This window comes from Bradyrhizobium commune (genome assembly GCF_015624505.1).
In the GTDB taxonomy this organism is placed as follows: Bacteria; Pseudomonadota; Alphaproteobacteria; order Rhizobiales; family Xanthobacteraceae; genus Bradyrhizobium; species Bradyrhizobium commune.
Window position 1 is genome coordinate 1,242,999 of the sequence record NZ_CP061379.1, and the last position, 54,663, is coordinate 1,297,661.

The 54,663-nt window shown below is 64.7% G+C and carries 57 protein-coding genes (2 of these 57 running past the window's edge); 42 read left to right on the forward strand and 15 right to left on the reverse strand.

What is annotated here, in order from left to right; translation table 11 throughout:
* The 5 genes in view from IC761_RS05940 to IC761_RS05960 are tightly spaced (at most 40 nt apart) and all read left to right on the forward strand, a layout consistent with a single transcriptional unit that may run on beyond the window.
* Nucleotides 1-1,241, forward strand: the 3' portion of a protein-coding gene (locus IC761_RS05940) for a hydantoinase/oxoprolinase family protein (RefSeq protein ID WP_195802355.1). Its footprint begins 844 nt before the window's first position; 1,241 of the gene's 2,085 nt are visible here — the last part of the coding sequence; the start codon falls outside the window, past its left edge; the stop codon is at nt 1,239-1,241.
* A gap of 2 nt (nt 1,242-1,243) precedes the next feature.
* On the forward strand, nt 1,244-2,902 hold the full coding sequence (locus IC761_RS05945) for a hydantoinase B/oxoprolinase family protein (protein WP_195802356.1): 1,659 nt from the start codon (nt 1,244-1,246) through the stop codon (nt 2,900-2,902).
* Between the two features lie 40 nt (nt 2,903-2,942).
* Nucleotides 2,943-3,941 (forward strand): TRAP transporter substrate-binding protein, encoded by a 999-nt coding sequence (locus IC761_RS05950; RefSeq protein ID WP_195802357.1) that lies wholly within the window; start codon nt 2,943-2,945, stop codon nt 3,939-3,941.
* 9 nt (nt 3,942-3,950) lie between these two features.
* Nucleotides 3,951-4,544, forward strand: coding sequence for a TRAP transporter small permease subunit (locus IC761_RS05955; protein ID WP_195802358.1), 594 nt, complete (start codon nt 3,951-3,953; stop codon nt 4,542-4,544).
* Between the two features lie 32 nt (nt 4,545-4,576).
* On the forward strand, nt 4,577-5,884 hold the full coding sequence (locus IC761_RS05960) for a TRAP transporter large permease (RefSeq protein WP_195802359.1): 1,308 nt from the start codon (nt 4,577-4,579) through the stop codon (nt 5,882-5,884).
* Nucleotides 5,885-5,935: 51 nt separating this feature from the next.
* On the opposite strand, the gene IC761_RS05965 is transcribed toward IC761_RS05960, so the two are convergent.
* Complete coding sequence (locus tag IC761_RS05965; protein WP_195802360.1) at nt 5,936-6,580, reverse strand: glutathione binding-like protein; 645 nt, start codon at nt 6,578-6,580, stop codon at nt 5,936-5,938.
* 102 nt (nt 6,581-6,682) lie between these two features.
* On the opposite strand from IC761_RS05965, the gene IC761_RS05970 reads away from it, so the two are divergent.
* Nucleotides 6,683-7,345, forward strand: a complete 663-nt coding sequence (locus IC761_RS05970) for a TetR/AcrR family transcriptional regulator (protein ID WP_195802361.1) — start codon at nt 6,683-6,685, stop codon at nt 7,343-7,345.
* A 58-nt stretch (nt 7,346-7,403) separates the two neighbouring features.
* Here the strand turns inward: IC761_RS05970 and IC761_RS05975 are convergent, their stop codons facing one another.
* Together IC761_RS05975 and IC761_RS05980 are read right to left on the reverse strand one after the other, a co-directional pair.
* Entirely contained in the window at nt 7,404-9,371 is a 1,968-nt protein-coding gene (locus IC761_RS05975) for a methyl-accepting chemotaxis protein (protein ID WP_195802362.1), read from the reverse strand.
* A gap of 111 nt (nt 9,372-9,482) precedes the next feature.
* The gene (locus tag IC761_RS05980) at nt 9,483-10,448 is read right to left on the reverse strand and encodes a 2-hydroxyacid dehydrogenase (protein ID WP_195802363.1); all 966 of its coding nucleotides are present in this window, start codon (nt 10,446-10,448) and stop codon (nt 9,483-9,485) included.
* Nucleotides 10,449-10,593: 145 nt separating this feature from the next.
* Here IC761_RS05980 and IC761_RS05985 point away from each other — a divergent pair, with 145 nt between their 5' ends.
* From IC761_RS05985 to IC761_RS06000, 4 genes are all read left to right on the forward strand, one after another.
* Nucleotides 10,594-10,962, forward strand: coding sequence for a YciI family protein (locus IC761_RS05985; RefSeq protein ID WP_195802364.1), 369 nt, complete (start codon nt 10,594-10,596; stop codon nt 10,960-10,962).
* Nucleotides 10,959-12,260, forward strand: a complete 1,302-nt coding sequence (locus tag IC761_RS05990; RefSeq protein ID WP_195802365.1) for an RNA polymerase sigma factor — start codon at nt 10,959-10,961, stop codon at nt 12,258-12,260. The genes IC761_RS05985 and IC761_RS05990 overlap by 4 nt, the downstream gene beginning before the upstream one ends.
* A 77-nt stretch (nt 12,261-12,337) precedes the next feature.
* On the forward strand, nt 12,338-12,874 hold the full coding sequence (locus IC761_RS05995) for an SRPBCC family protein (protein WP_195802366.1): 537 nt from the start codon (nt 12,338-12,340) through the stop codon (nt 12,872-12,874).
* 37 nt (nt 12,875-12,911) lie between these two features.
* A complete protein-coding gene (locus tag IC761_RS06000; protein ID WP_195802367.1) occupies nt 12,912-13,325 on the forward strand; it encodes a VOC family protein in 414 nt (137 codons plus the stop codon).
* 375 nt (nt 13,326-13,700) lie between these two features.
* Here IC761_RS06000 and IC761_RS06005 read toward each other — a convergent pair whose 3' ends face one another.
* The 4 genes from IC761_RS06005 to IC761_RS06020 all read right to left on the reverse strand — a co-directional run bounded on the left by IC761_RS06005 (nt 13,701) and on the right by IC761_RS06020 (nt 15,977).
* Complete coding sequence (locus IC761_RS06005) at nt 13,701-13,880, reverse strand: hypothetical protein (RefSeq protein ID WP_195802368.1); 180 nt, start codon at nt 13,878-13,880, stop codon at nt 13,701-13,703.
* Between the two features lie 117 nt (nt 13,881-13,997).
* Complete coding sequence (locus tag IC761_RS06010) at nt 13,998-14,558, reverse strand: hypothetical protein (RefSeq protein ID WP_246791441.1); 561 nt, start codon at nt 14,556-14,558, stop codon at nt 13,998-14,000.
* A 63-nt stretch (nt 14,559-14,621) separates the two neighbouring features.
* Entirely contained in the window at nt 14,622-15,059 is a 438-nt protein-coding gene (locus IC761_RS06015) for a hypothetical protein (RefSeq protein WP_195802369.1), read from the reverse strand.
* 129 nt (nt 15,060-15,188) lie between these two features.
* Nucleotides 15,189-15,977 carry an SDR family NAD(P)-dependent oxidoreductase gene (locus tag IC761_RS06020; protein ID WP_195802370.1) on the reverse strand — a complete coding sequence of 263 codons (789 nt, stop codon included), beginning with the start codon at nt 15,975-15,977 and terminating at the stop codon, nt 15,189-15,191.
* Between the two features lie 95 nt (nt 15,978-16,072).
* Between IC761_RS06020 and IC761_RS06025 the strand changes: the two genes are divergently transcribed.
* The 23 genes from IC761_RS06025 to IC761_RS06135 all read left to right on the forward strand — a co-directional run bounded on the left by IC761_RS06025 (nt 16,073) and on the right by IC761_RS06135 (nt 35,280).
* Entirely contained in the window at nt 16,073-16,450 is a 378-nt protein-coding gene (locus tag IC761_RS06025; protein WP_195802371.1) for a cupin domain-containing protein, read from the forward strand.
* A gap of 91 nt (nt 16,451-16,541) precedes the next feature.
* Nucleotides 16,542-16,907 carry a nuclear transport factor 2 family protein gene (locus IC761_RS06030; RefSeq protein ID WP_195802372.1) on the forward strand — a complete coding sequence of 122 codons (366 nt, stop codon included), beginning with the start codon at nt 16,542-16,544 and terminating at the stop codon, nt 16,905-16,907.
* A gap of 111 nt (nt 16,908-17,018) precedes the next feature.
* Complete coding sequence (locus IC761_RS06035) at nt 17,019-17,435, forward strand: YciI family protein (protein ID WP_195802373.1); 417 nt, start codon at nt 17,019-17,021, stop codon at nt 17,433-17,435.
* A gap of 37 nt (nt 17,436-17,472) precedes the next feature.
* Nucleotides 17,473-17,877 (forward strand): YciI family protein, encoded by a 405-nt coding sequence (locus tag IC761_RS06040; protein ID WP_195802374.1) that lies wholly within the window; start codon nt 17,473-17,475, stop codon nt 17,875-17,877.
* A gap of 32 nt (nt 17,878-17,909) precedes the next feature.
* The gene (locus tag IC761_RS06045) at nt 17,910-18,272 is read left to right on the forward strand and encodes a YciI family protein (RefSeq protein ID WP_195802375.1); all 363 of its coding nucleotides are present in this window, start codon (nt 17,910-17,912) and stop codon (nt 18,270-18,272) included.
* A gap of 95 nt (nt 18,273-18,367) precedes the next feature.
* On the forward strand, nt 18,368-19,108 hold the full coding sequence (locus IC761_RS06050) for a TetR/AcrR family transcriptional regulator (RefSeq protein ID WP_195802376.1): 741 nt from the start codon (nt 18,368-18,370) through the stop codon (nt 19,106-19,108).
* Nucleotides 19,109-19,229: 121 nt separating this feature from the next.
* On the forward strand, nt 19,230-19,721 hold the full coding sequence (locus IC761_RS06055; RefSeq protein ID WP_195802377.1) for a DUF2852 domain-containing protein: 492 nt from the start codon (nt 19,230-19,232) through the stop codon (nt 19,719-19,721).
* 181 nt (nt 19,722-19,902) lie between these two features.
* Nucleotides 19,903-20,073, forward strand: a complete 171-nt coding sequence (locus tag IC761_RS06060) for a hypothetical protein (protein WP_195802378.1) — start codon at nt 19,903-19,905, stop codon at nt 20,071-20,073.
* 66 nt (nt 20,074-20,139) lie between these two features.
* Nucleotides 20,140-20,391, forward strand: a complete 252-nt coding sequence (locus IC761_RS06065) for a hypothetical protein (protein ID WP_246791442.1) — start codon at nt 20,140-20,142, stop codon at nt 20,389-20,391.
* A complete protein-coding gene (locus tag IC761_RS06070; RefSeq protein ID WP_195802380.1) occupies nt 20,388-20,525 on the forward strand; it encodes a hypothetical protein in 138 nt (45 codons plus the stop codon). Before IC761_RS06065 ends, IC761_RS06070 begins: the two co-directional genes overlap by 4 nt.
* 51 nt (nt 20,526-20,576) lie before the next feature.
* Complete coding sequence (locus IC761_RS06075; protein ID WP_195802381.1) at nt 20,577-21,344, forward strand: serine acetyltransferase domain-containing protein; 768 nt, start codon at nt 20,577-20,579, stop codon at nt 21,342-21,344.
* Between the two features lie 24 nt (nt 21,345-21,368).
* Nucleotides 21,369-22,079 (forward strand): SDR family NAD(P)-dependent oxidoreductase, encoded by a 711-nt coding sequence (locus IC761_RS06080; protein ID WP_195802382.1) that lies wholly within the window; start codon nt 21,369-21,371, stop codon nt 22,077-22,079.
* 391 nt (nt 22,080-22,470) lie between these two features.
* Entirely contained in the window at nt 22,471-23,187 is a 717-nt protein-coding gene (tolQ, locus tag IC761_RS06085; RefSeq protein ID WP_028180156.1) for a protein TolQ, read from the forward strand.
* Between the two features lie 43 nt (nt 23,188-23,230).
* Nucleotides 23,231-23,683 carry a protein TolR gene (gene tolR / locus IC761_RS06090; protein ID WP_195802383.1) on the forward strand — a complete coding sequence of 151 codons (453 nt, stop codon included), beginning with the start codon at nt 23,231-23,233 and terminating at the stop codon, nt 23,681-23,683.
* 10 nt (nt 23,684-23,693) lie between these two features.
* Nucleotides 23,694-24,644: a cell envelope integrity protein TolA gene (gene tolA, locus IC761_RS06095; RefSeq protein WP_195804560.1), complete on the forward strand. Its 951-nt coding sequence runs from the start codon at nt 23,694-23,696 to the stop codon at nt 24,642-24,644.
* 105 nt (nt 24,645-24,749) lie between these two features.
* Complete coding sequence (gene tolB, locus IC761_RS06100) at nt 24,750-26,039, forward strand: Tol-Pal system beta propeller repeat protein TolB (RefSeq protein WP_438265132.1); 1,290 nt, start codon at nt 24,750-24,752, stop codon at nt 26,037-26,039.
* A 237-nt stretch (nt 26,040-26,276) separates the two neighbouring features.
* Nucleotides 26,277-28,607 (forward strand): putative bifunctional diguanylate cyclase/phosphodiesterase, encoded by a 2,331-nt coding sequence (locus IC761_RS06105; protein ID WP_195804561.1) that lies wholly within the window; start codon nt 26,277-26,279, stop codon nt 28,605-28,607.
* 180 nt (nt 28,608-28,787) lie between these two features.
* Nucleotides 28,788-29,513 carry an N-acyl amino acid synthase FeeM domain-containing protein gene (locus IC761_RS06110; protein WP_195802385.1) on the forward strand — a complete coding sequence of 242 codons (726 nt, stop codon included), beginning with the start codon at nt 28,788-28,790 and terminating at the stop codon, nt 29,511-29,513.
* 252 nt (nt 29,514-29,765) lie between these two features.
* Nucleotides 29,766-30,254: a peptidoglycan-associated lipoprotein Pal gene (gene pal, locus IC761_RS06115; RefSeq protein ID WP_195802386.1), complete on the forward strand. Its 489-nt coding sequence runs from the start codon at nt 29,766-29,768 to the stop codon at nt 30,252-30,254.
* 186 nt (nt 30,255-30,440) lie between these two features.
* Nucleotides 30,441-31,490, forward strand: a complete 1,050-nt coding sequence (gene ybgF, locus IC761_RS06120) for a tol-pal system protein YbgF (protein WP_195802387.1) — start codon at nt 30,441-30,443, stop codon at nt 31,488-31,490.
* A 70-nt stretch (nt 31,491-31,560) separates the two neighbouring features.
* Nucleotides 31,561-32,631 (forward strand): tRNA lysidine(34) synthetase TilS, encoded by a 1,071-nt coding sequence (tilS, locus tag IC761_RS06125; protein ID WP_195802388.1) that lies wholly within the window; start codon nt 31,561-31,563, stop codon nt 32,629-32,631.
* 294 nt (nt 32,632-32,925) lie between these two features.
* Complete coding sequence (gene ftsH, locus IC761_RS06130; protein WP_008136887.1) at nt 32,926-34,848, forward strand: ATP-dependent zinc metalloprotease FtsH; 1,923 nt, start codon at nt 32,926-32,928, stop codon at nt 34,846-34,848.
* A 12-nt stretch (nt 34,849-34,860) separates the two neighbouring features.
* Nucleotides 34,861-35,280, forward strand: a complete 420-nt coding sequence (locus IC761_RS06135; protein ID WP_195802389.1) for a DUF3052 family protein — start codon at nt 34,861-34,863, stop codon at nt 35,278-35,280.
* A 135-nt stretch (nt 35,281-35,415) separates the two neighbouring features.
* On the opposite strand, the gene IC761_RS06140 is transcribed toward IC761_RS06135, so the two are convergent.
* Nucleotides 35,416-36,282 carry an alpha/beta fold hydrolase gene (locus IC761_RS06140; RefSeq protein ID WP_210338518.1) on the reverse strand — a complete coding sequence of 289 codons (867 nt, stop codon included), beginning with the start codon at nt 36,280-36,282 and terminating at the stop codon, nt 35,416-35,418.
* Nucleotides 36,283-36,551: 269 nt separating this feature from the next.
* Here IC761_RS06140 and IC761_RS06145 point away from each other — a divergent pair, with 269 nt between their 5' ends.
* Both IC761_RS06145 and IC761_RS35740 read left to right on the forward strand, forming a co-directional pair.
* Nucleotides 36,552-37,757 (forward strand): ABC transporter substrate-binding protein, encoded by a 1,206-nt coding sequence (locus IC761_RS06145; RefSeq protein WP_195802390.1) that lies wholly within the window; start codon nt 36,552-36,554, stop codon nt 37,755-37,757.
* Nucleotides 37,754-38,098 (forward strand): hypothetical protein, encoded by a 345-nt coding sequence (locus tag IC761_RS35740; protein ID WP_210338519.1) that lies wholly within the window; start codon nt 37,754-37,756, stop codon nt 38,096-38,098. Before IC761_RS06145 ends, IC761_RS35740 begins: the two co-directional genes overlap by 4 nt.
* 50 nt (nt 38,099-38,148) lie before the next feature.
* Here IC761_RS35740 and IC761_RS06155 read toward each other — a convergent pair whose 3' ends face one another.
* Together IC761_RS06155 and IC761_RS06160 are read right to left on the reverse strand one after the other, a co-directional pair.
* On the reverse strand, nt 38,149-39,603 hold the full coding sequence (locus tag IC761_RS06155) for a hypothetical protein (RefSeq protein WP_195802392.1): 1,455 nt from the start codon (nt 39,601-39,603) through the stop codon (nt 38,149-38,151).
* Nucleotides 39,600-41,087, reverse strand: a complete 1,488-nt coding sequence (locus IC761_RS06160) for a hypothetical protein (RefSeq protein ID WP_195802393.1) — start codon at nt 41,085-41,087, stop codon at nt 39,600-39,602. Before IC761_RS06160 ends, IC761_RS06155 begins: the two co-directional genes overlap by 4 nt.
* A gap of 301 nt (nt 41,088-41,388) precedes the next feature.
* On the opposite strand from IC761_RS06160, the gene IC761_RS06165 reads away from it, so the two are divergent.
* The 3 genes from IC761_RS06165 (at nt 41,389) to IC761_RS06175 (ending at nt 43,755) form a co-directional block, all read left to right on the forward strand.
* Nucleotides 41,389-41,553: a Flp family type IVb pilin gene (locus IC761_RS06165; RefSeq protein ID WP_195802394.1), complete on the forward strand. Its 165-nt coding sequence runs from the start codon at nt 41,389-41,391 to the stop codon at nt 41,551-41,553.
* A gap of 153 nt (nt 41,554-41,706) precedes the next feature.
* Nucleotides 41,707-42,930 carry a glycosyltransferase family 87 protein gene (locus tag IC761_RS06170; protein WP_195802395.1) on the forward strand — a complete coding sequence of 408 codons (1,224 nt, stop codon included), beginning with the start codon at nt 41,707-41,709 and terminating at the stop codon, nt 42,928-42,930.
* 144 nt (nt 42,931-43,074) lie between these two features.
* Entirely contained in the window at nt 43,075-43,755 is a 681-nt protein-coding gene (locus tag IC761_RS06175; RefSeq protein WP_195802396.1) for a TetR/AcrR family transcriptional regulator, read from the forward strand.
* 143 nt (nt 43,756-43,898) lie between these two features.
* On the opposite strand, the gene pyk is transcribed toward IC761_RS06175, so the two are convergent.
* The gene (pyk, locus tag IC761_RS06180) at nt 43,899-45,335 is read right to left on the reverse strand and encodes a pyruvate kinase (protein ID WP_195802397.1); all 1,437 of its coding nucleotides are present in this window, start codon (nt 45,333-45,335) and stop codon (nt 43,899-43,901) included.
* On the reverse strand, nt 45,332-45,928 hold the full coding sequence (locus tag IC761_RS06185; RefSeq protein WP_195802398.1) for a DUF1036 domain-containing protein: 597 nt from the start codon (nt 45,926-45,928) through the stop codon (nt 45,332-45,334). Before IC761_RS06185 ends, pyk begins: the two co-directional genes overlap by 4 nt.
* Before the next feature lie 168 nt (nt 45,929-46,096).
* Between IC761_RS06185 and IC761_RS06190 the strand changes: the two genes are divergently transcribed.
* The 3 genes from IC761_RS06190 (at nt 46,097) to IC761_RS06200 (ending at nt 47,368) form a co-directional block, all read left to right on the forward strand.
* Nucleotides 46,097-46,393 carry a DUF1244 domain-containing protein gene (locus IC761_RS06190; protein ID WP_195802399.1) on the forward strand — a complete coding sequence of 99 codons (297 nt, stop codon included), beginning with the start codon at nt 46,097-46,099 and terminating at the stop codon, nt 46,391-46,393.
* A gap of 200 nt (nt 46,394-46,593) precedes the next feature.
* A complete protein-coding gene (locus IC761_RS06195) occupies nt 46,594-46,866 on the forward strand; it encodes a DUF2312 domain-containing protein (RefSeq protein WP_014492426.1) in 273 nt (90 codons plus the stop codon).
* 73 nt (nt 46,867-46,939) lie between these two features.
* Nucleotides 46,940-47,368, forward strand: coding sequence for a DUF1801 domain-containing protein (locus tag IC761_RS06200; RefSeq protein ID WP_195802400.1), 429 nt, complete (start codon nt 46,940-46,942; stop codon nt 47,366-47,368).
* 6 nt (nt 47,369-47,374) lie between these two features.
* Here the strand turns inward: IC761_RS06200 and IC761_RS06205 are convergent, their stop codons facing one another.
* The 3 genes from IC761_RS06205 to IC761_RS06215 form a co-directional block, all read right to left on the reverse strand.
* Entirely contained in the window at nt 47,375-48,976 is a 1,602-nt protein-coding gene (locus IC761_RS06205) for a peptidoglycan L,D-endopeptidase MepK (protein ID WP_246791443.1), read from the reverse strand.
* 285 nt (nt 48,977-49,261) lie between these two features.
* Nucleotides 49,262-51,475 carry a L,D-transpeptidase family protein gene (locus IC761_RS06210; RefSeq protein WP_195802402.1) on the reverse strand — a complete coding sequence of 738 codons (2,214 nt, stop codon included), beginning with the start codon at nt 51,473-51,475 and terminating at the stop codon, nt 49,262-49,264.
* 346 nt (nt 51,476-51,821) lie between these two features.
* Nucleotides 51,822-53,318 carry a sigma-54-dependent transcriptional regulator gene (locus IC761_RS06215; RefSeq protein WP_195802403.1) on the reverse strand — a complete coding sequence of 499 codons (1,497 nt, stop codon included), beginning with the start codon at nt 53,316-53,318 and terminating at the stop codon, nt 51,822-51,824.
* Nucleotides 53,319-53,457: 139 nt separating this feature from the next.
* On the opposite strand from IC761_RS06215, the gene IC761_RS06220 reads away from it, so the two are divergent.
* Nucleotides 53,458-54,663, forward strand: the 5' portion of a protein-coding gene (locus IC761_RS06220) for a M3 family oligoendopeptidase (RefSeq protein ID WP_195802404.1). It continues 687 nt past the right edge of the window; only the first 1,206 of its 1,893 coding nucleotides appear in the window; it begins with the start codon at nt 53,458-53,460; its stop codon lies beyond the right edge, outside the window.

Sequence of the window (54,663 nt, forward strand, 5' to 3'; positions counted from 1 at the left end):
AGAGCAAGGTGCTGTCGTTCGACATGGGCGGCACCACCGCAAAAATCTGCCTGATCGAAAAATACCAGCCGGAGACCTCGCGCGTGTTCGAGGTCGACCGCGCCGCCCGCTTCCTCAAAGGCTCCGGCCTGCCGGTGCGCATTCCCGTGATCGAGATGGTCGAGATCGGCGCCGGCGGCGGCTCGATCGCCCATGTTGACGCGATGAAGCGCGTCACCGTCGGCCCCGAGAGCGCCTCGTCGGAGCCGGGACCGGCTTGCTATGGCCGCGGCGGTCAGCGTCCGGCGGTGACCGATGCGGACGTTGCGCTTGGCATGATCGATCCTGATGCCTTTGCGGGTGGAACGATCAAGCTCGATCCGGAGCTGTCGAAGCAGGCGCTGCTGCGCGCCGTCGGCGAGCCGTTGGGTCTGTCGGCTGAAACCGCAGCCTATGCCGTGCACGAGGTCGTCTGCGAGAATATGGCGAGCGCGGCGCGCGTGCACGCGGTCGAGCGCGGTGAGATTGTGGGCCAGCACACGCTGATCGCCTTCGGTGGCGCTGCTCCCTTGCACGCGGCGCGGGTCGCCGAGAAGATCGGCGTTTCGCGGGTGATCGTGCCGTCGAATGCCGGCGTCGGCTCGGCGGTCGGATTCCTCGCGGCACCGATCGCCTATGAGCTGGTGCGCAGCCGTCACGTCCGGCTCGACGATTTCGATACCCAGGCAGTCTCCGACCTGTTGCTGGAGATGGCCACCGAAGCGCGTGCGCTGGTCGAGCCAGGGGCAGCCGGCGCGCCGATGCGCGAACGCCGTGCCGCGTTCATGCGCTATGTCGGCCAGGGCCACGAGATCACGGTCGAGCTACCGAACCGGCCGCTGACCTCCGCCGATCTCGCCGGACTGCGCCAAAAATTCGAGGCAGATTATTCCGCGCTGTTCGAGCGGTCGATTCCGGGTGCGGCGATCGAAGTCCTGAGCTGGTCGGTGCTCGCAACCACCGATGCCCGCAATCCGACCGTTGTCGCCGCCGTCACGCGCAAGCCTGCGGCCAAGGCCTCCGGCAGCCGAAAGTTCTTCGACGGCCGCGCTGGCGAGGTGATCGAGATCCCGCTCTATCGGCGCGAAGACATGGCGCCCGGCGCGACCATTGCGGGCCCCGCGGTGATCGCGGAGGACGAGACCTCTACTTTTGTGTCGACCAGTTTCGACGCGCATATCGACGGTGCCGGCAGCATCGTCATGGAACGGAAGGCGGCCTGATCATGAGCAAGGCAAAAGGCGCGAGCCTGATCGACCTCCAGATCATGTGGCACCGGCTGATCGCCGTTGTCGAGGAGCAGGCGCAAGTGCTGCTCCGCACCGCGTTCAGCCCGATCGTGCGCGAATGCGGCGACCTCTCGGCCGGCGTGTTCGACCTCAAGGGCCGCATGCTGGCGCAGGCGGTGACCGGCACGCCCGGTCACGTCAACTCGATGGCGGAATCGGTCAAGCACTTCATCGCCCATTTCCCGATCGAGACGATGAAGGAGGGCGACGCCTACATCACCAACGATCCCTGGATGGGCACCGGCCATCTCAACGATTTCGTCGTCACCACGCCCTGCTTCAAGGACGGCAAGCCGGTCGCGCTGTTCTCTTGCACCAGCCATCTCATGGACATCGGCGGCATCGGCTTCGGGCCCGACGCCACCGACGTGTTCATGGAGGGGCTCTACATCCCCATGCTGAAGCTGATCGACCAGGGCGTCGTCAACGAGACGCTGATGGCGATGATCCGCACCAACACGCGTCTGCCGATCGACACCGAGGGCGACACCTATTCGCTCGCCGGCTGCAACGATGTCGGCTGCGAGCGCCTGGTCGAGATGATGACCGAGTTCGGCATCGACACGCTCGACGAGCTCGGCGACCACATCTGCGACCGCTCGCGCGAGGCCGTTCTCGCCGAGATCGCCAAACTGCCGAAGGGCAGCTGGCGCAACACCATGGTGGTCGACGGCTACGACGCGCCGGTGACGCTGGCCGCGACGCTGACGATCTCGGATGCGGGCATCCACGTCGATTTCGACGGCACCACGGGCGCCTCGAAGTTCGGCATCAACGTGCCGTTGTCCTACACCACAGCCTATACCGTGTTCGGCCTCGGCTGTGTCGTCGCCTCGCAAATCCCGAACAATGCCGGCTCGCTCTCGCCGCTGACGGTGTCGGCGCCGGCTGGCGCCATCCTCAATGCTCCGAAGCCGGCGCCGGTAGCGTCGCGCCACATCATCGGCCAGATGCTGCCCGACGTCGTGTTCGGCTGCCTGCGCCAGATCATTCCCGAGCGCGTGCCGGCGGAAGGCACCTCGTGCCTGTGGAATCTCAACGTGCGCGGACAAACGCGCTCGGGCGCCGGCGGCAATTACGGGTTCTCGATGGCGGTGACATCGAATGGCGGCACCGGCGCGCGCTTCGGCAAGGATGGATTGTCCGCGACAGCCTATCCCAGCGGCGTGCGCGGCACGCCGGTCGAGATTGCGGAGACGCAAACCCCGCTGATCTTCTGGCGCAAGGAGCTGCGTCCGGATTCCGGCGGCGCAGGGCGCACCCGCGGCGGCCTCGGCCAGATCATCGAGGTCGGCAGCGGCGTCGATGCGCCGTTCGATATTCTCGCCGCGTTCGATCGCATCGATCATCCGCCGCGCGGACGCGACGGCGGCCAGAACGGCGAGGCCGGCTATGTCGGGCTGAAGTCGGGCAAGAAGCTGCGTGGCAAGGGCTTTCAGCAGGTGCCGCCGGACGATCGCCTCGTGGTGCTGACGCCCGGCGGCGCCGGCATCGGCGCTCCCCGTGAGCGCGATCGTGCGGCCGTCAAGGACGACATCGAGAGTGGCCTCGTGTCTTCAGAGAATGCGGTTGCGGTTTATGGGTTCGCGCAGTGATGAGCCGGGAAGCTTGCGCATTGGCAAACGGAGAGACGGAATGATCACGCGACGGAACTTCACCGCGGGTGCAGCGACGCTGCTTGCCGCAAGCCAAATCCCGACCCGCGCGCGCGCCGCGACGGTAAGCTGGGACATGTCGACGGTCTGGCCCGACGGCAATTTCCACACCCAGAACGCCTTTGCCTTCGCCGAGGAGGTCAAGAAGCAGACCGAGGGCGCGGTCGCGATCACAGTGAAAGCCGGCGGTCAGCTCGGCTTCAAGGGGCCGGAACATCTGCGCGCCGTGCGCGATGGCCTGGTGCCGCTCGCCGACGTGCTCAACATCCAGCAGGTCGGCGACGAGCCGTTCATGGGTGTCGAGAGCATCCCGTTCCTCTGCGGCTCGATGGACGAGCTCAAGGTGCTGCATAAATATGTGCGGTCCGAATACGAGAAGGTCGCCGCGCGCAACAACCAGAAGATCCTCTACATTGTGCCTTGGCCGACGCAGTATTTGCACCTCAAGGTCAAGATCGCCGACGTCGACGGGTTGAAGAACATCAAGATCCGCGTGCCCGACAAGGGCGCTGTCGACATGCTCTCTGCGATTGGCATGGCGCCGGTGATGATTCCCTGGGGTGAGACGATCCCCGCACTGGCCTCGGGCGCGGTGTCGGGCGTCTCCACCTCCGCGGTGTCGGGCGTCGACGGCAAGTTCTGGGAGTTCCTGAAATACATCTACCCGACCAACCACGTCTGGTCGTCGCAGATGCTCACCGTCAATCTCGACTCCTGGAAGGCGCTTTCGACCGATCAACAGAACCTCGTCGCCGGTATTGCGGCCAAGATGGAGCCGACCTTCTGGGCGAACTCGCTCAAGGCCGACGTCGACAGCCTCAATCGCCTCAAGGAAGGCGGCATGGAGGTGATCCCTGTCTCGGAGGCGATGATGACAGACATCCGCGCCAAGACCGCGCCGCAACTCGACGCCTTCCTCAAGCGCGTGCCCGCGGCCGACAAGCCGGTGCGGGCTTATCTCGCCGAAATGAAGCGCTGAGGTCTGGCCGTGGTGAGTCTCTCGCCCGAAGCTCCGCAGAGCCTCAATGCAGCGGCGCCCGCGCCGCTGCGCATCCTGCTCGACGGTATCGACCGGCTCGGCCGGCTCGATGGCTGGATCGGCGGCGGCTGCCTGCTGACGCTGACGCTGCTGATGCTGTGCGAGGTCGCAACCCGCTTCCTCTCGAACTTCCTCTCGTTCTTCCCACCGACGATCTCGATCGCCTGGGAATACTCCTCCTACCTCATGGCGGCGTCCTTCACCTTCGGTGCTGCCATGACGTTGCGCGTCGGCGGCCACATCCGCGTCGTGCTGCTCTTGAAGAACGTGCCGGCACCGTTTCGGCGCGCGATCGAGGTTCTCTCGGCCGCGGCCGGCTTCGCCTTCATGACGTTCCTCACCTCGTCCATGGCGAAGTTCGCCTTCGGCGCCTACGTTCGCGGCCAGGTCTCGACCTCGAGCGACACCCCGCTGTGGTTTCCGCAAGCGGTGGTCACCTTCGGCATGCTGCTGCTGACGCTCCAGTTCCTGGCGCGCGCGATCCAGGCCGTGCTCGGCCTGCCGCTGGAGGATCACCGCATGAAGGCCTCTCCCGTCGAATGACCCTGCGTGCTCGCTATCGGATCTGAGATCGTATGACCATCGAAGTCGTCGCCCTGTTCGCGATCCTGTTTGCGCTGCTGGCTTGCGGCGTGTGGATCGGCCTCACGCTTGCGCTCACCGCGACGCTGCTGCTCGCGATGTTCCGCTCGATCCCGCTCGACAAGCTGTTGCCGCAATACGCCTGGAACATTTTGACGACGCAGGAGCTGCTGGCGCTGCCGCTGTTCATCCTGATGGGCGAGTTGCTGTTTCGCACCCGCCTGTCGCGCTCGTTGTTTCAGGGACTGGCGCCTTGGGCCGGACTTCTTCCCGGCCGTCTGCTGCATGTGAACGTGATCGGCTGCACCATCTTCGCGGCGATCTCGGGCTCGTCGGCGGCGACCACGCAGGTGATCGGCCGCATGTCGCTCAACGAGCTGTTGCGGCGTGGCTATTCCCGCGACATCGCGATCGGCTCGCTCGCCGGCGCCGGCACGCTGGGCTTCCTGATCCCGCCGTCCAACATCATGATCATCTACGGCGTGCTCGGCGACGTCTCCATTCTCAAGCTCTTCACGGCCGGCGTGCTGCCCGGCCTGCTGCTGGCCGCGACCTTCATGGGCTGGGTGATGCTGCACACAAGCCTCGACCGCACCATGGTGCCGGAGAGCGAAGCAAAACTCTCCGAGGTGCCGTGGGGCGAACGCTTTGCGGCGCTGAAGGACCTCGCGCCGGCGCTGTTCCTGATCGCCTGCGTGCTCGGCTCGATGTATGGCGGGCTCGCAACCCCGTCGGAAGCTGCCGCCGTCGGCGTGCTTGGCGCGGCGATTGTCGCCTGGGCGCAGGGCTCGATGTCGCAGCAGGTGATGCGCGACGTGCTGATCGGCTCGGTCGTGACCTGCTCGATGATCGCGCTGATCGTGCTCGGCGCCTCGATCCTCGGCAACGCGGCCGCTTTCCTCGGTATCCCGCAGGCGGTGGCCGCCTTCGTCAAGGGTCTCGGCCTGTCGCCCTTCATGCTGATCGTCGTCCTGATCATCTTCTACCTGATCCTCGGCTGCTTCCTCGACGGCTTCTCGATGATCGTGATGACGCTGCCGATCGTGCTGCCGATCGTGAAGGGGGCGGGCTTCGACGAGATCTGGTTCGGCATCTTCCTGGTGCTGGCCGTCGAGATGGCGCAGATCACCCCACCGGTCGGCTTCAACCTGTTCGTGATCCAGGGCCTGACCGAGGACGGCCTCGGCTATATCGCGCGCGTCACGATGCCGTATTTGATGATCATGGTCGGCTTCGTGCTGCTGCTGACGCTGTGGCCCGGCATCGTGACGATCCTGCCAAGGGTGCTTTACGGAGGATAAGTTCGCGCCGTCTCGACTTTGAGGTCGGGACGGCGTTTCGATCCCTGAGGCTTACGCCGCCGCCTTGTGTCGCGCCTGTTCGATCTTGTAGAGCTCAAACTCCTCCGCGAGCGCTTTCGCGATCGACGGCCGCGTCCGCAGGCGATCGCAATAAGCCTTCAGGTTCGGCCACTTTGCAAGCTCGATCGGCGGCGTCGCCATGGTCCAGTTGATCACCGTGACGAGATAGGCGTCGGCGACGGTGAAGTGGTCGAGCAGGTAGTCGCGGCCCTTCAGGTAGCTGTCGAGGTAATCGAGCCGCGACAGGTTCTTCTCCAGCGCATAGGCCTTGGTTTCCCGCGGCGCCTTGCGGTCGAGCACGGGGATGAACAGGCCCTTGTGCAGCTCGGTGCCGATGAAGCAGAGCCATTGATGCAGGCGCGAGCGCTCGACGCCGGGCGACGTGCCGAGACCGGACTGCGGAAAACGATCGGCGACATATTGCAGGATCGCGGCGTTCTCCGTCAGCACCACGCCCTCGTCGGTGCGCAGCGCCGGCACCAGGCCGATCGGGTTGATGGCGCGAAAGTCGGAGCCGTCCTTCAACACGGTCTTGGTCGGAGCATCGACCTCGAAAAAGTTCGCGTCGGCGCCGGCCTCGTACAGCGAGATTCGGGTCGCCATCGAACAGGCGAGCGGCTGAAAATAGAAATCCATCTGTAGCCTCCTTGGCAATTCCCTGTGGTGTCGCTCAACCTGGCCAGATTGATTTTTGTACCATCTTGCATAATATGGAGGTGGTCAAGGATTATTTGCGAAATGGTACAAAAATCAAAGCCGCCAGCTGCTGCCAATGAACCCGAGCACCGCGGTGAGCCTAAGCGCCGCGGCCGCCCGCGCGCTTATGAACCCGACGTCGCGCTTGGCAAGGCGCTCGACCTGTTCCGCAGGCAGGGATTCGCCGCGACCTCGCTCGACGATCTCAGCGAAGCCACCGGCATGAACAGGCCGAGCCTCTACGGCGCTTTCGGCGACAAACGCGAGCTCTACATCAAGAGCTATCAGCGCTACCGCGAGGAAGCACGCGCATCGATGGTCGAAATTTTTCGCCAGGAGATGCCGGTGCGCCAGCGGCTCGAGCGCATCTACGCGTCCGCGCTGAACATTTATCTCTCCGGCGAGACCGGCCCGCGCGGCTGCTTCACGGTCGTGACGGCAGCCTCCGAAGCGGTCGGCGATCCCGAGATCCGCGCCATGGTGCTGGAGGGGCTCACCGAGCTCGACAAGGCGTTCGCCATTTGCTTCCGCCGCGCCAGGGAGAAGGGCGAGTTGCCCGAGAGCGCCGATCCCGCCGTGCTGGCGCAGCTCGCTTCCGCCACCGTCCACACCATCGCAATCCGTTCGCGTGCGCGCGTCCCGCGCAAGGAACTGGAGGCGATCGTGAAGGGGGCGATCGACGTGATGGTGGGGGTCAGACTCTAACTGTCGTCCGGGCCTTCGCCGGGACGACAGCGAGTACGTAGTGCGATCCCGCCCGGACTTACGCCGCCCGAATCTGCGCGAGGAAACGATCCACCTCGTCGCGCAGCCGCTGCGATTGTTTTGACAGCTCGACCGCCGAGACCAGTACCTCTTCCGCGGCCGTGCCCGTCGCGGCGATGCCGTCGGTAACGCCGGCGATGTTCTGCGAGACTTCGCCGGTGCGCGCGGCGGCCTGCTGGACGTTCTGCGCGATCTCCTGCGTCGCCGTGCCCTGCTGGCCGACGGCGGCGGCAATCGCGGCCGAGATTTCGTCGACCTGTTGAATCGTCGCACAGATCGACTGGATGCCGTCGACAGCACCTGTGGTCTCGCCCTGGACGGCCGTCACCTGCGCGCCGATTTCTTCCGTCGCCTTCGCGGTCTGGGTCGCCAGCGCCTTGACCTCGGAGGCGACCACGGCAAAGCCGCGGCCGGCTTCCCCTGCGCGCGCTGCTTCGATCGTCGCATTCAGCGCCAAGAGATTGGTCTGCCCGGCGATACCGTTGATGAAGGAGACGACGTCGCCGATCTTTTGCGCGGCGTCCGCCAGGCTCTGCACCCGTTCGTTGGACTGCCGTCCGTCACTTGCGGCCTTGCCGACCACCTCGGTTGCGTGCGCGAGCCGGCGGCTGATCTCGGTCATCGACGACGACAGCTCTTCGGCGGCGGCAGCCACCGTCTGCACGTTCTCCGAAGCGAGCGCCGAGGCCGACGACACCGCGCGCGTTTGTTGCCGCGACTGGTCGACGATGTCCGACATCGAGCGCGCGGTGTGCTCCATCTCGACCGCCGCCGAGGACACCGTGGTGACGACGTCGCGGATGCTGGCCTCGAAATTGTCGGCAAGCGCTGCGAAGGCGCGCCGTTTTTCCGCTTCGGACTGCGCCTTGGCCTCGAGCTGGTCGGCCTGAAGCTTGTCGAAGCTCACCGCGTTGTCGCGGAACACCGCGACCGCCTTTAGCATCGCCCCGACCTCGTCATTCGCCTTGCTGGCGGGCAGCGTCACGTCGAGCCGCCCGTCGGCGAGCTCGCGCATCGCCGAGGTAATGGACAGGATCGGGCGAGAGATGCTGCGGGCGATCAGATAGCCGACGATCGCTGCGAGGATCAGCCCGAGCGCGGCGATGCCGATCGAGAGCATCCATGCGCGGTCGGCGGAGGCCTCGTAATCGGCGTTGTCCATCACGAGCTCGACGGCGCCGAGCGGCTTTCCGGAAAAGTCCTTGATCGGTCCGAGCAGCGCTGCGACCGGCGTGGCGTCGAGCCTGGCCTGCTTCACCGTGAAGCCGCCGTCGGTGGCGCGGGCGTAATCGGCCGTATCGAAGAAGCTCGTGCCCTTCAGCGTGCCGCCGAACACCTTGAAGCTCGAGCCGTCGGCGAGATGGAAGGCGACGTCGACATGGCGGTTGGTCTTGAAATCGTCGAGGAAGGACTGCCCGAAGGTCAGGCCGAATTCCACCGAGCCGAGATGCTTGGTCCCTTGCGCGATCGGCACCACGCCGCGGATACCGAGCCCGGCCACGCCGCCTTCGAGGCCGACCACGACCTTGTGTTCCTGATTGGCAATGAGAACGGTTTTGCGGAAGCCGGAGAGATCGTCGCCGAACTTCGCCGCCTGGTGCACGCGCAGGAATGAGGTCGCCGGCGGCACATGGAACTGGAACTGGTCGACGCCATACTCGGACTTGGTCGCGGCAAACACCGGCCCGAATAGGCGCATCAGCGCCTCGCGGTCCTGCTTCGCCATCGCCTCCTGCGTTGCCGGCATCGCGGCCACGACCGCGCTCATCGCGGCGGCGCGGTGGGATTCTTCCGCGATCCGCGACAGCAGCGCATCATAATGGCTGCGCAGCTCGCGCTGGTCGGCGCGGTCGATGATGCCGGCGATGATCCACATGGCACCGACGACGGCAAACAGCGCGGTCGCCGCCGCCGTCACCGCCAGCGCAACCGTGATCCGCATCCTGAGGCCGAGGCTCACCCGCATGTCCCACTCGTTGTTTGAGCGTTGGTTAACAACGCCTATCAACTTCTCGCTAAGAGAGGGTGAACGGGACGGGCGCGCGGGTGGTTGTGGGGGGTGGGGACGTTGAAGCGCCTAATACCCCCGCGCCCGATCCACCACGTTCTCCAGCGCGCCTCCCGCCTCGAACCGCGCGATCTGCTCGGCGACGTAGGCCGAGATGGCGTCCGCATCAGTGTCAGCCGCGTTGTGCGGCGTCAGCAGCACTTTTGGGTGGGTCCAGAACCGGCTATCCTTTGGCTGCGGCTCCTGCACGAAGACGTCGAGCGAGGCGGCGCCCAGCGTGCCGTCGTCGAGGCAGGCCAGGATGTCGGCCTCGTTTTGCAAGCCGCCGCGGCCGGCATTGATCAGCACGGGTGCGCCGAACGGGCCCTTGCGGTGAAGCTTTGTAAAGACGTCGCGGTTGAGGATGCCGTGCGTGTCAGGCGTCAGCGGCAGCAGGCAGACCAGAATGTCGGTTGCGCGCAGGAAGGCGTCCATCCCGGCGGTGCCGTGAAAACATTCGACGCCGTCGATGGTGCGCGGGCCACGGCTCCAGCCGGTGACGCGGAAGCTGAGCCGCCGCAGCACGTTTGCGGCATCGGCGCCGAGCGCGCCGAGCCCCATGACGCCGACGGTGACCGCGCTCGCCGGCCACTGATATTTCGGTTCCCAACGTTTTGCGTGCTGCGAGTCCCGCAGATAGAGCTCCTGACGGTGGTGCATCAGCACATGCAGCACGACATATTCGGTCATGCGGTTGGTGAGATCAGGCACAGCGACGCGCACCAGCGGCACGTCAGGCAGGCTCTTGTCCGCCATCAGCGCATCGACTCCCGCGCCGAGATTGAAGACCGCACGCAGGTTCGGGAACGCCTTGAGATCGCCCGGCACCGGCTTCCACACCGCGGCATAGTGCACCTCCGTCGGATCGAGCCCGGCATCGGGCAGCAGCACCACGCGGCGGTCGCCGCAGACCGCATCGAAACGGGCCTTCCAGCGCTCCGGCAGCCAGTTCTGCTGCGTGCTGTTGATCAGGACGGCCAGCGTACCTTTGGTCATTCGAAGTGCCTCGTCGCGTTCAGCTTTTTGGTGGCCCTCCTTGGCACGATCCGTCGGATTTTTCTTGCAATTTTTTTCCGCAGCCGTGTCGGGGCGGGGCATAGTGGATCGTCTTCAAAACAAGAGGTCGGGGAAGGGGCTGCCCATGCTTTATGCGATCCTTTGCTATCATGACGAGGACTTCGTCGGCTCCTGGAGCAAGGACCAGGACGAGGCCGTGATGAAGAAGCTCGCCGTGGTACAAGAGAACCTCGCGAAGCAGGGGCGGCTTGGCCCGGTGGCGCGGCTGTTGCCGACCACGGCGGCGGCGACGTTGCGCAAAGAGGATCCGCCGCTGGTGCTCGACGGCCCCTATGCCGAGACCAAGGAGCAACTGCTCGGTTTCTACATCGTCGACTGCAAGAATCTCGACGAGGCGCTCGACGTCGCCCGAGACCTCGGCGCGGCCAATCCCGGCGGCGCCTATGAGGTCCGCCCCGTCGGCGTGTTCAGGCCGGGAGGAAACCTGACGTGAGCGATACCGATACCGCCTGGATCGAGACCGCGCTGACCTCGGCGCGACCTCAGGCGGTGGGTGCGCTGCTCCGCTATTTCCGCGATCTCGACACCGCCGAGGAAGCCTTCCAGAACGCCTGCCTGCGGGCGCTGAAAACCTGGCCGCAGAACGGACCGCCGCGCGATCCGGCGGCCTGGCTGATCATGGTCGGCCGCAATGTCGCCATCGACGAGGTGCGCCGGACCCGCAAGCAGCAACCGTTGCCCGAGGACGACCAGGCGATCTCCGATCTCGACGATGCCGAGGGCGCGCTCGCCGAACGGCTCGACGGCTCGCATTATCGCGACGACATTTTGCGACTGATGTTCATCTGCTGCCATCCGCAACTGCCGGCGACGCAGCAGATCGCGCTGGCGCTCCGCATCGTCTCGGGCCTGACCGTGAAGCAGATCGCGCGCGCCTTCCTGGTCTCGGACGCCGCGATGGAGCAGCGCATCACGCGCGCCAAGGCCAAGGTCGCCGAGGCCGGGACGCCGTTCGAGGCGCCCGGCGCGATCGAGCGCTCCGAGCGGCTCGCCGGCGTCGCCGCGATGATCTATTTGATCTTCAACGAGGGCTATTCGGCGAGCGGTGACACCGCCGAGATCAGAAAGCCGCTCTGCGAGGAAGCGATCCGCCTGGCGCGGCTGCTGCTGCGCCTGTTCCAGGGCGAGCCGGAGATCATGGGGTTGACCGCGCTGATCCTGCTTCAGCATGCGCGCAGCGCCGCGCGCTTTGCATCCGACGGCTCGCTCATCCTGCTGGAGGACCAGAACCGCTCGCTGTGGAACGGCACCATGATCGCGGAGGGATTGGCGCTGATCGACAAGGCGATGCGTCATCGTCGCAGCGGTCCCTACCAGATCCAGGCCGCGATTGCCGCGCTGCATGCGCGCGCAGCGACGCCGGACGAGACCGACTGGACCCAGATCGACCTGCTCTATGGCGCGCTCGAAGTGGTGCAGCCCTCGCCCGTGGTGACGCTCAACCGCGCGGTCGCGGTCTCCAAGGTGCGCGGGCCGCAGGCTGCGCTCGAGCTGATCGAGCCGCTGGCACCGAAGCTCGCCAACTATTTCCATTTCTATGGTGTGCGCGGCGCATTCCTGATGCAGCTCGGCCGCAACGACGAGGCGCGCATCGCCTTCGATCGTGCCATCGCGCTTGCCAACACCTCGGCCGAAGCCGCCCATATCCGGATGCATATCGATCGACTGATCCGGGATAGCCAGCCTCACGGAACCAATGGCGGTACCAGGCAGGGCGCCAAGGCCAAGTGACGGCCAAAAAATCGTTCCGTCAGTTGTCGGCCCCAGCTCGCCCCCTTCGTCCTTAGCCCGTATCCAGGGAGCCATTCATGCTGAAAGCCATTGCCATCATCGCGATCGTGCTCGCCGTCGGGATCGCGGCCATCCTCGTTTTTGCCCTCACCAAGCCCGATACGTTCCGTGTCGAGCGCTCGCTCGCCATGAAGGCGCCGGCCGGTGCGATCTATCCGCTGGTTGTCGATTTCCACCGCTGGACCGGCTGGTCGCCCTATGAGAATCGCGATCCGGCCATGAAGCGCAGCTTCGGTGGAACCGAGCAAGGCAAAGGTGCGACCTATGCCTGGGACGGCAACAACAATGTCGGTGCCGGCCACATGGAGATTCTCGAAGCCAGCACACCGTCGAAGCTGCGCATCAAGCTCGATTTCGAGCGTCCCTTCGAAGGCCACAACACCGCCGAGTTCACCTTTGTGCCGCAAGGCGATGCCACACTGGTCACATGGGCGATGTACGGTCCGGCCCCCTTCATATCCAAGCTGATGCAGGTCTTCATCAACATGGACAATATGATCGGCAAGGATTTTGAAACCGGCCTCGCCAGCCTGAAGAAGCTCACCGAGAGATAACGCCCCAAACGCCTAGACAAGATAAAGGAGAGAAACGATGCTCAATCCCTATCTGTTCTATCAGGACACCTGCGAAGCGGCTTTCAACTTCTACGCCAAGGTTCTCGGCGGCAAGATCGAAATGATGCTGCGTGCTTCTGAGGGACCGCCGGACATGCGGCCCTCGCCAGGTCGCGAGAAGATGATCATGCATGCGCGAATGTCGCTCCCTGGCGGCAGCGTGTTGATGGCCTCCGACGCGCCGCCCGATCACTTCAACAAGCCGCAGGGCTTCTCGATCTCCCTGACGGTTGCGGACCCCGCGGAGGGCGAGCGCAAGTTCAACGCGCTCGCAGATGGCGGCTCGGTCACTATGCCGTTCAGCAAGACCTTCTGGGCCAAGGGCTTTGGCATGTGTGTCGACAAGTTCGGTATTCCCTGGATGGTGAATTGCCCGGCCGAAGGAATGTGAGAGCAAGTCTAAAGCATTGAGTCGCGACGCCCTCTCCCCCATTTTGGGGAGAGCGCGTCGCGAAGCACCGCGATCAGGTCGCCACTGCACGCGTTAATGGAACCGCTTCGTCGGTGATTGAACGTGGCTTGTCGTATACAATGGCGCAACTATGCCTTGTGGATGCGATCGCATCGCACAACATTTGGCGAAATATTGGGCTGTAAATTTTCGCCCGGAATCGCTAATTGTATGTCACAAAATCTACAAACTAGGGTGGACGTGACTTGGAAGGGAGCGGCCGATGGCGGCGGCGCTACAAATCAATTTCGCTCTTTGGGGGATGCTCATCTGCGCCAGCATGAAGATGGCGCCGGTGATATGGGCGCATTTCTTCTAGAAAAGCAGCCAGCTTGTGAGCGCGACGGCGCCTTCGCCGAGCGCGTAGATCCAGCCGACGGTCGCGATGGCGGTGGCACCCAGGAACGTCGCCGTAAAGACGTGTTCCCCCGCTCTCTGCAAGAGAGACGGTTGAGCTTGTGAATCAGCGTGTCCGTCGGTGCTGATGCTGGTCATGACTGATCTCCGCGGACATCCCTGTAGCTTGGCGCAAGCTATGCCAAACCAACTTGGCCTTAGTGTGACGCGGTTCACAGATGTCGCGAATTTTTGCCGGCGTGAGCGCGCGGCTCGTCAGCTGGTCAACATCGCGATCAGCATGAAGCCAACGCTCATCACAACAACGATGGGAACCACGTAGTTGTGTGACGACCGTGGCGACTGGGGCTTTCGCCAAGGTAGCGGCTCATTCGTGTCGTCGACATGCTCGAAGTCGGCAGGTCCGAACGGGGCGTAGGCAGGCTCTAGGCGCTCGTGTTCGAAGGGCTCATCGACGGGTTGCAGAGGGGCGAGCGGAACCTGCGTGCTGGAACCGCTGTACTTCACATAGAGTTCCAGCAGCCGAAGCTCGGACGGCAAATCGAGCCGTCCCTCGCGATCACGCCGGGACAGCACCTCGAATTCAAGAGTTTCCTCGGAACTCAGCGGGCCAAGCACGATGCGCCCCTGATCCGACATGCGGTAACGAAAATCGATGGGCTGCATGCGCGCGACCCGCCTTGAAAAATGAACCGATCTCAAAAAAAATACCAGACCATCATAGACGGCGGCGAAGATTTTAGAAAATGCGTAAATTGGGCAATGGTTGCCGAGCGGATGAGCTGATTTACTATATCCGATCGGCTTTTTGCCCAACCATCGGACAAAGCCCCCGTCCTTTCAAGTGAGGACGCGTGCCGGACAGGCGCGGCCCGGGACTCAACGGCAGCGCGGATAGATCGCTACGAGGTCACGCCCCTTCAACAGAAGCAGTCGCGACGTCAGGCCGCCGCGGCGGCTGATCCAGTCGCGCACCGGCCCGGGATAGGCTTGGAGCACGGCTTCGGAAGCTTCCGGCTCGGCATAGAAGCGCCCGCGGCGGTCGACTGAACGCGCCGCATGGAAGCCGAGCACGGCGCGCTTGGTGACGCAGATGCGCTCGCCCGGCACGATGCTCAGCACGAGCGTGCAGGCGGACAGGCAGGGACCGTCAATCACCACCCGCTCGCCGCTCTCGCGCACCTTTTCGAACAGGTCGAGGAATGGTCCGACCTGTCCGCCGGGGCTCTGGATGATCCGGATCTCGGCGGCGGCGGGCGCGGAGACGAGCAGGGCGGCTGCGAGAATCCAGGCTTTGACGAGGGCAACGCGTCGCATGAAGCACTCCACGAGCTCGATTCCGTAGGGTAGGCAAAGCGTAGCGTGCCCACCAATATCACCGCAAACCTGGAGACGTGGTGGGCACGGCCCTTGCGTGCCTTTGGCCACCCTACGGCAGTATGAGGTTCACCCGTTCCGCCGCTCGCCGCGCAGTGTCGGCAGGCCGATGCCCGCCGCATCGAAGCCGCCATCGACGGCCAAAATTTGGCCGGTGATGTAGCTCGCGCGCTCCGAGCACAGGAAGAAGATCGCCTCCGCGAGCTCCTCCTCCAGGCCGTAGCGGTTGAGCGGGATGGCGTCATGATAGTCCGCGCGGATCTCCTTGGTGTGCACTTGCTTCGCCATCGCGGTATCGACCGGCCCCGGCGCCACCGCGTTGACGCGGATGTTGAGGGAGGCGAGCTCGACCGCGAGCTGCTTGGTGAGATGCGCCAGACCAGCCTTGCTGGTGCCGTAAGCCGAGCGCAGCGTCGAGGCGCGCACCGCCGAGATCGAGGTGATGTTGACGATGGCGCCGCCGCCTTGCTCGCGGATCAGCGGCGCGGCCGCCTTGGTGCACAGGAACGGGCCGCTGAGATTGACCGCCATGATCCTGTTCCAGTCGGCGTTGCTGGTCTCCAGCACCGGCGCGAACACGGCGACGCCGGCATTGTTGACGAGAGCATCGAGCCGTCCGAAGCGGTTCATGATCGCTGCCATCGCGGCTCCCACGGCGGCTGCATCGGACACGTCGCAGGTGATTGCCAGGGTGTGATCGGGATTCTTCAGCGCCGCCACCGCGCTCGCCTGCAGCTCTCCCTCGATATCGAGCAGCGCCACGCGCCACCCGTCGGCGAGGAAGCGTTTCGCCGTCGCGAGTCCAATCCCGCGCGCGGCGCCGGTGACGAGGGCAACTTTTTGCAAGGCTTGCGACATTTGCTAATCTGTCCTGTGTCCGAACGGCGCGCTCGCGCGCGAGCGCCGGCCCCTTATTACTTCGCTTTCGTCCCGGCAAGAAAGGGCCTTACACCATGCCCATCGACCCCAGCACGATCCCGCTCGAGGACTGGCGGCCGGGTGTAAGGACGCGCATGGTGACATCGGCGCGCAACGGCGCCACCGCGCTCTGTATCTTTGAGCAATGGGTTGATCCCGGCGCCGGCGCGCCGACGCACAGCCACACGGTCGAGGAGGTGCTGACGGTGCGCGCCGGCGAGGCCGAGATGTGGATCGAGGCCGAGCACGTCACGGTCGTGGCGGGCCAGTCGCTGCTGATCCCCGCCGGCCGCAAGCACGGCTTTCGCAATTCGGGCCCGGCGACGCTGCACGTCCACGCCGTGCTGGCCTCGCCAGTCTTCGAGGCGCTCCCGGAGGGAGCCCGCGGGGTGACGCGACGGTGGGAGCGGTAGGGTCGGAGCTTCGCGGCGGATCGCTGCGACAAAATGTCGGCGCGATCGTGCATGCATCGTCTTTACTGAGTGATGCCGAAGGAAACGCGCGATGCCGGACGACCGCGAGCAGCTGATTCGAAACCTCTTCGCCGCCTATCTCGCCAATGACAAGCAGCGGGTCAGTGACGCGCTCGCCGACGACTTCCGCTTCACCAGCCCGTTCGACGCCGACCTCGACAAGGCGCGCTATTTCGAACGGTGCTGGCGGGACACCGGCTGGATCGCCCGCCACGAGATCGAGCGCATTGTTGTCGCCGGCGACGAGGCCTTCGTCACCTATCACTGCCTGGCAAGAGATGGCAGGAGCTTTCGCAACACCGAGTTCTTCACTTTCGCCGCCGACAGGGTCCGCCGCATCGAGGTCTATTTCGGCGCCACATTCCAGGACGGCCGGTTCGTGCCGCAACCGCAATAACCTCCAAAAATAATTTCCGCAGCCGTGTCGGTTCTGTAAAAGATCGCTCGTCTTACAGGGGAGCGCGGGTCGGGGTTGACCGCGCCCTGAAAAGGTTACGGAGCGAAGTCGATGCGTTTCATGGTGATCGTCAAGGCGAACGGGGACACCGAGGCCGGCAAGATGCCGAGCACGGAGAGGCTGGCCGCCATGGGCCAATTCAACGAGGAGATGGCCAAGGCCGGCGTGATCGAGGCGGGCGAGGGCCTGCATCCGACGGTGAAGGGCGCCAGGGTGAAGTATGGGGCGTCCGAGGCGAGCGTCGCCCGCGGTCCGTTCGATCTCTCTCCCGACCTGATCGCCGGCTTCTGGCTGATCAAGACCGCCTCGCTCGACGAGGCGATCGCCTGGATGAAGCGCGCGCCGTTTGATCCGGGCTCCGAGATCGAGATCCGCCAGGTGTTCTCGGCCGAGGATTTTGGCGAGGCCTTCACGCCCGAGCTGCGCGAGCAGGAAGAGCGCACGCGCGCCCACGCGGCGAAGAAGTGACGGCGTAGCGGTCATTCGAACCAAACAAGGATCCCCAATGCGATTCATGATGCTGATGATCCCGCTCGGTTACGAGACCGCGCCTCCGGACGTGCAACTCGATCCCGAACGCGTCGCTGCGATGATGCGCTACAACGAGGCGCTCAAGGATGCCGGCGTCCTGATCACGCTCGACGGTCTGCACCCTCCGTCGATGGGCGCGCGCGTGTCGTTTGCGACCGGCGAGCCAATCGTCACCGACGGCCCCTTCACCGAGGCCAAGGAGGTTTTGGGCGGTTACTGGATGATCGAGGTCGCTTCGCGCGCGGAGGCGATCGCCTGGGCCAAGAAGTGCCCGGCATCGCCCAACGAGGTGATCGAGATCCGCCAGGTGCAGGAAATGTCCGATTTCTCGCCGGAGGTGCAGGAGGCTGCTGCCGGCTTCGGTGACCTCAAGAAGTAGTCTGATCGTTCAGCAAAAGGGAGAAACCGCCAATGAGCACCGATACCTATCTCGCCGTTTTCCTCGGCAGCAAGACCAGTCCGAAATGGGCGGCGTGGCACGCGATGCCAGAGGCCGAGCGCAAGGCGAAGGAAATGGAAGGCATGGTGGCCTGGAAGGGCTGGGTCGAGAAGCACCAAGGCGCAATCCAGGCCATGGGCGGTCCCCTCGGCAAGACCAAGCAGGTCGACGGCAAGGGCGTCGCCGACATCGCCAACGAGATGGGCGCCTTCACCGTGGTCCGTGCCGCCTCCCACGAAGCGGCGGCCAAGATGTTCGAGAACCATCCGCACTTCGCGATCTTCCCCGGCGAGCGTGTCGAGATCATGCCGGTGCTGCCGATCCCCGGCGGCTAGGGCCATAGGCGTCCCGGATTGCGGGAACTATGGGTTCACCAAATCCGGCCCCGCGCTAGTGACCTTCACGCCCAGCTCATGTAAAAGCCGTTCACATGAGCTGGCGCAAGGAAGAGCGCCGCGCCGAGCGCGGCTATCACCACGGCAATCTGAAGGAAGCCTTGTTGCAGGCTGCCCTCGGCCTGATCGCCGAGAAGGGCGCGGCCGGCTTCACCTTTGCCGATGCCGCGCGCATGGCCGGCGTCAGCGCGGCGGCGCCGTACCGCCATTTCCGCGATCGCGACGAGCTGTTGTCCTCGATCGCGCAACGCGGCTTCGAGCAGTTCGAGCAGCGGCTGACCGCGGCCTGGGACGACGGACGGCCCGACACCGTCACGGCGTTCGAGCGCGTCGGCAAGGCCTATCTCGCCTTCGCCCGCGAGGAGCCTGCCTTCTACAACGCGATGTTCGAATCCGGCCTGCCGGTCGATGCCAATCCGGCGCTGCAGGCCGCGAGCGAGCGCGCCTTCAACATCATTCGCGCCGCCGCCGAGCGACTCGCGGCGCTGGCACCGCCCGGCACGCCGCGTCCGCCGGCGATGATGATGGCGCTGCATATCTGGTCGATGTCGCACGGCGTGGCCTCGCTGTTCTCGCGTGGCGATGCTGCGCGGCGAAAGCTGCCGATGTCGCCGGACGAGCTGTTGGAGGCCGAGGTGCTGATCTATCTGCGTGGGCTCGGCTTTCCGACCGACCGCCGTCCGCCGGCCCAAGGCGCCGAGCCGCCGCCGGTGCCGCCGGAGGCTCCCTCCGGTTCTGGCGTGCCCCCCGGCGGACCCTGGGGCAAGCCGAAATAAAATTGCGCAAATAATTCCGCGGGCCTGTCAGGCCGCCAGCTTGACAAAATCGCGGGATGATCTAGCTATGTAAATGTTATTTACATTCACAACGGCGCTGATGCCGTGATGGAGAAGGGAAATGGCCTACACCGCTGATGTCAATCGCTGGCGCGGCCCCTCGGACCAACAGCAACAGTACGCGCGGCCGCACATGCTCGATACGCCATGGCATCCTGGCTGGATTGCCGTGACCATCCTCGGCTTCATCATCTGGTGGCCGATCGGACTTGCCCTTCTCTTTTTCACACTCGGGAGCAGAAGAATGTCGTGCTGGAGCAATCAGGATCGCTGGCAGAACAAGATGGAGCGGATGCAGTACAAGATGGACCGCATGCGCGGCCGCATGGAGCGCCACGGCTTTGGCTTTGGCTTTGGCCCGCCGTCCTCCGGCAACCGCGCCTTCGACGAATACCGTTCTGAAACGCTGCGCCGGCTCGAGGAAGAGCAGGTCGAGTTCAAGAACTTCCTCGACCGCCTGCGTCACGCCAAGGACAAGGAAGAGTTCGACCAGTTCATGGCGCAGCACAAGACGCGTCCGACCCCGCCGCCGACCGACCAGCCCCAAGGCTGATCTGGAAGGGCTGATCGAGACACCTCTCAAAGCCTTCAGGCGCATGCCCCCAAAGTCCTGATGGCCCCGAGCCGCCCGCCCGCGCACCCCGCAGGCGGGCGGTTTGGTTTTGGGAGAACCCAATGCCGACGCTCCGACACTAAGACTTGCGTGCGCCTCACGCCGCCGCGCCGCGACGTGCGTGGACTTCACCACCCGCTTTCTGCTTGGCCTGACCGCCTTCGCGGTGCTCGGCTATATCAGCTTCGTCTATGGCAGCTGCGCGGGCGATCCCGACTGCCATTTTCGCGTCTGCGGCCGGAGGTTTTGCGGCGTCGTTTATTCCCGTGTGCGGGAAAGCCAGGCGCGATAGAACCTGATCCCCGCGAGGGCCGACCAAGTCCTGACAGCGCCTCCCGCGGCGCCAACGGGCATGACCATGACCGACCGTAAAGAGATCAACCAGCGTATCGCGCTATTCGAGCGCGCCACCGCGCTGTTCGGGCGGTTCGGTAGCCTCATTCCGACGGTCATCGCGTTTCTCAACAAATGGCCGTCGGAGGTCGAGCTCTATCCGCACTGGCAGGTTGGCGAGTCCTGGAAGCTGTTCCTGAGCCTCTATCTCTATTGGTTCGCCTGGCTCGCACTCGGCCGGGCCATCTCGTTTGCGAAGGGGAGCGTCGAGCCATGATTCTGCTCCGCGATTTCTCGCTCTTTGTCCTGCCGGTCCTGATCGCGGCCGGCGGCTGGCTCTATGCACTCAGCCTGCGCAAGCGGGCCCGGACCACCCTCGATCGCGTGCCGGCGACACGACTGGCGCCTTGATGCAGACCGCCTATATCTGCCCGTACCAAAGCAGGCGGAGCGGAGGCAACCATGACGGAAGCTGCGATCGCGGCGAGCGACGGCCTCTGGCGGGAGATCCGCGGTGAGGCGCAGCGCGCGGCGGATGCCGATCCCGTGTTCAGCAAGACTCTTGCCAGCACCATTCTCGCCCATGATGATTTTGCCGCGGCTCTGGCCGAGCTGATAGGTCGCCGGCTTGGCAACAGTGCTGCCGAGCGCGCGCGCTTCACTGCCTTTTCGCGCGAGGCTTTTCGTGACGAGCCGGACCTGATCGAGGCGGCCAGCCGCGACTTGCGATCCATCGCGCTGCGCGATCCCGCCATCGCCGCGCTGTTGCCGCCGATGCTGCATTACAAAGGCTATGTCGCGCTGCAAGCCTGGCGCGTCTCGAACTGGCTCTGGTGTTGCGACCAGCGCGATGCGGCGCTGCTGTTCCAGCACGAATCCTCGAATGTGTTGCAGGTCAGCATTCATCCAGCGGCGTACATCGGATCGGCCGTCTATCTCGACCACGCCACCGGCATCGTGATCGGCGCCAATGTCGTGATCGGCGACGAGGTCACCATTCTCCAGAACGTCAGCATCGGGCGCCGCGGTGAATTGCCGGCGCGCTCGCCGCGCATCGGTCGCGGCGTCTACATCGGTGGCGGCGCGACCATCCTCGGCGATATCAGGATCGGCGATTTCGCAAAGATCGGCGCCGATACGGTCGTGACATCAGACGTGCCCGCCGGCTGCACCGCGGTCGGCAATCCAGTTCGACTGACCAACTGCCCCGAGCCCGCATCAGTGGCCTGACCTGCCAATATTCGGAGACGTGCAATGAAGACGGCAATCGTGATCGGCGTCGGACCCGAGCGAGGGCTCGGCGCCCAGCTCTGCAAGCGTTTCGCGGTCGAGGGGTTGAAGGTGATCGTCGCGGGCCGGACTCTGTCGGCGTTGCAGGCGGTTGTGGCCGACATCACGAAGGCGGGCGGCACGGCCGTGCCGTTCGTGGCGGACGCCACGAAAGAGAGCGACATCGTCGCCCTGTTCGACGCGGCGGGCGAAGAGCTCGATCTCGCCATCTACAATGCCGGCAACAACACGCCCGGAAAAATCATCGAGATGGAGGCCGATTATTTCGAGACCGCCTGGCGCGTGGTCTGTTTCGGCGGTTTCCTGTTCGGCCGCGAGGCGGTGCGCCGCCTGGCGCCTAAGAAGGCCGGGACGTTGCTCTTCACCGGCGCCAGCGCCTCGTTGCGCGGCCGCTCGGGCTACGGCGCCTTCAACTCGGCCAAAGCGGGCCTGCGCACGCTGGCGCAGGCCATGGCCAAGGAATACGCGCCCGAGGGCATTCACGTCGGCCATGTCGTGGTCGATGGCGCCATCGCCGGCGACAAGATCTTGACCCGGTTCCCCGATGCGGCAAGCCGCGAGGACAGCCTGATCAGTATCGAAGGCATCGTCGATGGCTTCGCCTTCCTCTACCGCCAGCCCGAGCGCGCCTGGTCGTTCGAGCTCGACGTGAGGACCTCGAAGGAGAAGTGGTAGTCCCTGCTGTCGTCCTGGCCTTCCCCAGAACGACGACGGAGAGCCTGGACGGGCCTTCGGCTGGGGGAACCGGGCCCAACCCTCTGCGCTGCCACCGTTTCCCGCAGCCAAAATCACCCCCGGTAACCCGGCATTAACCATCGCCGGGCTCTGGTAAGGATGGACAATCGCGCCCCAAGCCCGAAGTCGAGACCTTGGGTCGAGGCCCCATAGTTTTGACATCTTGGCAGGGAATGCAGGCGGCCGGCTTTGGACCAGCCCCTGCACCCCAGAAAAGACGAGGCTTTGAGCGGGCTTGCCGGCCGCGCCGGTTTGCGCGGCGGTTGGGGAACCGGCAGCCATTTGCAGGCCGGAGACGTGGGTTAACGATCGCCTTGAGAGGATATTGCTGATGAATCCGGCCGATGTGGCTCAGTCCGCCCTTCCGGTTGCCGCCTCCGCCGACGTGTCGCTGATTGCGCTATTCTGGCAGGCTCACTGGATCGTGAAAGCGGTGATGCTGGGACTTCTGTCCTGCTCGGTCTGGGTCTGGGCGATCGCCATCGACAAGATATTCCTCTACGCCCGCACCCGCCGCTCGATGGACCGGTTCGAGCAGGCGTTCTGGTCCGGGGAGTCGATCGAGGAACTCTATCGCACGCTTTCGGCCAAGCCGACCCATTCCATGGCGGCCTGTTTCGTCGCGGCGATGCGCGAGTGGAAGCGTTCGTTCGAAAGCCACGCGCGCTCGGTCGCGGGCCTCCAGATGCGCATCGACAAGGTCATGAACGTCTCGATCGCCCGCGAGGTCGAGCGGCTGGAACGCCGGCTCTTGGTGCTCGCGACCGTGGGCTCGGCCGGCCCCTTTGTCGGCCTGTTCGGCACGGTCTGGGGCATCATGTCGAGTTTCCAGTCGATCGCGGCGTCGAAAAATACCTCTCTGGCGGTGGTGGCGCCCGGTATCGCGGAAGCGCTGTTTGCGACCGCCGTCGGCCTCATTGCCGCAATTCCTGCCACTATTTTCTACAATAAGTTCACTTCCGAGGTGAACCGGCAGGCCCAGCGGCTCGAGGGCTTCGCTGATGAATTTTCAGCTATCCTGTCCCGTCAGATCGACGAGCGGGGCTGACGGACGGCATGTATAGTGTGAAGGCGGGAGTGGGCTTTAGACCATGGCGATGAACGTAGGCAGCTCGTCCGGAGGCGGCGGCCGTCGCGGCCGGCGCAAGCCGGTCATGGCCGAAATCAACGTCACGCCGATGGTCGACGTGATGCTGGTGCTGCTCATCATCTTCATGGTGTCGGCGCCGCTCTTGACGGTCGGCGTGCCGCTCGACCTGCCGTCGACCCAGGCCAAGAGCCTCGACCAGAACGACCAGAAGCCGCTTCAGATGTCGGTCGACATCAAGGGCAAGGTGTTCATCAATGACGCCGAGGTGGCGCTGAACGAGCTGATCCCGAAGCTGAAGGCGATCACGGATGCGCGCGGCGGGCTCGAGGAGCGCATCTACCTGCGCGCCGACAAGAAGGCGGATTACGGCACGGTGGCCAGGGTGATGGGCCTGTTGTCCGGTGCAGGATTCAAGAAGCTGGCGCTCGTCACGGAAGCGGATCAGGGGTCCTAAGCCGGTGAAGGTGAACGTCGACAAGACCCTCGTTGCGTCGATTGCCCTCCACGTCCTCGTGATCGGATGGGGGCTGCTCACCTTTTCGTCGCGCTCGATGGAGGCTCCGCCGCTGGAGGCGGTGGATATCGAGACCATTAGCACCGATCAGCTCTCCAAGATGACCGCCGGCATCAAGACCGGCGAAAAAGACAAGCCGAAGCCAATGGTCGAGAGAGTGGCCGAGGCGAAGCCTGTCGAGGACGCGATCGGGAAGGTGACCGAGAAGAAGGAAATCGTCACCTCGTCTGCACCCGAGCCGCCGCCGAAGCCAGTAGAGAAGCCGATCGAGAAGAAGCCCGATCCGCCAAAACCTGTCGTCGAGAACAAGCCGAAGGAAGAGCAGAAACCGGCCGAAAAGAAGCCAGATCTGGCCAAGGAAGATCCAATCGCTGAAACCATCAAGAAGCAGGAAGCCAAGAAGCCAACGCCAAAGCAGGAGGCCAAGCCTGCGCACTCGCAGGCCCAGCCTCCGAAACCGAAGCAGGAGCGCACCTTCGATCAGACCAAGATCGCGGCACTCCTGGACAAGCGCGATCCGACCCGGCAGGCGATCACCGGTGCGACGCTGAATGCATCGGCTTCGCTCGGCACCACGCGCGGCACGGCCGCAACGCTGTCGCAGTCCGAGCTTGACGCGATGCGCGCGCGGCTCGCGAGCCTGTGGAACGTGCCGCCTGGCATCGAGCATCCCGAAGAAATGTTCGTGACGGTGCGCATCCAGCTCGGCCCGGATCGGCGCTTGGCCGCGACGCCGCTGGTGGTGTCGACCGGCTCCTCGCCGAGCTACCGGGCCGCGGCCGAGGCTGCTGTCAGGGCCGTGTTGCAGGGCCAGCCCTATACCATGCTGCGCGATGAGACTTATGAGCAGTGGAAATACATGGACATCGATTTCGATCCAAAGACGATGTTCCGCAGCTAACGTTGAGAGATCGCAATGTCGGTAAAGTCTTTTCCCTTGTCTCCTTTGCCTATCCATCGCCGTCAGGTTCTGATCGGCGGTGCCGGCGTTGCGGCCGGTTTGGTGATGCCGCACGCCTTGCTGGCGCAGACCAAGCTGCAGGTCACTGAAGGCAACGTCGCGCCGCTGCCGATCGCGATCACCAATTTCGTGGCCGGCTCGCCCTCGGACGGCGAGGTCGGCGCCGGCGTCACGCAGGTCATCACCAATAATCTGAAGCGCTCGGGACTTTTCAATCCGATCGACCAGGCCGCCTTCATCGAGCGCATCAGCAACATCGATGTCGCGCCACAATTCCAGAACTGGAAGACCCTCAACGCGCAGGCCCTCGTCACCGGCCGCATGACGCGCCAGCCGGACGGCCGGCTCAAGGCCGAATTCCGCCTGTGGGACGTCGCCTCCGGCCAGCAGCTCACCGGACAGCAGTATTTCACCTCGCCGGAATATTGGCGCCGCATCGCGCACATCATCTCCGACCAGATTTATGAGCGTCTGACCGGAGACAAGGGTTATTTCGATAGCCGCGTCGTGTTCGTCGACGAGTCCGGGCCGAAGGAACGCCGCGTCAAGCGGCTCGCGATGATGGATCAGGACGGCGCCAATGTGCGCTATCTGACCCGCGGCGCCGACCTCGTGCTGACACCGCGTTTCTCGCCGAACTCGCAAGAGATCACCTATATGGAATTCGGGCAGGGCGACCCGAAGGTCTATCTCTTCAACATCGAGACCGGGCAGCGCGAGATCGTCGGCAATTTCCCCGGCATGACCTTTGCGCCGCGCTTCTCGCCGGACGGCCAGCGCGTCATCATGAGCTTGCAGCAGGGCGGCAATTCCAATTTGTTCGTGATGGATTTGCGCTCGCGCTCGACCACGCGCCTCACCGACACGCCGGCGATCGACACGTCGCCGTCCTACTCGCCCGACGGCACCCGCATCTGCTTCGAGTCCGATCGCGGCGGCAGGTCGCAGATCTATGTGATGGCGGCGACCGGCGGACAGGCGCAGCGCATTTCATTCTCCAAGGACGACAACAACGCCACCTATTCGACACCGGTGTGGTCGCCGAAGGGCGATTACATCGCCTTCACCAGGCAGGGCGGCGGGCAGTTCTCGATCGGCGTCATGAAGCCGGACGGCTCCGGCGAGCGGCTCCTCACCTCCGGCTACCACAATGAAGGTCCGACCTTCTCGCCGAACGGCCGTGTGCTGATGTTCTTCCGCGATCCCGGTGGCAATGGCGGGCCGTCGCTGTTCTCCGTCGACATCTCCGGCCGCAACGAGCTGAAGGTGCCGACGCCGGGCTTCGCCTCCGACCCCGCGTGGTCGCCGCTGTTGTCCTCGACGGCGGGTCAATAGATCGCGCGTTCACACGCGCGATGTTTTCGAAAAAAAGTGCCGATTTTTTCGCATTCCGTGCCGAGGGCAAGCTTTCCTTCACCATGGGCTCGGCAACGCTTGCCTAGTTGCTTGATATGTCAGCAGAAATAGCTTCGCTATTGCCGAAAAACAACTCGCCTTTAACGATGTTCCCTCAGAAAGGCTTCATCTGGCTTGAGTAAAAGTACGCGCCGAACAGGAATGCGTAACAAGCCAATGCAGCTGGCCGACCAGAAGCAGAGCGATCGAGACGAGCTGGAGCCAATACTCTACGCCGCTCTCATCAACTCTATGGTTCAGAATTTCTGGGCCATCTTCCTCGGCTCGGCCTCGACGGCCGTGGCCGCGGTCATGACTGCCTTGAAGACTGGCGACGTCTGGCAGTGGCCGATCGCCTTCATGATCATTGCGATCGGCACCGCGCGCGCGTTCCAAATGCGGCGTTACGAAAACCGCGTGCCGGGTCTGACCTTCGAAGAAGCCAAGCACCTGGAGCCGCGCTATTGGTTCGGCGCGCTGGCATATGCCGCAGTGATCGGTCTGTGGTGTTTCGTCGTCATCTACAACAATGACGATGCGGTCGCGAACATGCTGTGCGTCTCCGTCGCCGTCGGCTACACCGCCGGTGGCGCCGCGCGCAATTACGGCCAGCCAAGGGTGATTCAGTGGCACGTCGCGCTCGCCTGCGGCCCGATGTCGCTGGCTTTGCTGTTGCATGGCGGCTTCTACTATATCGGGCTCGCGATCCTGCTGGGGATGTTCTTCATCGCGCTGAAGGGCATCAACCTCAGCCTGCATGCGATCTTCGTCAAGGCGCTGACCTCGAGCTTTCGCGAATCCGCTCTGGCAAACCAGTTCGACACCGCGCTCAACAACATGCCGCACGGCCTGTGCATGTTCCGCGCCGACGGGCGCCTCGCGGTGATGAATCACTGCTTCGGTAGTTTGATGGAGCTGCCTGACGACCTGGTCAAACGCGGCGCCAGCGCCGCCGACATCGTCTCGGCCTGTGTTGCCGCCGGATCGATCTCGGCGGACAGCGGCAATCTGATCCTGTCCGAGATCGAGGGCGCGCGGATCAACGAGATCGTCACCGCCGATCCCAATCTTGCGCGCGCCCGTACCCTGGCCTGGACGTTCCAGCCGATGACCGGCGGGGGCACCGTGCTGCTGCTGGAAGACATCACCGAACGCACCAATGCGGAAGCCCGCATCAGCCATCTCGCCCGCTATGACGAGCTCACGGCGCTGCCGAACCGGGTCTCCTTCCGCGACGAGATCGAGCGGCTCCTGGCGAATGCGCATCATGCCGAGCGACTCTCCGCACTGCTGTTCGTCGACCTCGACCAGTTCAAGCAGGTCAACGACACGCTCGGTCATCCCTGCGGCGACCAGCTGCTCTGCGCGGTCGCCAACCGGCTGCGCGAGATGCTGCGGCCGGAGGACTTCGTCGCCCGCTTCGGCGGCGACGAATTCGTCGTATTCCAGCAGAACATCAACGCGCCCGAAGATGCTGCGAGCCTTGCCCGCCGCATCGTCGAGCGGCTCAGCGAGCGCTACCGCATCGACAATCACCTGGTCGAGATCGGCGCCAGCGTCGGCATCGCACTGACCTCGCCCGAGGGCGTCAGCGCCGATACGCTCTTGAAGAATGCCGACATGGCGCTCTACCGCGCCAAGGCCGACGGTCGCGGCACCTTCTGCTTCTTCCGCGACGAGATGGCGGCGACTGTCGAGGCCCGCCGCATCCTCGAGCTCGACCTGCGCAAGGCGCTGGCCAACGAGGAGTTCGAGCTGTTCTACCAGCCGCTGGTCAATCTGAAGTCCGGCAAGATCACCACCTGCGAAGCGCTGCTGCGCTGGAACCATCCGGTGCGCGGCACGGTCTCGCCGGTCGACATCATTCCGGTCGCCGAGGACATGGGGCTGATCGTCGATCTCGGCCGCTGGATCCTGCGCCGCGCCTGCATGGAATGCATGAAGTGGCCGGAGGGCGTCAGCGTCGCCGTCAACTTCTCGCCGCAGCAATTCCACCAGCGCGACGTGCTGAGCGAGATCCGCTACGCGCTCGAAGTGTCGGGCCTGCCGGCGCATCGCCTCGAGATCGAGATCACCGAATCCTCGCTGCTGCGCAACACCCAGCTCACCCACGACATCCTGTCGCAGCTGCATGCGCTCGGCGTGCGCATCTCGCTGGATGATTTCGGCACCGGCTATTCGAGCCTCAGCTATCTGCACAATTTCCCGATGCAGAAGGTCAAGATCGACCGCTCCTTCCTCGAGGGCATCGACACCGACCGCCCGCTGACGCTGCTGCGTGGCGTGGCGCGGCTGTCCGCCGACCTCGGCATGTCGGTCGTGGTCGAGGGCATCGAGACCAACGAGCAGCTCGAGCTGATCAGCGCCGACGGCACCGTGTCCGAGGCGCAGGGTTATCTGTTCAGCCGTCCGGTGCCCGCGGTGCGGATGCGCCAGCTGCTCAACGCCTCGCACGGACGGCGTGGCGAGAACCTGCTCCAGGTCGTCGGCGCGCGTTCCTTCGCTTAAGCACGCTTCCGGGAATTCCCTGTCGTTTCAGTCTGTTGCTGGGTACCGTAGTCCTACGGAGGGTTAACCCTAACCCTTCGATTGCTTTGCGTCGTTGTTAAGAAGCTGTTAACAATTCATCACGCGCGTGGAAGTTGTCCTGCGCGCTGCGTTGTGAGCAGTGGTGGGTAAGGAGTTGGAATGCAGTCCTCAGCCAGAGCGATCATTTCGGCTGTTGGACGGGGTGCTGAGCTCCTGACAGACGTCGACTATCATCTCGCCGAAACGGTCGCGGAGAAGGAGGAGATCTACAATCTCCGCTACCGCGCCTATCTGCGCGAAGGCGCCGTCACCGAATCTCCGGACGCGCGCGTCACCGACCAGTATGACGAATTGCCGAACGCCTGGACCTTCGGCGTCTATCTCCAGGGCGAGCTGTGCAGCTCGGTGCGCATCAGCGTGCTGACCTCGGAATGGCGCAGATCCACCTCCGCCGACGTCTTCCCCGACGTCGTGCTGCCGCGGCTCGACCGCGGCGAGGTCATGATCGACCCGACCCGCTTCGTGGCTGATCCCGACAAGGCCAAGCGCGTGCCGGAATTGCCCTATTTAACGACGCGCCTCGCCTACATGGCGTGCGAGCATTTCAATGCCGATCTCGGCCTCGCCATCGTGCGTTCCGAGCATCAGGCGTTCTATCGCCGGGTGTTCCTGCATGCGCCGATCGCCGAGCCCCGGATCGTCCCCGGCCTCACCAAGGCCTTCGGCCTGATGGCGGCGGACTTCCCGACCTTCCGCAAGAAGGTGTTCGAGCGCTACCCGATCATGCGCTCCACCGCCTTCGAGCGGCGGATGCTGTTCGGGCGCGGCGGCCAGCGCCAGCTGCCGCAGCGGCCGGTGCTGGTCGCGGACGCTGTTCAGGCCTGATATCCGGTACGCCGGGATTCCCCCGGGCCAGGGCCCAAAATTCCAGCAGAACCAGCGTTTTTGCCGGCTAACGCGGCTTGCCTTCACCCTCGCGCCACATTTACAACCCATTAACCATGGCGGTTGCTTTTCGCCGGTGGGGGGCATTTGACCGGCCGGAGCAAGGTTCCGTCAAGGTTGACGGAACGTTCGCTTAACCAACCCCCTGTAGACCGGACAGCAGTGGACGAACGTGAGCGTGGAGGCTCCGGAATGACTAATCCTATGCGTATCCTCCAGGGATTGAAGCTGGTTGCGGTGCTTGCCGTCGCGCTGTCGATGGGCGCCTGCGCCAAGCAGAACGCGGGCCTGGACGCCAATGCGAGCGCGGCGACGCCGGGCAGCCAGCAGGATTTCGTGGTGAACGTGGGCGACCGCGTGTTCTTCGAGAGCGACCAGACCGATCTGACTCCGCAGGCGATCGTGACCCTGGAGAAGCAGGCGCAGTGGCTCCAGACCTATCCGCGCTACTCCTTCACCATCGAAGGTCACGCCGACGAGCGCGGCACCCGCGAATACAACATCGCGCTCGGCGCCCGCCGCGCCCAGTCGGTGCGTTCGTTCCTCGCCTCGCGCGGCATCGATGCGAACCGCATGCGCACGATCTCCTACGGCAAGGAGCGCCCGGTGGCCGTCTGTAACGACATCTCCTGCTGGTCGCAGAACCGTCGCGCCGTCACCGTGCTGAACGCGAGCTCTTAAGCTCACGCGCTGTCAGCCGAGCGTAAGCAAATTCATCTGCCGGCGCCCTCTCGGGCGCCGGTTTCGTTTCAGCGATCTGTGACAGAAACCCCTTTGTAGCAGCCACATTTTTGGCGTACTCCCCTTCAATGTGTGGCGCGTCGAATGTTCCGTCGCAGGCCATTTCGCTTTCGTCGTCAGGGCAAGATGTCATCCAGATTCCAGGTCGTTAAAGCCATCGTGGCGATCGCCGCGCTGCTGTCCTTTTGCTCGCCCGTTCTCGCGCAGTCGGACGACGACCCGGAGATGCGGATCGAGCGGCTGGAAAACCAGCTGCGCCAGCTCACCGGCCAGAACGAGGAGCTGCAATATCGCAACCGCCAGCTCGAAGAGCGGCTGCGGGCGCTGGAGGGCGGCGCGCAGGCTGCGCCCGGACAGGCGCCGGCGCCGCCCAGCGTCGCGGCGATGCCGCCCGCGCAGATCGCCCCCAGCTATCGCCAGCAGCAACCGGCCCAGCCCAATTACGAGCAGCCGCAGATCGCTTCTCCCGCGCCGATCGTCCAGGAGCAGCCGGCGCCCGGTGCGCCCGGCACGCGCCGCCGCGGCGATGCGTTCGACCCGAGCCAAAATCCGAGCGCGCCCGGCGCGCCGCGCGCGCTCGGCGGCGGCCAGCAGCCCATGTCTTCTGGAACGGCGGCGGGAACGCAGGTCGGTGTGCCCGCTGGCCGCAACCCCGGCGAGCCGCTCGATCTCAACAACAATGGTGGTCGCTATCCGCAAGCCGCAGCGCCCGCGCAGCCGGCCTATCCGCCGGCGCAATCAGGCTATCCACCCGCAGCCGGCGGCACCGGCCTTGCGACGCTGCCGCCCTCGGCCACGCCGCGCGATGAGTTCGACCTCGGCATCGGCTACATGCAGCGCAAGGACTATGCGCTGGCCGAGCAGACCATGAAGAATTTTGCGCAGAAATATCCGAGCGATCCGCTGCTCGGCGACGCGCAATACTGGCTGGGCGAGAGCTATTACCAGCGCCAGCAATATCGCGACTCCGCCGAGGCCTTCCTCGCCGTCACCACCAAATACGACAAATCGGCCAAGGCGCCGGACGCGCTGCTGCGGCTCGGCCAGTCGCTCGCTGCGCTGAAGGAGAAGGAGGCCGCCTGTGCCGCCTTCGGCGAGGTCGGCCGCAAATATCCGCGTGCCTCCGCCGGCGTCAAAGCCGCGGTGGACCGCGAGCAGAAGCGGGTGAAGTGCTGACACCCTGCGGTCGTCGCTGACAAGGTGGATCGTGCTGCGCTAAACAGTGTGGCGATTGCTGGGCCGCGTCATGTCAGACGACGACAATTCTCCGATCTCGGCGCGTGAGGCGAAGCAGCTCTTCGCCGACCTCAGAAGCGCGCCCGCGCTGGTGCTCGCGGTCTCCGGCGGGCCCGACTCGGTTGCGCTGATGTGGCTCGCGGCACGCTGGCAGAAGAGCCTCGCACGCGGCCCGAAGCTCGTTGTCGTCACCGTCGATCACGGCCTGCGGCCGGAGGCCGCGCGCGAGGCGCGCGAGGTCAAGCGGATCGCGACGCAACTCGGATTGACGCACAAAACCCTGCGCTGGCGCGACGCAAAGCCAAAGACGGGCGTGCCTGCGGCGGCGCGGCAGGCCCGCTACCGCCTGCTCGCGCAGGCCGCGCGTGCGACTGGGGCGACCCATGTGCTGACCGCGCACACCCGCGACGACCAGGCCGAGACGCTGTTGATGCGGCTGTTGCGCGGCAGCGGCATTGCCGGCCTGTCGGCGATGGCGCGCCTCACGGCGCGCGACGGCATCGTGCTGGCGCGTCCGCTGCTCGATGTGCCGAAATCGCAGCTGATCGCGACGGCGAGGCGGGCCAAGCTCGGCTTTGCCGATGATCCCACCAACCGCGACAGCGCCTTCACCCGGCCGCGGCTGCGTGCGCTGTTGCCGCAGCTCGCGGCGGAAGGCGGCGATGCGCGCAATCTGGCGCGGCTCGCAGGCAGGCTCGCCCGCGCCAATGCGGCGGTCGAGGTCTTGACCGACGGCGCCGAGCGTTTCCTCCGCCTGCGGGATGGCGCCAATGCGCCGCATGGCCCGGCCGCGCGAAGCTTCGAGGCCAAAGCCTTCGCCGCCCTGCCGGAGGAGGTCCGGCTGCGGCTCTTGCTGCGGGCCATCAATGCCTTCGGTCATGAGGGGCCGGCGGAACTCGGCAAGGTCGAAACCCTCCTGGGCGCGCTTGACCAGGCCATGTCCCAGGCCATGTCCGGGGGACGCGCACCCGCAAAGGGTCGTGCGATCCTGAAGCAGACCCTGGCGGGCGCCTTGATCAGCCTGGCCGGGGGGCGTATCCACGTCGTGTCCGCGCCTGCCCGGCGGCGCAAGCGGACTTAAAGGGTAGGCGGATGAGCGCGGACCATGACACCGGCCATTTCGCCTAAGCCATGTCAGGTCACCTTAACCAGGCAGGAAAAACCCCGATCCGGACGCCATTATTTCAGCGGGAATCGCTCTAAGATGGGATAAATAGTCCCATCTCGTTCCCTTGGCAGCGACCGGGGCGGCACCTAGATTGTATGCGTCCAACAGAGAGGATTCCTTGGGGATTTCCTCGCACTGCCCAAACAAACGACCGAAGTCACTGCCCAAGGATCAGGTCGCGATCCGCGCGACCACGAAGGAAGATCGATGAACGCCAATCTGCGCAATTTCGCCCTCTGGGTCATCATTGTCCTGCTGCTATTGGCGTTGTTCACGCTCTTCCAGAATCCGGGTCAGCGCGCCTCCTCGCAGGACATCGCCTTCTCCCAGCTCCTGAGCGAAGTTGACCGCGGCAATGTGCGCGACGTCGTGATCCAGGGACCGGACATCCACGGCACCTTCACCAACGGCTCGAGCTTCCAGACCTATGCGCCGAACGACCCGACGCTGGTGAAGCGCCTCTATGACAGCAAGGTCCAGATCACCGCGAAGCCGCCGGGCGACAACGTGCCGTGGTTCGTTTCGCTGCTGGTGTCCTGGCTGCCTTTCATCGCGCTGATCGGCGTCTGGATTTTCCTGTCGCGGCAGATGCAGGGCGGCGCCGGCAAGGCCATGGGCTTTGGCAAGTCGCGTGCAAAAATGCTGACCGAAGCGCATGGCCGCGTCACCTTCGAGGACGTCGCCGGCGTCGACGAGGCCAAGCAGGACTTGCAGGAGATCGTCGAATTCCTCCGCGACCCCGGCAAATTCCAGCGCCTCGGCGGCCGCATTCCGCGCGGCGTGCTCCTGGTCGGCCCTCCCGGCACCGGCAAGACGCTGATCGCGCGTGCGGTCGCGGGCGAAGCCAACGTGCCGTTCTTCACCATTTCCGGCTCCGACTTCGTTGAAATGTTCGTCGGCGTCGGCGCCTCGCGTGTGCGCGACATGTTCGAGCAGGCCAAGAAGAATGCGCCCTGCATCATCTTCATCGACGAAATCGACGCGGTCGGTCGCCACCGTGGCGCCGGTCTCGGCGGCGGCAATGACGAGCGCGAGCAGACGCTGAACCAGTTGCTGGTCGAGATGGACGGCTTCGAGGCGAACGAGGGCGTGATCCTGATCGCCGCGACCAACCGTCCCGACGTGCTCGATCCCGCGCTGTTGCGTCCCGGCCGCTTCGACCGTCAGGTCGTGGTGCCGAACCCGGACGTCGTCGGCCGTGAGCAGATTTTGAAGGTTCACGTCCGTAAGGTGCCGCTGGCCCCCGATATCAACCTCAAGACCATCGCGCGCGGCACGCCTGGATTCTCCGGCGCCGACTTGATGAACCTCGTCAACGAAGCTGCCCTGACCGCTGCGCGCCGCAACAAGCGGATGGTGACGCAGGCCGAGTTCGAGGAGGCCAAGGACAAGGTGATGATGGGCGCCGAGCGCAAGTCGCTCGTCATGACCGAGGAAGAGAAGCTGTTGACGGCCTATCACGAGGGCGGCCACGCCATCGTCGGCCTCAACGTCGTCGCGACCGATCCGATCCACAAGGCGACCATCATTCCGCGCGGCCGTGCGCTCGGCATGGTGATGCAGCTGCCCGAGCGCGACAAATTGTCGATGTCGCTGGAGCAGATGACTTCGCGCCTCGCCATCATGATGGGCGGCCGCGTCGCCGAAGAACTGATCTTCGGCCGCGAGAAGGTGACTTCGGGTGCGTCGTCCGACATCGAGCAGGCCACGCGGCTTGCGCGCATGATGGTGACGCGCTGGGGCCTCTCCGAGGCGCTCGGCACCGTGTCCTATGGCGAAAACCAGGACGAGGTTTTCCTCGGCATGTCGGTGTCGCGCACGCAGAACGCCTCGGAGGCGACGGTGCAGAAGATCGATACCGAGATCCGGCGTTTCGTCGAAGAGGGCTACAACGAAGCGACGCGCATTCTCACCGAGAAGCGCGCCGATCTTGAAGCGCTCGCCAAGGGCCTCCTGGAGTTCGAGACGCTCTCCGGCGACGAGATCGTCGACCTGCTCAAGGGCAAGAAGCCGAACCGCGAATCCGTGCTGGAGCCGACCACGCCGCGCGCCTCAGCCGTGCCCCCGGCCGGCAAGTCGCGCCCGCGGCCCGATCCGGATCCCGGCCTGGAGCCGCAGCCGCAGGCGTAACGCCCGCGTCGCATGGCCGGGTATTCCGGCAAACCGTTAGTGCAAAAGCTCGGCATCAAGCCGGGCTTTTGTATTTTCGTGGATGGCCTCGCGACGCCCTATCGCGATGTCGTCGGTGAGTTGCCCGACGATGTGACCATCGCGAAGACGGCCAAGGCGCCACTCGACATGGTGCATGTCTTTGCAACTGAAGCCAAAGGCTTCGCCGCTAGGCTGCGCAGCCATCGCAAGGCGATCGCGCCGGACGGAATGATCTGGGCGTCGTGGCCGAAGAAGGCTTCGGGCGTTGCGACAGATGTGACGGAAGCGCTGGTGCGCGAGACCGCGCTCGCCAACGGTCTCGTCGACATCAAGATCTGCGCCGTCGACGAAATCTGGTCCGGCCTGAAGCTCGTAATCCCCGTCAAGGATCGCGCCAAGCTCGCGAAATAGTACCGGCTCCGTATGGTGGGTTAGCCGTGCCGACTGCGCGAAGCGCAGTCGGCACGGCTAACCCACCTCTTCTGTTTCCGCAGCGATGAACAGTGGTGGGTTACGCCTTCGGCTATAACCCACCCTACGAATCCCTCACTTCGCCGCGGCTGCCGGCCTCTCACCACGCTCAAGAAAATGCAGCACGTCGTCTGAGAACTGCTCCGGATCCTGCAGGAACGAGAAGTGGCTGACCTGCGGCTGGATCAACAGGCCGGCCCCCGGAATGTTCGCCGCCATGAACTCGGTGTTCTCGCGCTTGATGGCTTCGTCGTGGTCGCCATCGACGATCCAGGTCGGGACCTTGATCGCCGCGAGGTCCGCGGCCGTCCATTTCGGCTGGCTCTCCCACATCCTGGTGATCTCATCGACGAAGCTCTTGTACGCGGCAGGCGTCGGCGACAGGCGCTTGTACTCCTCGCCGGCCCTGGCGATGTAGGCGTTGAAGACGCCGCTCGACGCGATATCAGCGACGCCCGATGGATCTGAGTTCGCCGCAAAGGCGAACAGCCTCGTCACCCGCTCCGGATGCTTCATGGCGATGTCGAGGCCGATGATCGCGCCGTCGCTCCAGCCCACGATCGCCGCCTGCTTGATCTTGAGATGGTCGAGCAGCCCGACCACGTCCGAGGCCATCAGGTCGTAGCCATAGGGTTCCTGATTGCGGCTACTCCGCCCATGTCCGCGGCTGTCCATGACGATGACCTGATAGTGCCGCTGCAGCGCGCGGACCTGGTGACCCCAGTAACTGGCATTGGCAAGGCCGCCATGCACCAGGATAACGGGCTCGCCGCGGCCGAAGACGGCGTACCAGATCTTGATGCCGTTGACGGGCGCGAAGCCGCTCTGCGCGGCCTTGGGCAAGGTCGGCGTCGGCGGCAGGTTCAGCCATCGCGGCGCGGCATGCGCGGCTGTGATCGAGATCGTGACGAGAAGCGCAGTGAAAAGATTGCGAAGCATCATGATGCGTCTTCCTGTTCGACGGCAGGGCATTACCGCACGGCAAAACAGGCGCGTCATCTCCTAAGACGTTACAGATGTAGGATGGGCAAAGGCGCGCTTGCGCGGTGCCCCACCCTCTCTCGGCGATCGCAACAGAAGTGGTGGGCACGCTTGCGCTTTGCCCACCCTACGATCGACTGCAATTGCGATTGGCCTCTCGCAGCCGTCATGGCATGCTGTCCTCAAATAAAGGTGCGGCGCGATCGCACCACAAAGGGGAGGGGAAGCCGATGCGCTTTACCGCGGCATGGGGCGCGCTTTGCGCCGTTTCATTTGTAATCGTGTCGACCGCTTCCTTCGCCGCCGAGATGCGCGGCGTCACCGCGACTGAGATCAGGATAGGCCAGACCATGCCCTATAGCGGGCCGGTGTCGGCGTTCGGCGCGCTCGGCAAGGGCGAGGTCGGTTATTTCAAGATGCTGAATGACAAAGGCGGCATCAACGGCCGCAAGGTCAATCTGATCTCGCTCGACGACAGCTACGCGCCGCCGAAATCGGTCGAGCAGACCCGCAGGCTGGTCGAGAGCGACGAGGTCGCGCTGATCTTCTCCTCGATCGGCACCGCGCACAACACGGCGATCGCGAAATATCTCCAGAGCAAAAACGTGCCGCAGCTGTTCATCGGCTCCGGCGCCTCGAAATTCGCCGACGTCGCGCAATATCCGCAGGCGACGATGGGTGTGCAGGGACCGTTCCGCTACGAGGCGCGGCTCTATGCGCGCTATGCGCTGGCCAAAAACCCGAACGCGAAATTCGCCGTGATCTCGCAGAACGACGATTACGGCCGCGATTATCTCGCCGGCCTCAAGGACGTGCTCGGCGAGAAATACGATGCGAGCGTCACCAACGCGACCTACGAGATCCAGGATCCGACCATCGATTCCCAGATCGTGAAATTGAAAGCATCGGGCGCCGACGTCTTCGTGATCGCGGCGACGCCGAAATTCGCAGCGCAAGCGATCCGCAAATCGTTCGAGATCGGCTGGCGGCCGATGACGTTTCTCTCCAATGTCGCGGTGTGGATCTCGACCGTGATGGAGCCCGCCGGCGTGGAGGCCGGCACCGGCATCCTCTCCACCGCTTACGTGAAAGATCCCGACGATCCCGCCTGGAAGGACGATCCCGGCGTCAAGGCCTGGCGCGACTTCATGACGAAGTACGTGCCGGAGGCCGACCAGCACGACACCAACTACGTCAACTCCTACAACAGCGCGATGGCGCTGGAGGCGGTACTGAAAGCGTGCGGCGACGATCTCTCCACCGAGAACATTTTGAAGCAGGCGTTCTCGATTCACGATCTCGAGCTGCCGATGCTGTTGCCCGGCATCAGGATCAACACCAGCGCGACCGACCACGTCCCGGTCGACCAGATGCAGTTCATGCGCTTCAACGGCAAGACCTGGGAGCGCTTTGGCGAATTGCAGACCGGGAATTGAGAGCGTTTCACGCGCTTGCTCGTAGCCCGGATTACGCTGCGCTCCATGCGGGCTACGAGGGCATCAACCGGACGGCGGGTGAATTCGTGATACGCCCGCTAAATCACGAACAGGGCATCGCGGCTGGGCTAAAATGCCTCTTGATGACCATGATTTCGAGTGTACATTCGCCCGATCTGGGCGATGGCAGGGCAGTTGCAATGACGGCTCAGTCCCACAAGACCGCAGAAGAGGAATACGAGGAGCAAGTTCGCATCCTCATCCGCATCGTTTCAGCCTCCACTTTGGGGCTTCTCGCGTTCGCTGCGGGCCTGCTGATTGGGACCTTTCTGTTTTCGTGATCGAAGATGAATGACCGGCCCTCCGGGCGCGATTTTGTTGAGCTGCGTGCTCATTTCGACGGTAGAGCGGCGCGCACATGGATCACCGCGATCTTGTCGGCATACACCCGCGTCCAGCCCTTGATGTGATCCAGTACCTGCGCGGCAGGTGAATCCGGCGTGAGCAACGTCGCGTCGATCCCGTTGTCGTCGAGCATGCGCAGCAAGCCCGTCACGTCGCGGCCGTCCTCGGCGGCGAAATAGTCCATCAGGAATTTCTCGCCGTAGAGCTCCGACCGGCCGTCGACGAAAGGCCGGATGTCGCGCACGATCAGATAGCCGCCAAAACCGTAGGAATTGAAGATGCGCGCGGCCTTGCGCTCGGTGAGAACGTCGACCGCGGTAACCGGCGCCTGCGCCGCGGAGAACTCGAAGACGTGATGCGCGGCAAAGGCCGCGGTTGCGCTCGTCGCGGCCGTGACGATCGCAAGCGCGGTCAGCGCCGCCGGCATGCCCGGGGCGATGCGCAGGGCATCCGATGCGGGCCCGATCCGGCCGCTCAGCGGCTGCGCCAGCACCAGGGGAACGATCACGCCAAAGGTCTCGATGCTGCGGACATGGGCGAGCGCCATCCAGGTCACGACCAGGATCAGCAGCACGCGCGGCGGCAACAACGATACACCGCGCATAAGCGCGAGACCGAGCAGTCCGAGCAGCGCGCCCGCGAACGGGCTGAAGGCGCTGAAATCGGCGGGGCGCCATTCGGCGATGACCGAGAACGACTTGCCGAGGCTGAGGATGCGGACCGCACCCATCACGGTCTCCACCCCATAGGGCGTGCAGCAACTCGCTGCCAGCGCGGCAAGCCCGAATAGAGTCCAGCGCATGGCGAGCGCCAGCCGGCGCGCCGGCGCCGCGCGCCACAGCGATTCAAGCCCGATCGCCCCGATCAGAGCGAGGCCAAGCACGAAGCCGCCGTGGAGGTTTGCCCACAGCCCAATCAGCGGCAGCAACAGGAAGGAGGGCGCGCGGCCGCGATCGGCCGCGGCCATCAAGGCGCCGGACCAGGCGACCATGACCGGGAATGCGAGCACATGGGGGCGTGCCAGCAGATGCGGCGCCGCCAACGTGATCGCCAAAAGGCAGAACACCAGCGCGTAGGGCAGATCGAGATGCCGCTGGAGAAAGGCCAGCAACAGTCCGACTGCGAGCGCAATCGCGGTCGCGGTCAGCACGACGGGCCCGGCCCACCCCCAATGCGCATAGACGGTCGCGAACAGCACTTGCGATAGCCAGGACGTCGAGAGCCAGACCTCGCCCTGGCGCGTCAGGGAGTAGAAGTCGGTCCAGGGCACGGCCCGGTGATCCAGGATCCACTGGCCGACCTTGATCTGCCAGAGAGTATCAGGATCGTTGAGGAGGTGGTCGCCGCTCACCAGCAGCAACAGATAGGTCGCAGCCGCAACGCACAGCGGCGCCAGATTGCGCTGGCGCCGGGCGATCGGAAGGCTGGCCGCGGTCGTCATGGTTTCGCGGGCGCGGCTGCATCTGGCGCGTCGTCGCGCACATGGATCACGGCGATGTCGTCGGCATAGAGCCGCTTCCAGCCCTTGATGTGATCCAGCACCTGGGCGGCCGGCGCATCTGCGACCATCAGCGTGGCGTCGATCTTGTACTCCTCGAGCAGCCGCGTGAGGTTATCGAGCTTCTTCACTTCCACGGCCTTGAAGAAGTCCATCACGAACTTCTCGCCATAGAGCTCGGCGCGGCCGTCGACGAAGACCGGGATGTCGCGCGAGATCAGATAGCCGCCGAACTGGTAGGCGTTGAAGATGCGGCGTGCTTTGCGTTGCTGGAGCAGGTCGACGGCGGTAACCGGCGTCTGCTCCATCGTGAAGCTGAAGCGATGATGCGACATGTAGATCGAGGTCGAGGTCCAGGCCGCGGCCGCGATCATCAACGCACCCATCATCGTGACATAACGCGCCGCCGGGCTCTCGGTGCCCCGCGCGCGTTGCGGCAGCGGCGACTTTTCGCCGAGCGGCTTCGCCAGCACCAGCGGCACCAGGAAGGCAAAGGCCTCGATGCTCCTGACATGGGTGAGGCCCATCCAGGTCAACAGCAGGATCAGGAGAATGCGCGGCGGCGACAGCGTCAGCCCGCGAAACAGGCCGATCGCGATCAGGCCGAGCAGCGCGCCCTCGAACGCGCTGAAGGAGGCGAAATTCGCCGGCATCCATTCGGAGATCACCGAGAGCAATTCGCCGAGATTGAGGATGTTGGTCGCGCCCAATAGCGTACGCCAGCCATAGGGCGTGACGCAGCACGCGGCCATCGCGGCGACGCCGAACAGGAACCAGCGCAGCAGCAGCCGGACCTGCTTGCCGCTGTCGAGCCCCCAGATCGCCTCAAACGCCATCGGGCCGATCAGCGCCAGGCCCAGCACGAAGCCGCCATGGAGATTGGCCCACAGCGACATCAGCGGCAGCCAAACCCAGGACGGCGCGCCCTTGCGATCGGCCGCCGCCATCAGCATGCCGACCCAGGCGATCATCACCGGCAGCGCCAGGATATGCGGCCGCGCCAGGATGTGATGCAGCGACAGCACCACCGCGAGCATCGCGAACAGCACGGAGCGCGGAACTTCGAGATGCGCGTCGAGCAGATCAACAAAGACAGCGGCCGACACGGCCATTGCGAGCGCAGTGAGGATCACCGGCCCGGCCCAACCCCATTGCGCATAGGTGAAGGCATAGGCGACCTGCGACAGCCACGACGTCGAGATCCACGGCGCGCCCGGCCGCGTGAAGGAATAGAAGTCGGTGTAGGGCATCGCGCCGTGATCGAGGATCCACTGCCCGATCTTGATCTGCCAGAACGAGTCGGAATCCTGCAGCAGCGTGTCGCCGATCGTGAGGAAGAACAGATAGGCGCCGGCACCGACGCACAACGGCACCAATGCCCGCGCGCGGCTGTGAACCGCGATGCCGTTTGTGAAGGAAAGGGACATGCCGCCTCGTGTTGTTCTTGGTCCTGTTGGCCGAGCGGGCGGCATTGGACCATGGCGGTCATAACTTCGGGTAAATCGGCGGGGTAGCGAAGTGGCGCGGCTTCGTGTCCGTGCAATTTAACCGATTGTTTTAGATTTCGGTTTACCATCGACGAATACACGCAATGCCGTTTGTGTTTACGCGGTCGAGTTAACTGCGGCGCAATTCTTTGCCTCTACGTTGAGTTCCATGGTCGGGCGGCGCTGGGAAGCCGATATGACCAGACCAGTTGTAGCCTCGTGTACTCTTTTGGAGCAGTCTATGAAGAACCTCGTTTCGCGTTTCGTGAAGGATGAATCCGGCGCCACCGCCATTGAATACGGCCTGATCGCTGCTGGCATCGCGCTGGCGATCATCACCGTCGTCAACAACCTCGGCACCTCGCTGAACGCCAAGTTCGGCTCGATCTCGTCCAGCCTCAAGTAAGCTCGACGATCAACGGAATACGAAGAGCCCCGTCTGACGACGGGGCTCTTTTGCTTGTCGGGACTTCGTGCGCCCGTCCTCAAGCTTAAGCCTCCTTCAAGCCGTTCGGGTGTAAGGCTTGGGCGCGTCCTGGTATCGCGTAAGGAAGCCCACATGGCTGAAGTCCCGTCTGCCCCTGCTGCCGACCATCGCGGCGCAATCCCTGCAACGCTCGTCAACATCTCCTTCGTGCTCGCGATCGTCACGTTGGCGTATTTTCCGACGGCCTATCTCGCCCATGTTTGGATCTGGGGCGCCGACGGGCACGGCATCCCGACGGATTTCGTCAACGTCTGGGCGGCCGGAAAGCTGGCGCTCGAAGGCCATCCCGCGCTGGCCTGGGATTGGGACATCCAGAAGCAGGTCGAGCTCGCGCTGCTGAAACAGGATTTCGTCGGCCATTTCGCCTGGCATTACCCGCCGCCGTTCCTGTTCGTCGCCGCCATCCTCGCGCAGTTTCCCTACGCTGTCGCTTTCATCGGCTGGGCTGCGTTCAGCATCGTGCCTTATCTCGCCGTGATGCGCGCCATCATCGGCCGCAACGCGGGGCTCGTGATTGCGATCGGCTTTCCGGCCACCTTCATCAACATCCTGGTCGGCCAGAACGGCTTTCTCACGGCCTCGCTGATCGGCGGCATGCTCTTTCTGCTACCGACGCGGCCGGCGCTCGCCGGACTCTGCCTCGGCCTGCTCAGCTACAAGCCGCAATACGGATTGCTGTTTCCGCTGGTGCTGATCGCCGCCGCCGAATGGACGGTGCTCGTCACCGCCGCGATCGTCACCACAGCGATCGCTGGGGTGTCGTGGCTCGCCTTCGGCACCGAAAGCTGGCAGGCCTTCTTTCACTGGATCCCGATGTTCTCGCAGGCCTTCCTCACCGAGGGCCGCGCGCCCTGGTTCAAGATGCAGAGCATCTTTTCGTTCGTGCGCTATGTCGGCGGCACCGAGCAGCTTGCCTGGATCTTCCAATGGGTGCTGACGGCCGCGGTCGGCGTCGTGCTGGTCGTGATGTGGCGCAGCCGGCTGCCCTACGCGTTGAAGGCGGCGATGCTGGCATCAGCAACGCTGCTCACCACGCCCTATCTCTTCATGTACGATCTGGTCGTGCTCGGCATCGCCGTTGCCTTCCTAATTCGCGCCGGCCTCGACGAGGGCTTTGCACGCCATGAGGTGATGGCGCTGGTGTTGGTGTTCGCGCTGCTCGCGACCTTCCTGTTTCTGGGACAGCCGGTCGGCTTCCCGGCAATCCTGATCGTCTTCGCCTTGATTCTGGCCCGCTGCGCAGCCTGGCGCTCGGCCGAGGCCGCATCGATGCTTCTTGCTGCAACGCGAACGTGATCGGCAGATCAGCGTCAGCACATTTGCGTCTTGTGTTCTGCCCTGAATAGTTGTTCAGTTTTTGCGGGGCGATTTGCAGCTATTGCAGTGACGAAGCGTTCGGCCGCAGGCGTGCGGCAGGCCGTGTGGGATGGGAAGCACGCCATGGTTTATCGGCGGACGCATCAAGTGGTTAAGCGCCTTGCGGCGCGACGCAGCGCGATCCTGACGGCAGCGCGCGAGGCGGCGGCGGAGGGTGGGATGGCGGCGGTGCAGATCGCGCCGGTCGCGGTCCGGGCCAATGTGGCGGCCGGCACCGTCTATCGCTACTTCCCCTCCAAGGCCGAGCTGATCTCCGAATTGATTTCCGAGGTCTCCCGCGACGAGCTCGCGGCGATCCGGCGGGCGGCGGATGCCGCGCCCGGTCCGTCCTCGGCGCTGGCGGCCGCCGTGACCACGGTCGCCGTCCACACCCTGTCGCAGCGCAGGCTTGCCTGGGGCATCCTCGCCGAGCCGGTCGACGTCGATGTCAGCGCCTCCCGGCTGGCCAGCCGGCGCGAGATCGCGGGCGAGATTGCCGCCCGGATCGACGCCGCCGTGCGCGCCGGCCATCTGCCGGCACAGGACACCGCGCTTGCCGCCACCGCGCTGCTCGGCGCGCTGCACGAGGCCCTGGTCGGGCCGCTTGCGCCGGATAATTTGGAAGACCCCATCAAGATGCGCGATGCCGTGCAGACGGTGACGCTGCTGGCGCTGCGCGCCGTCGGCGTCATGGACGCCCGCGCCCGCGGCCTGGTCGTGCAGCAGACGCTGCTGCCGACCGCGAAAGCGCTGGTCGGGGCCTGAGCGCGGGGCGCGATGCGCGTCGCGGCCTGATTGGCCCGACGCTTCAACGGCTTCGCTCAATCCACCGCGCATTGCGCCGGCCGTGGCCGGCTACTGTGCATGGGGTTGTTTTCGACTTTTTTGTTTGCCGCGGACCGGCGGCCTCAGATATCCGCGTTGCCCTCGGGGCCGACGGAGGCGATGCGCACCATGTTGGTGGTGCCGGGGATGCCGAGCGGCACGCCGGCGACGATGATGACGCGCTGGCCGGCGCGGACAAAACCGTCGCGGAACGCGATCTGGCCGGCACGGCTCACCATGTCATCCTGGTCGCGCGCGTCTTCCGCCACCACGCAGTGTATGCCCCAGACCACCGCGAGCCGGCGGCCGGCGGTGATGTTCGGCGTGATCGCCACGATCGGCGGCTTCGGCCGCTCGCGCGCCACGCGCACCGCGGTCGAGCCGGAGCTGGTCCAGCAGATCAGTGCGGGCAGGTCGAGCGTCTCGGCGATCTGCCGCGCGGCATCGGCGATGGCGTCGCCGGCGGTGGATTCCGGCGCGGGGCGCTGCGCGGTGAGGACCGAACGATAAATCGGGTCGCGCTCGACCTCCTCGCCGATGCGGTTCATGGTCGAGACCGCCTCGACCGGGAATTTGCCGGCGGCCGATTCCGCCGACAGCATGATGGCGTCGGCGCCTTCGTACACAGCGGTCGCGACGTCGGAGACTTCGGCGCGGGTCGGCACCGGCGACTGGATCATCGATTCCAGCATCTGCGTCGCGATCACCACCGGCTTGCCGGCGCGGCGCGCCATGCGCGTCATCTGCTTCTGGAGGCTCGGCACCCGCTCCAGCGGCAGCTCGACGCCGAGGTCGCCGCGCGCCACCATCAGCGCGTCGGAGGCCTCGATGATGTCGGCGAGGCGGTCGATCGCCTGCGGCTTCTCGATCTTGGCCATCACGGCGGCGCGGCCGCGGATCATCTTCTTGGCCTCGATGACGTCGTCGGCGCGCTGCACGAATGACAGCGCGATCCAGTCGATGCCGGTCACGAGCGCGGCCTCGAGGTCGGCACGGTCCTTCGGCGTCATCGCCGAGACCGGCAAATCGGTGTCGGGCAGGCTGACGCCCTTGCGGTCGGACATCTTTCCGCCGACCACGACGCGGGTCACCGCGTGCTCTTTGGTGGTCTCCTCCGCGATCAGCCGCACCTTGCCGTCGTCGAGCAGCAGCGCGTGCCCGGGTCTAAGCGCAGCCAGGATCTCCGGATGCGGGAGCTGGACGCGATTGGCGTCGCCGGGTGTCTTGTCGGAATCCAGCGTGAAGGTCTGGCCGTTCTGGAGCTGCACCGCGCCTTCGGCGAAGGCGCCGAGCCGGAGCTTGGGTCCCTGGAGGTCGACCAGGATGCCGATCGGGCGGCCGTAGCTACTCTCGACATTGCGGATTGTCGCCACCAGCTCCCGCATCTTGTCATGCGGGGTGTGGCTCATGTTGATGCGGAACAGGTCGGCGCCGGCCTCGAACAGGCGGCGGATCATCGCGAGGTCCGAAGAGGCAGGTCCGAGGGTCGCGAGAATCTTGATACGGCGAAGACGCCTCATGGCTTATTCCCAGGCGAGGGGGGAGCTGCGGCCGGTGGCAGGCCGGGCGAGCCCGGGGGCGTAGCACCCGGCGGGCTATTGGGCAAACCCGGAACGCCGCCCGGGCCGACAGGGCCCGGCAAGCCGGGCACGCGCTGCTGCGAGGGCTGTTCGTTAGCGTCAGTGAGCTGCACCGTCCAGGCGCGCTGCTCGCCGGTATCGACCTCGAAATAGCCGGTCCGGTCATAGCCGCGCGCCAGGCAGTCCTCGGTGCCGCGGATGGTGAATTCCTTGTCGCGCGAGCACATGAAGGCCTGGCCGGACCATTCGCCGCCGCGGTCATAGTCGATCGCGTAGATGTAATAATAGCGGGCGACCAGCGTGCCCCGCAGCAGCGTCTCGCAGGAGCGGGACGAGATGTTCCACCAGCCTTCGGTGGTCCAGCCATCAGCGTCCTTGTAGCCCAGCGCGATGCCAACCCGGCTCGCCGTGTTGTTGCAGAGGCGGAAGTCCGCCGCGGCCGGGCTGGTCCAGAAGCAGAACAGGGCAACCACCAGTACCGGGGCGAACCGGGCGAGCAGGCGGAGGGAGGGGCGGGGAGAATCGGCGATCATTGTCGCGGAAGCTATATCAGATCATTGACGATTTGGCGTAGGGGCGGGGGAACCGGTCCGGACCCGGGCCCGGCTGCGTTTGCGCTGCGATATGGCAAAATCTGTGACAGGACCCCACCTGTTCCCTTAAGGGTTTGACTGGACACGCCACTGCCAGGGACGAGAACGATGGATGACAAAACCAGAACGGAACTCGAGGCGGCCGCCTTCCGGCGCCTGGTCGATCATTTGCGGGAGCGGACCGACGTCCAGAACATCGATCTGATGAATCTGGCCGGCTTCTGCCGCAACTGCCTGTCCAACTGGCTCAAGGACGCCGCCGATGCGCAAGGCATTGCCTTGAGCAAGGACGAGAGTCGGGAAGCCGTCTACGGCATGCCCTACGAGACCTGGAAATCGAAATACCAGGGCACGGCGACGCCCGACCAGCTCGCCGCGATGAAGAAGGCCCATTCCGGGCACTGAACGGCCTCTCGCGCTGCGAGCGCCTTGAGTCGCACCACACAACAGCTTTCTTGGCTCTCCCGCAGGAAGGTGTGGGCGCGCTGTGGACGAGCGCGATGCTTGCTTGAACGCTGGGGGCAGCATCCCTAAGGGTTCTCGCAGCACGCGCGGTGAGGATGCCGGCGTCACCTCGTTTTGCCAGTTCCATTGGGAGTACCAAGATGGCCACCTCCGCCGCCGTCCGCGACGACGAGCCCGCGACGAAATTTGCCAAGGACCAGCTCAAATCCATCATCGAGCGCATCGAGCGGCTGGAGGAGGAGAAGAAGGCGATTTCAGACGATATCCGCGACGTCTATGCCGAGAGCAAGGGCAACGGCTACGACGTCAAGGCGCTGCGCACCATCGTGCGGATGCGCAAGCAGGATCCCAACGAGCGCGCCGAAGCCGAGACGATCCTTGAGACCTACATGCAGGCGCTCGGGATGCTCTGAGGCGTTTGCGCCTCAGACGCAGCTCAGGCTACAAATCCGGCGTGTTGCACTTCGTTTGTGAACGGAGACCGCCGTGACTGCGCCGAAGCCGCCACGCGAGGTGAGCCGTGCCTTCGACGCTCTCCCGGCGCCGATCGGCAAGCGGCTGCTTCAGGTGCGCGATCTGATCTTCGCGACTGCTGCCGCGCATGGCGAAGTCGGCCGGCTCACCGAAACGCTGAAATGGGGTGAGCCTGCCTACCTCACCGATGAGACCGGCAGCGGCTCGACGATCCGGCTTGGCCGCCTCAAGGACTCCGAGCACGCCGCCATTCTGTTCAATTGCAAGACCACGCTGGTCGACACATTTCGCGAGCGCTTCGGAGATCAGTTCGAATACCGGCAGACGCGGGCTTTGCTGTTGCCGCTATCCGGCGCGCTCGCGAAACAGGAGCTGACCGTCTGCTTGTCGCTGGCGCTGACGTATCATTTGGATCGTCGGCGGAAGCGCCAGAGGCGCTGAATGACGTCAGCGCAGCGCGGCGGTGCGCATGACGAAGGACGTCGTCTCGAGCTTGGCGGTTGCCGAGCCCGAAAATCTGTCGCAGGAGAGGCCCTGCATGGGATCGTCGACGAAGCCCATCGCGATCACGGACTGCGGCTTGACGAAATAGGCACGCATCGCCGCCATGTCGAGCTCGCCCATCAGTGTCACCGACATCGCGCGGCTGGCGCTCGGCGACAGCATCACGATCTTGAGCCAGATGCTCTCGCCCTTGGCCGCAGAGAGCCGGGTCGAATTTGCGATCATGCCGTCGGTGCTCTTGGCGACGACGGTGTTGATCTCGGTTGCGGGTGCGGAGTTGCGGGCCTGGGACGCTGGACGCACGCCGCGCGGGATCGGCGCGGAGGCGGCGACGACATTGGCGCGGTCGACCGGCGAGGCGGCCGCCGGCGCATAGGCGAGCGCCTGATAGGCGGCGTTGGAGACGCTTGCGGTCGGCTGCGGATCGGTCGCAGCGGCGAGCGCCTGGCGCGCCTTCAGGGCTGCGACCTGGGCCGGCGTCGCCTGCTGCGGCGTGGCGGGGGCATCCCAGAAGCCGCGGGCGTTGATGATATCAGCCGGCGTCTCAGGCTTCGCGGCCGGCTTGTCGGCGACCGGCGCGGGCTTCGGCTTGGGTGGCGCAACGAGCTGCGCATCGGCTGACGCAAGCTGGATCGCGGCGGCGACCGCCGGCTTGGCGCGCGGCGTCGGCACGGGATCGGCGGGCTTCGCAGCGACCACGACAGGCGCTGCTTGCTTCTCGGCTGTTGCGGGCGCGCCCTCGTCGTCCTCGTCGCTGCTGGCGGCGGGAGCCGACTTGCCCTTGAATAGGGCGGCGAAGAAGCCCGGCTTGCCGATGGTTGCGGCATCTTCGCCATCGCCGCGCCGCTCGATCTCGGCCTTGGCGAGCTCATAGCCCTTCAGCGGCATGCCGTCGGTCGGAACATGCACCGTCTTTCCGTCCGGGAAAACGCGGGCGAGCTGGTCATGCGTCATGCGCGGCCAGTGCCGGATGCTGCCGGTGTCGAGATGCACGAAGGGCGAGCCAGAGGTCGGGTAGAAGCCGACGCCGCCGCGCTGGAGGCGGAGGCCGGCAAAGCGGATCTGCTCCAGCGGCACGCCCGGAATGTAGAAATCCATCGCATGTCCCAGCATGTGCTGGCTGAAGCGCGCCACGCCCGAGGAGCGGCGGCGGAGCATGGCGTTGGTGGCGGGGGAGCGGTAGGAGGAGATGATCTGGATCGGCTGCTTGCCGTCGACGTCGCGATAGACTTCCCAGAGGATATCGAACAGGTGACGGTCCATCACCGTCTCGTCCTGGGTGCGCCAGTCGCGCAGGAAGTGGTTCAGCGTCTTCAGCGCCGCTTCGTCGTAGCGACCGTCGCGCTTGAAGGTGATGGTGAGGTCTTCGCCGGAATGGGTGTGGTGGAAGGAGAGCGTCTTGGTTTCGTTCAGCGCCGCGGCGTTATGAACCGTGCCGGCAGCCGCAAGCAGCACCAGCGAGGCGAGGCCGATCCGAGATCCGACCTTCACGCCCGCATGGGACAGCGACAGCACAGCGAATTGGCGTGCGAGACCAGTCAGCACGTTAGAGCCCACCCAGTCGACCAGCGTTCAAAATGGACTCTCCCGCCAACCCCGTTAGCGCGCGAAAGAGGGTGAACGCTTTCTTAAAGCGAGAAGGTTAATTGAGGCTTACCTTCCCGCTCCCCAAACCAAGTCAGAATACAAACCTAAACGGCTGAGTGTGGCGAAAAAACGCCCAGTCCCGGAGCCCGGGCGGAGAATGGTTAACGTTAAGCGATCCCGCCCCAAGGACGGGGTCGCTGATTTTATTGAAGAATTTTTGAAAACCAGGCGGTTTGGAGCAGCTCAGCGGGTGAATACCCGCTGAGGCCGGCGGCCGACCGGAGCCGGCGGCGGGGTCGGTGCCCCGAACAGCCGCTCGAAGAAGTTCGGACCCGAAGAGCCGCCATTGTTGGCGAACGCCACGCCGGACGGCAGCGTCGTCGCCGGGCGCGAATAGCTCGGCTGCGAGTGTGCCACGACGTTCTCGAGGTCCTTGCCGCGGCCGTTCTTCAGGATGTTGAGCATGGTCGCGTCGCGGCCATAGACGTCCTTGCGGAATTGCAGCTTGCCGCCGTCGTCCACGAACGCGGTCTGATAGGTGATGTTGACCGGGATCGGGGTGGGGAATTTCAGGTCGATCTCACCCGAACCGTACATGCCGCGGATGCGCTCCGGGGTGTAGTGCTCGTTCGGCATCGCGATGTTGAGCAGCACCGAGGCGTACTGATCCGGATTCTGCACACGCATGCAGCCGTGGCTGAAGGCGCGCTCGTCTTTGGCAAACAAATACTTGTCCGGCGTGTCGTGCTGATAGACCAGGAACTTGTTCGGGAAGTTGAAGCGGATCCGGCCGAGCGCGTTGGCTTCACCGGGCGGCTGCGAGATGTGCACGGAGCCGTCGCGGTTCTGCTCGAGCTTCAGGCCCATGCGCTGAAGCACGGTCGGGTCCTGCTGAAGCGCTGGCAGATATTCGCCATAGACGATCGACGGCGGCACGTTCCAGGTCGGGTTGACCGTGATGTACTTCATCGTCTCGGTCAGCAGCGGGGTTGCATGCTGGCCGGGCTTGCCGGTGACGACGCGGGTGGTCCAGGCCTGCTGGCCGTGCTGCATCACCTTGAGCGTATAGTCGGGGATGTTGAGGATGACATAGGCGTCGCCGAGCGAGGGCACGCCGAGGTCGCGCGGCAGCCAGCGCCAGCGCTCCATGTTCACCAGCACGGTGTCGATCTGCTTGTCGCGCTTCGGGCTGTTCAGCGCCTTCACGGTCGGCGCGTCGAGCACGCCGGTCGCCTTCATCTCGGCGCCGTCCTGGAATTTTCGCACGGCTTCGGCGACGGTCGCGTCGTAGCGCTCGTCATTGGGGTTCTCGGTGACGCCGAGCTTGGCGCGGAGCTGCGGCACGCGCGGATCTTCGACCACGATTTCGGCCTGCTTCTTGCCCTTGGCCGGCGTGTATTTCAGCGTCGGGCCGTCGGTGATCTCGATCACCGGACCATCGCCCTGGCCGCGCAGCTGCGCGAGCTTCGCCTTCAGCTCCTTGTAGAGCTTCTGCGGCGGGTTGTAGCTGTCGAGCGCCGCGGAGGCGTCGGCCGCGGTCGTGACCTTGGCGAGCACCTCGCTCGGGTCGACCGGATGCTCGGGATAGAGGATATCGGCGCTGACCTGCGACCAGTGCATGCGGCCGCTCTGCGCCTGGCGCGCATAGTCGAACATGCTGGCGGTGAGCTTCAGCTCGGCATCGGCGAGCGCATCGGGCGTCGTGGCGGCGGCGAAATCCGGCACCGGATAGTCAGCCGGATTGAGGCCGTCGGAGGCCGCATCCTTCAGCCGCGCGATCACGCCCTTGGCCGCGGCGGTGAGGTTGCCGCCCTGGGTCCAGACCGGGGCGAAGTCGCGTGTACCGTAAAACTTCTCGATTGCCGCGCGCTCGTTCTTGCGATCAAGGTAGCGCACGCTCTTGGCGGCGATCATGTCCTTGAGCTTGTCGGCAACCGGCTGGTCGGCGGCCGGAACGTTGCTCGCGGCCTTCACCGGCTCGGCGGCCGGCTGCTCCTTGGCGACGTCCTTCGGCGGTTCGGCCGGAGTGGCTGCTGCGGCGGCGGGAGCGGCTGGTGCCGCGGCGGTATCGGCCTTTGCCGGCTCGGTCTTCGCGGGTTCGGTCTTGGCCGTCTCGCTCTTCGGCGCCTCGGTGGCGGGCGTCGTGGCGACGTCGGAGGGCTTGGTCTCGACCTTCTCGGGTGCCGGAGCAGCTTCAGCTTTCACGGGCTCTTTCGCTACATCCTTCTGGGCGTCCTGCACCGTGGCGGTGGTGTCGAGCTTGACGTCGGCTGCGGTCGGGGGCGGGACGTTGGCGGGCTCGGGGCGCGGGATCGCGGCTTCGATCGCGAGCTCGGCGGCGCTGCTGCGCGCCTGATCCTGTGCCAGGGCCGAGCCGGCAGACACCGTGAGGAAGGTTGCCGCGACCGTCATCAAAACGCGGTCATAGCCTCGACGGTGGTTCAAACAGTCACGCATTGTGTCACACCCCTCGGGTGAACTGTCCCTCTCGTGGAACAGCTTCGTTATCGTCTATCAGCTTCGGCTAATTGCGCCGGCCTCTCGAAAGTTGCACGCCTGCACGCAACGATTCTTACGCAGACGATATACAGGCCCCGATTCAGCAGCCAGCGCTACTCGGGACAACTCACGACAAACTGACTTCAAGGACGCCGCTTTGCAACGGATTGTGCGCCTCTGCCCCGCGCTTTTCCCTGCCTCTGTCACTTCCAAGTCACGGTTCCTGAACGGGTCGAAATCTCCGTAATGCGAACGGCTTACGGCCATGCCGCAGTATCGGGCAAACCGCCGTTCACAGTGCGGTTCAGTGCGTCTCCTCGCCGCTTTTCCCGCCATGGCCCTGCACGCCGGCTTCGTCGAGTTTGCGATAGAGGGTGGAGCGGCCGATCTTGAGGCGGCGGGCGACCTCGGACATCTGCCCGCGGTAATGCGAGATGGCGAAACGGATGATCTCGTTCTCCATGTCCTCCAGCGCGCGGACGTCGCCGGTTGGGGTCAGCATGGCGAGGGTCCCGGTCGAGGGCAGCGGGGCGATGGGTATTTCACTACCCGATACCATGGCAGGCGCCCCGATCGGCTCGATCATCAGCGGTGCGGTCGGAATCTCCGTGACGGAATGCGGATGCGAGGCGAGCAGCGGGAAGTCGTCCAGACCAAGCTGGTCGCCTTCGCTCATCACCACGGCGCGGTAGACCGCATTTTCGAGCTGACGGATGTTGCCGGGCCAGTCGAGCTGAGAGAGATGCGCTACGGCCTCGCCGCTGATGCCAGTGATCGGACGGTTCTCTTCGGCGGCAAAGCGCGCCAGGAAATAGCGCAGGAGATGCGGGATGTCCTCGCGCCGGGCCTTGAGCGAGGGGATCGTCAGCGGCAGCACGTGCAGGCGATAGAACAGATCTTCCCGGAAGTGGCCCTGCTTCACCCGCTCCAGCAACTTGCGGTTGGTCGCGGAGATGATGCGGACGTCGATCTTGACCGGCTTGCGGCCGCCGACGGCTTCAACGGCGCCCTCCTGGAGCGCGCGCAGCAGCTTGACCTGCGCGGTCAGCGGCAGCTCGCTGATCTCGTCCAGAAACAGCGTGCCGCCATGGGCCTCGAGGAATTTGCCCGTGTGCCGCTCGGTCGCGCCGGTGAAGGCGCCCTTCTCGTGGCCGAACAGGATGGACTCGACGAGGTTGTCGGGGATCGCGCCGCAATTGACCGCGACGAACGGTTTTGCCTTGCGCTCGCCGCTGCCATGGATGGCGCGCGCGAACATTTCCTTGCCGACGCCGGACTCACCTTCGATCAGCACGGGGATCGACGAGTTCGCCGCCTTCTGTGCCGCGCGCATCACCGGTGCCATCGCCTCGGCGCGAGTGATGATGTCGGAGAAGGTCAACCGTCCTTCGCGGCTATGACGAATGCGCTGCAATTCGCCCTTGAGCGCTGAGGCGTTGAGCGCGTTGCGCAACGAGACCTGAAGCCGCTCCATGCCGACCGGCTTGACCACGAAATCGGCGGCGCCGGCGCGCATCGCCGAGATCACGTTGTCGATGCCGCCGTGGGCGGTCTGCACGATGACGGGCACGCTAAGGCCCGCTTCGCGGATTTTCGCCAAGACGCCCATGCCGTCGAGGCCCGGCATCACGAGATCGAGGATGACGGCGTCGATGGCCGGCGCATCGGGGGCGGTGAGGGTGGCGAGCGCCGCGTCGCCGGATTCGACGACGACCGTCTCATAGCCGCATTTCTGCACCATGTTCTCGACCAGCCGGCGGGCTACAGCGTCGTCGTCGGCGATCAAAATACTGGCAGCCATGGTGTTCCCCGCACGCTACAACTATCTGTCTCGAATCGGGGCACTCTGGCCGAAGCCGATTAACGCACTCTTAAACCTTGCCGACCCCAGCCATTGCGATCCATGCCATTGCGATCGTTGAACACAGGTTTTCCACACGATGACCTCGCGCTCCTCTGCTCTCCGCAAGCCGAACACCAAGAAAGTCGCCACCAAGGCCAAACCCTCCGCCAGGACTTCACTCGCCAAGACTTCACTCGCCAAGCCTGCGAGCAAGACTGGCAAGCTTCCCGAGTGGAACCTCGCCGATCTCTATTCCGGCATCGACGCGCCGGAAGTGGCGCGCGATCTCGACACGATGGATGCCGATTGCGTCGCGTTCGAGACCGACTACAAGGGCAAGCTCGCGACAGGGACAGCAAACGAAGATGGCGGAAAATGGCTCGCGGAAGCCGTGCGACGCTATGAGGCGATCGACGATCTCGCCGGTCGTCTCGGCTCCTACGCCGGTCTCGTCCATGCCGGAGACAGCGTGGACCCTGCGATTTCAAAGTTTTACGGCGATGTGTCCGAGCGGCTGACAGCGGCGTCGACGCATCTTCTGTTCTTCGCGCTCGAGCTCAACCGGATCGATGACGATATTTTGACCCGCGCGATGCAGGCACCCGAGCTCGCGCATTACCGTCCCTGGATCGAGGATCTGCGCAAGGAGAAGCCGTATCAGCTCGACGACAAGCTCGAGCAGCTTTTCCTGGAGAAGGCGCAGACCGGCTATTCCGCCTTCAACCGGCTGTTCGACCAGACCATCTCCGGCCTGCGCTTCAAGGTCGGGTCCAAGGAGCTCGCGATCGAGCCGACGCTCAACTTCTTGGCTGACCGCGACGGCGCCAAGCGCAAGGCCGCGGCGGAAGCGCTGGCAAAAACCTTCAAGGCCAATGAGCGCACCTTCGCGCTGATCACCAATACGCTCACCAAGGACAAGGACATTTCCGACCGCTGGCGCGGCTTCAAGGACGTTGCGGACTCCCGCCATCTGAACAATCGCGTCGAGCGCGAGGTGGTGGATGCACTGGTCGCCTCCGTGCGCGCCGCCTATCCAAAGTTGTCGCACCGCTATTACGGGCTGAAGGCAAAGTGGTTCAAGAAGAAGCGGCTCGCTTATTGGGACCGCAACGCGCCGCTGCCGTTCGCGGCGACCGACACCATCGCCTGGCCCGAGGCGCGCAACATGGTGCTGTCGGCCTATCGTGGCTTCTCGCCCAAGATGGCCGACATCGCCGAGCGCTTCTTCACCGACCGCTGGATCGATGCGCCGGTGCGTCCGGGCAAGGCGCCCGGCGCATTCTCGCATCCGACCACGCCGTCG

What these genes read in the sequence shown, in the direction of transcription:
- IC761_RS06135 (WP_195802389.1), top strand. Translation starts at nt 34,861, where the DNA reads ATGGCCGGGTATTCCGGCAAACCGTTAGTGCAAAAGCTCGGCATCAAG.
- IC761_RS06035 (WP_195802373.1), top strand. Translation starts at nt 17,019, where the DNA reads ATGCGTTTCATGGTGATCGTCAAGGCGAACGGGGACACCGAGGCCGGC.
- tolR (WP_195802383.1), top strand. Translation starts at nt 23,231, where the DNA reads ATGGCGATGAACGTAGGCAGCTCGTCCGGAGGCGGCGGCCGTCGCGGC.
- tolQ (WP_028180156.1), top strand. Translation starts at nt 22,471, where the DNA reads ATGAATCCGGCCGATGTGGCTCAGTCCGCCCTTCCGGTTGCCGCCTCC.
- IC761_RS06160 (WP_195802393.1), bottom strand. Translation starts at nt 41,087, where the DNA reads ATGTCCCTTTCCTTCACAAACGGCATCGCGGTTCACAGCCGCGCGCGG.
- IC761_RS05970 (WP_195802361.1), top strand. Translation starts at nt 6,683, where the DNA reads ATGGTACAAAAATCAAAGCCGCCAGCTGCTGCCAATGAACCCGAGCAC.
- IC761_RS06155 (WP_195802392.1), bottom strand. Translation starts at nt 39,603, where the DNA reads ATGACGACCGCGGCCAGCCTTCCGATCGCCCGGCGCCAGCGCAATCTG.
- IC761_RS06215 (WP_195802403.1), bottom strand. Translation starts at nt 53,318, where the DNA reads ATGGCTGCCAGTATTTTGATCGCCGACGACGACGCTGTAGCCCGCCGG.
- IC761_RS06030 (WP_195802372.1), top strand. Translation starts at nt 16,542, where the DNA reads ATGCCGGACGACCGCGAGCAGCTGATTCGAAACCTCTTCGCCGCCTAT.
- IC761_RS06025 (WP_195802371.1), top strand. Translation starts at nt 16,073, where the DNA reads ATGCCCATCGACCCCAGCACGATCCCGCTCGAGGACTGGCGGCCGGGT.
- ftsH (WP_008136887.1), top strand. Translation starts at nt 32,926, where the DNA reads ATGAACGCCAATCTGCGCAATTTCGCCCTCTGGGTCATCATTGTCCTG.
- IC761_RS06110 (WP_195802385.1), top strand. Translation starts at nt 28,788, where the DNA reads ATGCAGTCCTCAGCCAGAGCGATCATTTCGGCTGTTGGACGGGGTGCT.
- IC761_RS06055 (WP_195802377.1), top strand. Translation starts at nt 19,230, where the DNA reads ATGGCCTACACCGCTGATGTCAATCGCTGGCGCGGCCCCTCGGACCAA.
- IC761_RS06040 (WP_195802374.1), top strand. Translation starts at nt 17,473, where the DNA reads ATGCGATTCATGATGCTGATGATCCCGCTCGGTTACGAGACCGCGCCT.
- IC761_RS06145 (WP_195802390.1), top strand. Translation starts at nt 36,552, where the DNA reads ATGCGCTTTACCGCGGCATGGGGCGCGCTTTGCGCCGTTTCATTTGTA.
- IC761_RS06210 (WP_195802402.1), bottom strand. Translation starts at nt 51,475, where the DNA reads ATGCGTGACTGTTTGAACCACCGTCGAGGCTATGACCGCGTTTTGATG.
- IC761_RS06140 (WP_210338518.1), bottom strand. Translation starts at nt 36,282, where the DNA reads ATGATGCTTCGCAATCTTTTCACTGCGCTTCTCGTCACGATCTCGATC.
- ybgF (WP_195802387.1), top strand. Translation starts at nt 30,441, where the DNA reads ATGTCATCCAGATTCCAGGTCGTTAAAGCCATCGTGGCGATCGCCGCG.
- IC761_RS05975 (WP_195802362.1), bottom strand. Translation starts at nt 9,371, where the DNA reads ATGCGGGTGAGCCTCGGCCTCAGGATGCGGATCACGGTTGCGCTGGCG.
- IC761_RS06045 (WP_195802375.1), top strand. Translation starts at nt 17,910, where the DNA reads ATGAGCACCGATACCTATCTCGCCGTTTTCCTCGGCAGCAAGACCAGT.
- IC761_RS06070 (WP_195802380.1), top strand. Translation starts at nt 20,388, where the DNA reads ATGATTCTGCTCCGCGATTTCTCGCTCTTTGTCCTGCCGGTCCTGATC.
- IC761_RS06190 (WP_195802399.1), top strand. Translation starts at nt 46,097, where the DNA reads ATGGATGACAAAACCAGAACGGAACTCGAGGCGGCCGCCTTCCGGCGC.
- tolB (WP_438265132.1), top strand. Translation starts at nt 24,750, where the DNA reads ATGCCGCACGCCTTGCTGGCGCAGACCAAGCTGCAGGTCACTGAAGGC.
- IC761_RS06075 (WP_195802381.1), top strand. Translation starts at nt 20,577, where the DNA reads ATGACGGAAGCTGCGATCGCGGCGAGCGACGGCCTCTGGCGGGAGATC.
- IC761_RS06170 (WP_195802395.1), top strand. Translation starts at nt 41,707, where the DNA reads ATGGCTGAAGTCCCGTCTGCCCCTGCTGCCGACCATCGCGGCGCAATC.
- IC761_RS05965 (WP_195802360.1), bottom strand. Translation starts at nt 6,580, where the DNA reads ATGGATTTCTATTTTCAGCCGCTCGCCTGTTCGATGGCGACCCGAATC.
- IC761_RS05995 (WP_195802366.1), top strand. Translation starts at nt 12,338, where the DNA reads ATGCTGAAAGCCATTGCCATCATCGCGATCGTGCTCGCCGTCGGGATC.
- IC761_RS06175 (WP_195802396.1), top strand. Translation starts at nt 43,075, where the DNA reads ATGGTTTATCGGCGGACGCATCAAGTGGTTAAGCGCCTTGCGGCGCGA.
- IC761_RS05945 (WP_195802356.1), top strand. Translation starts at nt 1,244, where the DNA reads ATGAGCAAGGCAAAAGGCGCGAGCCTGATCGACCTCCAGATCATGTGG.
- IC761_RS06000 (WP_195802367.1), top strand. Translation starts at nt 12,912, where the DNA reads ATGCTCAATCCCTATCTGTTCTATCAGGACACCTGCGAAGCGGCTTTC.
- IC761_RS06065 (WP_246791442.1), top strand. Translation starts at nt 20,140, where the DNA reads ATGACCGACCGTAAAGAGATCAACCAGCGTATCGCGCTATTCGAGCGC.
- IC761_RS06195 (WP_014492426.1), top strand. Translation starts at nt 46,594, where the DNA reads ATGGCCACCTCCGCCGCCGTCCGCGACGACGAGCCCGCGACGAAATTT.
- IC761_RS06005 (WP_195802368.1), bottom strand. Translation starts at nt 13,880, where the DNA reads ATGACCAGCATCAGCACCGACGGACACGCTGATTCACAAGCTCAACCG.
- IC761_RS05980 (WP_195802363.1), bottom strand. Translation starts at nt 10,448, where the DNA reads ATGACCAAAGGTACGCTGGCCGTCCTGATCAACAGCACGCAGCAGAAC.
- pyk (WP_195802397.1), bottom strand. Translation starts at nt 45,335, where the DNA reads ATGAGGCGTCTTCGCCGTATCAAGATTCTCGCGACCCTCGGACCTGCC.
- IC761_RS06015 (WP_195802369.1), bottom strand. Translation starts at nt 15,059, where the DNA reads ATGCGACGCGTTGCCCTCGTCAAAGCCTGGATTCTCGCAGCCGCCCTG.
- tilS (WP_195802388.1), top strand. Translation starts at nt 31,561, where the DNA reads ATGTCAGACGACGACAATTCTCCGATCTCGGCGCGTGAGGCGAAGCAG.
- pal (WP_195802386.1), top strand. Translation starts at nt 29,766, where the DNA reads ATGACTAATCCTATGCGTATCCTCCAGGGATTGAAGCTGGTTGCGGTG.
- IC761_RS06165 (WP_195802394.1), top strand. Translation starts at nt 41,389, where the DNA reads ATGAAGAACCTCGTTTCGCGTTTCGTGAAGGATGAATCCGGCGCCACC.
- IC761_RS06050 (WP_195802376.1), top strand. Translation starts at nt 18,368, where the DNA reads ATGAGCTGGCGCAAGGAAGAGCGCCGCGCCGAGCGCGGCTATCACCAC.
- IC761_RS06020 (WP_195802370.1), bottom strand. Translation starts at nt 15,977, where the DNA reads ATGTCGCAAGCCTTGCAAAAAGTTGCCCTCGTCACCGGCGCCGCGCGC.
- IC761_RS05950 (WP_195802357.1), top strand. Translation starts at nt 2,943, where the DNA reads ATGATCACGCGACGGAACTTCACCGCGGGTGCAGCGACGCTGCTTGCC.
- IC761_RS06105 (WP_195804561.1), top strand. Translation starts at nt 26,277, where the DNA reads ATGCAGCTGGCCGACCAGAAGCAGAGCGATCGAGACGAGCTGGAGCCA.
- IC761_RS06185 (WP_195802398.1), bottom strand. Translation starts at nt 45,928, where the DNA reads ATGATCGCCGATTCTCCCCGCCCCTCCCTCCGCCTGCTCGCCCGGTTC.
- IC761_RS05960 (WP_195802359.1), top strand. Translation starts at nt 4,577, where the DNA reads ATGACCATCGAAGTCGTCGCCCTGTTCGCGATCCTGTTTGCGCTGCTG.
- IC761_RS05985 (WP_195802364.1), top strand. Translation starts at nt 10,594, where the DNA reads ATGCTTTATGCGATCCTTTGCTATCATGACGAGGACTTCGTCGGCTCC.
- IC761_RS06080 (WP_195802382.1), top strand. Translation starts at nt 21,369, where the DNA reads ATGAAGACGGCAATCGTGATCGGCGTCGGACCCGAGCGAGGGCTCGGC.